Raw genomic sequence first — 57,671 nt, 5'->3', positions numbered from 1 at the left:
AATGCTCACGCCGCAGAGCGTGACGCCGTCGCCGTCCACGAGGCGGTGGACGTCGTAGCCCTGTCCCGCGCGATACTCGAGTTCCCGTCCGTCGGCGCCGACCATTTCGAAGTCCTCCAGCGTCGTGATCTTGCGGTTGGCGGTTTCCCCGGGCACGAGCCGGACCGGCAGGCCGGCGGCCTCCGCGACCGATGCGTCGTCGGTGTGGGTGCCGCCTGCGGCGGCGGCACGCCGGTGTGCCTCGAGTATCGCCGCGAAGTGGAAGCCCTGGGGGGTCTGCGCCGCGTGGAGGCCCGCGCGGTCGAGAGTGCCCGCGACGAAGCCGTCGCGCTCCCGCTTCAGCGTGTCGGCGACCGGGACGGCGGGCAGCACGGCCGGAGCCGCGGCAAGCGCGTCGATCACGCGCCCGATGAGGGCCGGGGTCAGGAACGGGCGCACCGCGTCATGAATCAGAACGAGATCGGGCGCATGCGGCTGGAGCGCCTCGAGCCCGCGGAGGACGGAGGCCTGGCGGGTCTCGCCGCCGGCGACCGCGGCGAGGAGGCGAGGCTCCCCGCCCGGCAGCAGCCGTCGTGCCTCCCCGACGTCGCCCGGCCGGATCACCGGCTGGACGATGCTCACCGCGTCGACCGACAGGAATGTCCGCACGCTTCGCCCCAGAGGCGACTCGCCCCGGCACGGGCGGTACTGCTTCGGGCGGGGGTCGGCCGGGTCTGCCGCCCGCGTGCCGGTGCCGGCCGCGAGAATGATGGCTGCGGTCTTCATGCGCGTTCCGTGCAAAGGGTGACCATGACCCGCAATGGCACGGCACCCGCGGCAAGACAATTCGCCGGCGGAGGGCGCCTGCTCCTGCACGCTTGCCTCCGGCAGCGACTGTCTATAATTAAGGCAAGAACTCATCGCGCACAGCAAATGGGCAGCGCCACGTGATCAAGCCTATCCGGGTCGGCTCCGTCGAACTCCCAGCTCCCGTCTTCCTGGCGCCGATGTCGGGGATCTCGGACGCGCCGTTCCGGCGACTGGCGACACGCCTGGGCGCGCCCGTCGTCGTGAGCGAGATGGTGGCGTGCCAGGAGCTCGCCCAGAACCACCCCGAAAGCGTGCTGCGTGCCGAGAATCACGGAGGCTTCCCGCATGTCGTCCAGCTGGCGGGCCGCGAGGCGCGCTGGATGGCCGAGGGCGCCAGACGTGCGGTCGGCGCGGGGGCCGACATCGTCGACATCAACATGGGCTGCCCGGCACGCAAGGTGACGAGCGGCTATTCCGGCTCCGCGCTGATGCGCGACCTCGACCTCGCCTGCCGCCTGATCGAGGCGACGGTCGAGGCCGCGAGCGTGCCGGTGACGCTGAAGATGAGGCTCGGCTGGGACGGCGATTCTCTGAACGCGCCGGAGCTTGCGAGGCGGGCCGAGGCGCTGGGCGTGCGGATGATCACGGTGCATGGCCGGACGCGCTGCCAGTTCTACGAGGGCAGGGCCGACTGGACGGCGGTGCGCGCCACGAAGGCGGCCGTGTCCGTGCCGGTGATCGTCAACGGCGACATCGAGGACGTCGCGTCGGCACGGCAGGCGCTCGAGGCGTCGGGCGCCGACGGCGTGATGATCGGACGCGGCGCGTGCGGCCGGCCGTGGATCGTCGGCGCGGTGGCAGAGGCGCTCCTGGGCCGGGCCGGCACGTCCGGTGCTCCGGCGGACATGGCCGGGTTCGTCGCGGCGCACCACGAGGCGATGCTCGATCACTACGGCGCGAAGGTCGGTCTGCGAATGGCCCGCAAGCATCTGGGCTGGTACCTCGACCGGGCGCCCATGAGCGAGCCCGAGCGGGCGGACGCCCGGAGGCGGCTGATGTCGGCGCAGGAGCCGGAGACGGTGCTGCGGGAAATAGCCGAGACCTTCGGCGCGGAGCGCGAAAGGCGGGCGGCATGAGTTACTCCGCGAAGAGCGGCGCCGACGCGGCGAGGGGCGCGCCCCGGCCCGAGGCTCTCGTGAACGCCCTGCCTCACCCGGTGCTGGCCGTCGACGCCTCCGACACGGTCGTGGCGGCGAACGCGGCCGCCGAGACGTTCTTCCAGGTGAGCGTGGCGGTGCTGCAGCGCCACGGCCTGGACGCGATCATCCCCTTCGGCAGCCCGCTCTTCGAGGTGATGCGGGCGGTGCGCGAGCGCGCGGCGGCGGTGAGCGAATACCGCGTCGCGATCGGCACACCCCGCACGGGCGGCGAGCGCCTGGTCGACATCTACGTCTCTCCGCTCGTGGAGGACCCGCAGGTTCTCGTCATCATGCTGCACGAGCGCACCATCGCGGAGAAGTTCGACCGGCAACTCACGCATCGGGCCTCGGTGCGGAGCGTGGTGGGGCTCGCGAGCATGCTGGCGCACGAGATCAAGAACCCGCTGTCCGGCATTCGCGGTGCCGCCCAGCTCCTCGAGTCGACGATCGACGACAACGACAGGCCGCTCGCGACGCTGATCCGCGAGGAGACGGACAGGATCGTGAAACTCGTCGACCGGATGGAGGTCTTCTCGGACCGCCGGCCGGTGGAGCGGGCCGCGATCAACATCCACGTCGTGCTCGACCGCGTGAAGCGGCTCGCCCAGAACGGTTTTGCGCGCAACATGCGCTTCGTGGAGGAGTACGATCCCTCTCTTCCGCCCGTTTTCGCAAACCAGGATCAACTGGTCCAGGTCTTCCTGAACCTCGTGAAGAATGCTGCGGAAGCCGTTCAGTCTTCGGGTGAACCGGACGGCGAGATCATCCTGTCCACGGCCTTCCGGCCCGGCGTGCGCATGTCGATCCCCGGATCGAGCGAGCGGGTGAGCCTGCCGCTCGAGTTCTGCGTGAAGGACAACGGGCCGGGGGTGAGCGAGGACCTTCTGCCGCATCTCTTCGACCCGTTCGTGACGACGAAGCCGACGGGCAGCGGGCTCGGGCTGGCGCTCGTCGCGAAGATCGTCGGCGACAATGGCGGCGTCATCGAATGCGACTCGCGCCCCCGGCGCACGACCTTCCGGATACTCATGCCCATGTACACCGGCGAGCCAGAGGGCTCCGCCTCCCAGGGGAAAGCATAGATGCCCAGTGGCACGATCCTCGTGGCGGACGACGATGCGGCCATCCGCACCGTCCTCAACCGCGCGCTGTCGCGTATCGGTTACGACGTCCGGGCGACCTCGAACGCCGCGACGCTCTGGAGGTGGGTGCAGCAGGGCGACGGCGACCTCGTCATCACGGACGTGGTGATGCCGGACGAGAACGCCTTCGATCTTCTGCCGCGCGTGAAGAAGATGCGCCCCGACCTCCCGGTCATCGTGATGAGCGCGCAGAACACGTTCATGACGGCGATCAAGGCTTCGGAGCGGGGTGCCTATGACTACCTGCCGAAGCCGTTCGACCTGAACGAGCTCGTGACGATCGTCGGGCGGGCTCTCGCCGAGCCGAAGCGCGCGCATCCGGCTCACGGTCCCGAGGACGTCGAGCAGATGCCGCTCGTCGGCCGGTCGCCGGCGATGCAGGAGATCTACCGGGTCCTCGCCCGGCTCATGCAGACCGATCTGACCGTCATGATCTTCGGCGAGTCCGGGACGGGCAAGGAACTCGTCGCCCGCGCGTTGCACGACTACGGCAAGCGGTCGCGCGGGCCATTCGTGGCGATCAACATGGCCGCGATCCCGAGGGAGCTCATCGAGGCGGAGCTGTTCGGCCACGAGAAGGGGGCGTTCACCGGCGCCCAGGCCCGCAGCGCCGGACGATTCGAGCAGGCCGAGGCCGGCACGCTCTTCCTCGACGAGATCGGCGACATGCCGATGGAGGCGCAGACGAGACTGCTGCGCGTCCTGCAGCAGGGGGAGTACACGACCGTGGGCGGGCGGACCCCGATCCGCACGGACGTGCGGATCATCGCCGCCACGAACAAGGATCTCCGCCAGCTCATCAACCAGGGGCTGTTCCGCGAGGACCTCTATTTCCGCCTGAACGTCGTTCCGCTCAGGGTGCCGCCGCTGCGGGAGCGGAACGAGGACATACCCGACCTCGTGCACCATTTCTTCGCGCAGGTGGAGAAGGAAGGGCTTCCGCGCAAGCAGATCGAGCCTGCCGCCATCGACAGGATGCGCCGCTACCGTTGGCCGGGAAACGTACGGGAGCTCGAGAACCTCGTGCGCCGCCTCGCCGCGCTCTTTCCCCAGGAGGTGATCACGGATGCGGTCATCAAGTCCGAGCTCGAGGACCCGCCCCTGGCGCCCGAGCCTGCGCCGCCCTCGCAGGACGAGACGCTGAGCGGCGCCGTGGAACGGCATCTGGAGAGCTATTTCAAGAGCTTCGGCGAGCGCCTTCCACCTCCCGGCCTGTATCACCGCATCGTCCGCACGGTGGAGCAGCCCCTGATAGGGGCCGCTCTCGCAGCCACCCGCGGCAACCAGATCAAGGCTGCCGAGCTGCTGGGCGTCAACCGAAACACGCTGCGCAAGAAGATTCGCGACCTGGATATCGCCGTCATCCGCGGCGGGGGCTGAGACCTCCTGTCTCTTTTGTGCAACGAGTGTGTTGCGATCCTGACCTCACTAGCGCATTGTCCGCGTGACTCCGGGGGCAGAGGAGAGACTCGGACCGCGGTGATCGTCGGTCCGCGATAGAGGACGACGCGTGCCTGCTGCCGAAATGAACCAGGTCTCTGCCGTCGAGCTGGCGACCCGTCGCAGCCGGCCGCTCCGCATCGCGGGGGCGATGCTGGTGGGGCTGGCGATCGTCGCGGGCGCGGCCACCTTCGCAATCCTGACAGGCCTGACGCCGATCCCGCCCGACGAGGACGTCGTTCGAGGGGCCCTGGTGGTCAACCTCCTTCTCGTCGGCGGACTCGTCGTTCTCGTCGGCTTCGAGGCGGCGAAGCTCTGGGTGGCGCGTCGCCGCGGCCGGGCCGGCGCACGGCTTCATCTGCGCATCCTCGCGCTTTTCTCCGTCGTGGCCGTGGTCCCCGCCATCATCGTCGCGATCGTCGCCAGCGTGACGCTCGACCGCGGGCTGGATACCTGGTTCTCTGACCGGACGCGTTCGATCGTCGAAACTTCGCTCGCCGTGGCCGAAGCCTATCTCCGCGAACACGGCCAGGTGATCCGCGCAGACCTACTGGCCATGGCGAACGACCTCGAGCGGGCCCGCACGGTCGAGGATGCCGATGCCGCGTGGTTGCAGCGCTTCTTCAGCGCCCAGGCGGCCATCAGGGCCTTGCCCGCCGCCTTCCTGCTCGACGGCGAGGGCAACGTCATCATGGAGGCGGAAGACCGGGTCGAGCGCGACTTCCTGATGCCGCCGCAGGACGCCATCGACAAGGCTGCCAGCGGCGAGGCGATCGTCATCGCGCCCGGTCCGACCAACCAGGTGGGCGCCATCGTGAAGATGCCGAGCTTCGGCAGCGACGCCTATCTCTACGTGGCGCGGGCGGTGGATCCTCAGGTTCTGAACTACCAGCGCCTGACACAGGCCAACGCGGCGGAGTATTCGAGTCTCGAGCGGCGGCGGTTCGGCGTGCAGATCGCCTTCGGCCTCATGTATATCGGCTTCGCCCTGATCCTCCTTCTCTCGGCGCTCTGGGTCGGCATCGGCGTGGCCAACCGCCTCGTGTCTCCCATCCGCCGGCTGATCGGCGCGGCGGATCAGGTCGCGCAGGGCAATCTATACGTGCAGGTGCCGGTGAAGCCCGAGGAAGGCGAGCTCGCGAGCCTCGGAGCAACCTTCAACAAGATGACGACGCAGCTCCGCTCCCAGCGCGACGAACTTCTGGCGACGAACCAGGAACTCGACGAGCGCCGGCACTTCATCGAAACGGTGCTGGCGGGCGTGCCGGCGGGGGTGATCGGCCTCGACTCGAACGGCATCCTCACGCTCACGAACCGCTCCGCCCGAGAGTTGCTCGACTCCGAGGACCGTTCGCTGCTCGGGCACTCGATCGAGGACAGCTTCCCCGAGCTCGCCCCGGCACTGGAGAACGCGCGCGAGCATCCGGGGCGCCTCATACAGGACCAGGTCGTGCTGCGCCGGGAGGGGAAGGAACGCACCATCACCGTGCGCCTCGCGTCGGAGCGGCACGGCGGCGCGCAGTACGGGTTCGTGGTGACGCTCGACGACATCACGGAGCTCGTCACGGCTCAACGCAACTCGGCCTGGGCCGACGTGGCGCGGCGCATCGCGCACGAGATCAAGAACCCGCTCACGCCGATCCAGCTCTCCGCGGAGCGTCTGCGAAGGAAGTACCGGAAGGTCATCCCGGCCGATGTCGAGGTCTTCGACCAGTGCACGGAGACGATCATCCGCCAGGTCGCCGACATCGGTCGCATGGTCGATGAATTCTCGGCGTTCGCGCGCATGCCGAAGCCCGCGATCGAGGCAGCCAACGTCATCGAGACGGTGAAGCAGTCGGTCTTCCTGATGCGGGTCGGCAATCCGAACGTCCGGATCGACTTCAAGCAGGGACCGGAGACAATCGTCACCCGCTACGACCGCCGCCTCATCTCACAGGCCGTCACGAACATCGTGAAGAACGCGGTGGAGGCGATATCGGCGGTGCCGGAAAGGGATCTGCCCGAAGGCGGCCGCCTGTCGGTCAGCGTCGACCTCGTCGACGGCTGGGTGGCGATCGACTGCATCGACAACGGCATCGGGCTGCCGCACGAGAACCGCCAGCGTCTGCTCGAGCCCTACATGACCACCCGCGAGAAGGGCACCGGGCTCGGCCTTGCGATCGTCGCCCGGATCATGGAGGAGCATGGTGGCCGCATCGAACTCGGCGACGCGCCAGCCGTTGCAGAAGGTGGCCGCGGAGCCTGGGTCCGCCTGACATTCCCCGTTGCGTCGGACGACGTCGTTGCCTCCGAGGGCGGAAGAGACCCCCGCCCCAGCGTCGCGTCTTAAGGAGCCTTGGTTATAGATGGCGAAAGACATTCTCATCGTCGACGACGAAGCCGACATCCGCGAACTGGTCGGTGGGATCCTGGAAGACGAAGGTTTCCAGGCGCGCGCGGCGAAGAACAGTGACGAGGCCCTGCGCGAGATCGGCTCCCGCAGGCCCTCGCTCGTCTTCCTCGACATATGGCTCCAAGGGTCGAGGCTCGACGGGCTCGAGATCCTCGAGCTCATCAAGCAGGACCATCCGGACCTCCCGGTCGTGATGATCAGCGGTCACGGCACGATCGAAACGGCCGTGGCGGCGATCAAGGAGGGGGCGTACGACTTCATCGAAAAGCCATTCCAGGCCGACCGTCTCGTCCTCGTCGCGCAGCGGGCGCTCGAGGCGAGCCGCCTGAAGCGCGAGGTCCGCGATCTGCGCGAACGCAGCGGCGAGGCCGCGCAGCTTCTCGGCCACTCGAGCGCCATGAACCAGCTCCGCCACGCGGTCCAGCGCATCGCGCCGACGAACAGCCGCGTCATGATCTCGGGCCCGTCCGGTTCCGGCAAGGAGCTCGCCGCCCGCACGTTGCATGGCCTCTCCCAACGCTCCTCGGGCCCCTTCATCGTGATCAACGCCGCCACGATCACGCCGGAGAACATGGAGATCGCCCTCTTCGGAACGGAGACCCAGGACGGCCGGCGCCAGGTCGGCGCGCTCGAGGAGGCGCATGGCGGGACGCTGTTCATCGACGAGGTCGCGGACATGCCGCGCGAGACGCAGAACCGCATTCTGCGGGTCCTCGTCGACCAGAACTTCACGCGCGTCGGAGGCACTTCTCGGGTCCACGTGGACGTGCGCATCGTCTCCTCGACGAGCCGGGATCTCGAGCGCGAGGTGCAGGAGGGGCGCTTCCGCGAGGATCTCTACCACCGGCTGAGCGTCGTGCCCGTGCGCGTGCCGGCGCTGGCCGAGCGCCGGGAGGACATTCCGGAGCTCATCCAGCACTTCATGATGCAGATCTCCCGCTCGAGCGGCCTCCCGGTGCGGACGGTGGGAGAGGACGCGCTGGCGGTCCTTCAGTCGCACGACTGGCCGGGCAACGTGCGCCAGCTCCGCAACAACGTGGAGCGGCTGATGATCCTCGCGGGAGGCACCCCCGACGCGATCATCACCTCGGAGCTCCTGCCGGCCGAGGTCGGGGCGTCGCTGCCCCCCGCGCCGGGCTCGACCCGTGCCGAGCACCTGATGGCGCTCCCGTTGCGCGACGCGAGGGAGATCTTCGAGCGCGAGTACCTCATCGCCCAGATCAACCGCTTCGGCGGCAACATCTCGCGCACGGCCGAGTTCATCGGCATGGAGCGCTCGGCCCTTCACCGCAAGCTCAAGAGCCTGGGCATTGGCTCCTGACGCCGACAGGTTTACTCCGTCTCGCGAGCAGCGGCAGGCGAGGGCGCAATGAAGGTCGTGATCTGCGGAGCCGGTCAGGTCGGCTACGGCATCGCCGAGCGGCTGGCGGCGGAAGGCAACGACGTGTCGATCGTCGACACGACGCCGCGGCTGATCCAGTCGATCTCGGAGACGCTCGACGTCCGCGGGTTCGTCGGGCACGGCGCGCATCCGGAAGTGCTGGCGCAGGCGGGCGCGGAGCAGGCCGACATGCTGATCGCCGTGACGCTGCACGATGAAGTGAACATGGTGGCCTGCCAGGTCGCCCACTCGCTGTTCAACGTGCCCACGAAGGTGGCGCGCGTGCGCTCGCAGAGCTATCTCGCGCCGCACTGGCGTGACCTCTTCTCGCGGGACCATCTGCCGATCGACGTGATCATCTCGCCGGAGGTCGAGGTGGGCGAGACGGTTCTGAGGCGCCTCGCGCTCCCCGGAGCCTACGACACGGTCGCCTTCGCCGACGGGCGAGTCGTCGTCGCGGGCGTTCATTGCGACGAGAACTGCCCCGTCGTGGACACGCCGCTCCACCAGCTGACGGAGCTCTTCCCGGACCTCAAGGCCATCGTCGTCGGCATACAGCGCGGGGAGACGTTCTTCGTCCCGACGAGCTCGGATTCCATGCTCGTCGGCGACATCGCCTATTTCGCGGCCGACCGTGACCAGGTGAGGCGGACGCTCGGCATATTCGGTCACGAGGAGGCAGCGGCGGCGCGCGTGGTCCTGGTCGGCGGCGGGAATATCGGCTTCTACGTCGCGCGCCAGATCGAGTCGCGGCAGGCCGGCGCCCGCGTGAAGATGATCGAGTCCGATCGCAGCCGCGCCGTCACGATCGCAGACGAGCTTCGCCGCACCGTGATCCTGCACGGCAACGCCCTAGACGAGGAGATCCTGCGGGAGGCCGATATCGGCGAGGCCGACACGATCGTCGCCCTCACAAACAGCGACGAGACGAACGTCCTCGCCTGCGTCATGGGCCAGCGGCTCGGCGCCTCGCGCAGCCTGTGCCTCATCAACAAGAAGGGCTATCCCGAGCTGACGCGGGCGCTGGGGATCACGGCCTACCTCAACCCGCGCCAGATCACCGTCTCGAAGATCCTCCATCACGTGCGGCGCGGCAGGATTCGCGGCGTCCACTCCTTGCAGAACGGCCAAGCGGAGATTATCGAGGCGGAGGCGCTCGAGACGTCGCCGCTGGTCGGAAAGCCGCTGCGCGATCTCGACATCCTCGACGGCGTTCGGCTGGGCGCGATCTACCGGAACGGGCAGGTCATCATCCCCCGCGGCGACACGAAGATCGTGCCGCACGACCGGGTGGTGATGTGCGCGGTCGCGGACGCGGTGCGGCGGGTCGAGCAGATGTTCCGGGTGAGCCTCGATTTCTTCTAAGCCCTCGGGTGTTTCGGCGGCGTGTCCGCCCAGCGGAGAGAACGGTCGTCAGATGAGTCGCATTGCCTATGTGAATGGCCGCTACGTGCCCCACGGAAGCGCCGCGGTGCATGTCGAGGATCGCGGGTACCAGTTCAGCGACGGCGTCTACGAGGTCTGCGAGATCCACCAGGGTCGGCTCGTCGACGAGACGCGCCATCTGGACAGGCTCGAGCGCTCGCTGCGCGAGCTGAAGATCCGGATGCCGATGGACCGCAAGGCGTTGAGCCACGTCCTGCGCGAGGTCGTGCGCCGCAACCGGGTGCGCCACGGGCTCGTCTACATGCAGGTGACGCGCGGCGTCTCCCGGCGCGACCATCCATTCCCTTCGCCCGAGGTCCAGCCGGCGCTGGTGGTGACGGCCAAGTCGATCGACCCCGCGAAGGGGGTTAAGATGGCGGAGAAGGGCATCGCCGTGACGACGGCGCCCGACAATCGCTGGGAGCGCGTCGACATCAAGACGGTCGGCCTCCTGCCGAACGTGCTCGCGCGCCAGGACGCGCAGGAGAAGGGCGCGCAGGAGGCATGGCTGGTGGACGCCGACGGGAACGTCACCGAAGGATCCTCGACGAACGCGTGGATCATCAAGGACGGCGCGCTGATCACGAGGCACGCCGACCGCGGCATCCTGCGCGGGATCACGCGGACGGTCGTGGTCGAGGTGCTGGCGGCCGAGGGGCTGCGGCTCGAGGAGCGGCCGTTCTCCGTGGAGGAGGCCAAGAAGGCGGATGAAGCCTTCGTCACCTCGGCCACCAAGATCGTGATGCCGGTTGTCTCGATCGACGGTCAGGCGATCGGCGGGGGGAGGCCCGGGCCGCTCGTGAAGCGCCTGCGCGGAGCGTTCCGGCGTCACTCCGAGCTGGCGGCGGCGTGAAGGTCATCCGCCCTTCGTCGAAGGGGGCCCATGCGCCCTTGCCGTGCCGCAGAGCGGGCGCCATCTTTGCATGATGGTGCCGCGCCGGCTGATCGGATCTGAATAAGTGGAGCGGGCAGAAGACCCGCATCCCGAATGGGGCGAAAGGACAAACAATGCCTGCTGAGAGAACACAGAACCTGCAGGACACTTTCCTGAATTATGTCAGGAAGAATAAGACTCCCCTCACGATCTTTCTCATAAACGGGGTGAAGCTACAGGGCGTCGTGACCTGGTTCGACAATTTCTGCGTGCTTCTCCGTCGCGACGGCCACTCGCAGCTCGTCTACAAGCACGCGATCTCGACCGTCATGCCGAACCATCCCGTACAGCTGTTCGACGCGCCGGACGAAGCCGGCGGCAATGGAGCCTGATTGAAGCCTCGAGACAGTGACGTCCACGATCCCGCGGAGGGCGAGGTAGAGCCTCGCCCCGTCACGGAGGAGACCAAGCAGAAGCCGACGCGGACGCTCGTCCTCGTGCCCGTGCTCGAGCGCGGCGCGGCGGCCTCCGGTCCCGCCGTCAACGCCCGGTCGCCCGACGCGCGCCTCGAGGAGGCGTGCGGACTGGCGGAGGCGATCGCCCTGGAGGTGGTCGACCGCGGCACCGTGCGCGTGACGCAGGTGCGGCCGGCGACCCTGATCGGCACCGGCAAGGTCGACGAGATCGCCGGCAGCATCAAGGCGCAGGAGATCGAGCTGGTCGTCGTCGACCACCCGCTGAGCCCGGTGCAGCAGCGCAACCTCGAGAGGGCCTGGAAGGCGAAAGTGCTCGACCGGACGGGCCTCATCCTCGAGATCTTCGGCGAGAGAGCCCGGACGAAGGAGGGCCGGCTGCAGGTCGAGCTGGCGCATCTGAACTGGCAGAAGAGCCGCCTCGTGCGCTCCTGGACCCATCTGGAGCGCCAGCGGGGCGGCTTCGGCTTTCTCGGCGGGCCCGGCGAGACACAGATCGAGGCGGACCGGCGCATCATCCAGGACCGCATCCGGCGCATCGAGGCCGACCTGAAGGACGTGCAGCGCACCCGCGGCCTGCACCGCGAGAGCCGCAGGCGGGTGCCGTATCCGGTGCTCGCCCTCGTCGGGTACACGAATGCCGGCAAGTCGACCCTGTTCAACCGGCTGACGAAGGCCGACGTGATGGCGGAGAACCTGCTCTTCGCCACGCTCGATCCCACCCTGCGCGAGATCAAGCTGCCGACCGGGCGCCCGGCGATACTGTCGGACACGGTGGGTTTCATCTCCGACCTGCCGACACACCTCGTCGCCGCCTTCCGCGCGACGCTCGAGGAGGTGATCGAGGCGGACGTCGTCGTCCATGTCCGCGACATCTCGCATCCGGACTCCGAGACGCAGGCCAAGGACGTGATGAACGTCCTCAAGGCTCTCGGGGTCGATGTGGAGGACGAGAAGCACATCATCGAGGTCTACAACAAGATCGACCTCCTCTCGCCGGAGGCGCGCGAGGCGCTTCTTGCGCGGCGGGAGCGCGAGAGCCTCGAGGGAATTCCGGTCTCCGCGGTGACAGGCGAGGGCATCGACCAGCTCCTGGCCACGATTTCGGAGCGGCTCGGCAAGGAGGAGATCCTGCGCCGGATCAGGCTGGCGGGCACGCGGGGGCAGGACCTGAACTGGCTCTACGAGCGCTGCGAGGTCGTCGAGCGTGTCGACGATCCGGAGACGGGCGAGACGGCGGTGACGATCCGCGTGCCGCCTCAGAGGCTGCCGGAGTTCGAGCGGCGCTTCGGAGCGCTGGTCGAGGGCTGATCGCCCTCGAGCCGCTTCGCTTCCTGCCACCAGCCCTCCTGCCGGTCGAGCGGGACCGAGGCCAGCTCCTCGCCCGTCTCGCGCGCCCGGGCCTCGATGTGCCCGAACCGGCGGCGGAACTTCGCGTTCGTCGCCCTCAGCGCCTGGTCCGGATCGGCATCGAGATGACGCGCGAGGTTCGCGACGGCGAAGAGGAGATCCCCCAGCTCCTCGCCGGCAGCGCGACGGTCCCCGAGCTCGATCTCGGCCTCGATCTCGTCGATTTCCTCGCGGATCTTCTGAAGGACCTCGCGCGGCTCGGGCCAGTCGAAACCGACCTTGGCAGCCTTCTTCTGCAGCTTGACCGCCTGCATCAGCGCGGGCAGCGAGGGCGGCACGTCGTCGAGCAGCGGCTCGCTGCTCTGTTCGCCGCGCAGCGCCGCCCGGCGGGCCTTCTCCCACTTCTTGATCTCGTCCCACGTCGCCTTCACCGCGGCCGGGTCCTTCTCTTCCGGCGTCCCGAAGACGTGCGGGTGGCGGCGGATCATCTTCTCCGTGATCGCCTGAACGACGTCTGCGAAGGAGAAGGCGCCTTCCTCCTCGGCCATGCGGGAATGGAACACGACCTGCAGAAGGAGGTCGCCCAACTCGTCGCGGAGATCGTCGAGATCATGGCGCGCGATCGCGTCGGCCACTTCGTGCGCCTCCTCGACCGTGTAGGGCGCGATCGACGCGAAGTCCTGCTCGAGGTCCCACGGACAGCCGGTGCCGGGCGTCCTCAGCGCGGACATGATCTCGAGGAGGCGGGCGATGTCGCTGGAGGGTTGCATGCGGTGTCCTGGTCGGCGATCGGTGGTCGGGTGGACAGTATCACCTTTGGCGCCATGTTTTGCGGGGGAGCGCCTTTCGCTGGCGTTCGATGCCCAAGAACCGGGCGCCCGCCCCCGGGCCGCGCTCTCCACCGGAATCTTGGAGTTCCGGCGAATGAGGATTCGGCGCCTCCGCCTTTCTTTGGCATGTATCTTGATGAGCCGGGAGCCGGGTCGGCCAGGACCGACCCGCTGAACAGACGAGAGAAGAGAGGACAATGATGTCCACCAGACGATTCGCCCTGGCGCTCGCCGGGATGGCTATGCTCGCGCTGACGTTTCTCATCCCGCCGGCGGCAGCGCAGGACGGCAAGATCAGGGTCGCCGGAATCTACACGGTGCCGGTCGAGCAGCAGTGGGTGAGCCGCATCCACAAGGCGCTGAACGCGGCGCAGGAGCGGGGCGACATCGAGTACGTCTATTCCGAAAACGTCTCGAACACGGACTACGAGCGCGTGATGCGCGAGTATGCCGAGCAGGGGATGGATCTCGTGGTCGGCGAGGCCTTCTCGGTCGAGCGCGCGGCGCGCAAGGTCGCAGCCGAGTATCCGGACACGGCGTTCCTGATGGGCTCGTCCTTTCCGGCGCAGGAGCCCAATCTCGCGGTTTTCGACAACTACATCCACGAGCCGGCCTACCTCACCGGCATGATCGCCGGGGAGGCGACCGAGTCGAACGTGATCGGCATGGTCGGCGGCTTCGCGATCCCGGAGGTGAACCGCCTGATGCACGCCTTCATGGCGGGCGCCACGGAGGTGAACCCGGAGGTGAGGTTCCTCGTGAGCTTCATCAACTCCTGGTACGACCCGCCGAAGGCGAAGGAAGCCGCCTTCGCGATGGTCGATCGCGGCGCCGACATTCTCTACGCCGAGCGCTTCGGCGTGGCGGATGCGGCCCGGGAGCGCGGCATCAAGGCGATCGGCAACGTCATCGACACGTCGGGCGACTATCCCGGCACGATTCTCGCCAGCGCGATCTGGCACATGGAGCCGACGATCGACAAGGCGATCGAGGCCGTGAAGAACGATACCTTCGCGGCCGAAGACTATGGCCAGTACAGCTACATGAGCCATGGCGGCGGGTCGCTCGTGGCCGACGAGGAACTGGCACCCGAAGGCGCGGTGGAGGCCGCCAAGGCGAAGCAGGAGGAGATCCTGAGCGGCGCCTTCGAGGTGGAGGTCGACGACACCGAGCCGAAGTCGACGATGTGACCGAATCGCCCGCGCCCGCCGCGCGGGCGCGGGACCAAGAGGGCGAGCCTTCCTTCATGACGCACGGTACTGCCGCCGAGCCTGCCGCAGGGGAGGCCGTCCTCTCCCTGCGCGGCATCACGAAGCGCTTCGGCAGCCTCGTGGCGAACGAGGCCGTCGATCTCGACGTGCGCCGCGGCGAGGTGGTGGCGCTCCTGGGCGAGAACGGCGCAGGCAAGACGACGCTGATGAACATCCTGTTCGGCCATTACGTGGCCGACGAGGGGGATGTCCTCGTGGCCGGGGAGGGCGGCGATCTTCAGGAACTCGATGCCGGATCCCCGCGCGCGGCGCTCGCCGCCGGCATCGGCATGGTGCACCAGCACTTCACGCTGGCCGAGAACCTGAGCGGCTTCGAGAACATCATCCTCGGCACCCAGGGGCTTCTCGACCTCAGCGTCTCGCGCCGCGGCGCCAGGCGGAAGCTCGAGGCCCTGATGAGGGAGGCCGGCCTGGACGTCGCTCTCGACCGGCAGGTCTCGCGCCTCAGCGTCGGCGAGAAGCAGCGCATCGAGATCCTGAAGGCACTCTACCGCGACGCCCGCATCCTCGTGATGGACGAGCCGACCGCCGTGCTGACCCCGCAGGAGGTCGAGCGCCTGTTCGAGACGCTGCGTCGCCTGACCTCGGGAGGGCTATCGGTCATCTTCATCGCCCACAAGCTCTCTGAGGTCCTTGCCATCGCCGACCGGATCGTCGTCCTGCGCGGCGGCCGCAAGGTGGGCGAGACGGCGCGCAGCGTCGCGGACCGTCGCCTCATCGCCGAGATGATGGTCGGGCGGCACGTGCCGACGACGCGGAGAGAGCCCGGCCGCAGGGGCGGGGTCCTTCTCGAGCTTCGGGACGTCTCGTCGGGCGAGCCCTCAGACCGCGGCGCGCTGACGGAGGTGAGCCTCGCGGTCGCCGCCGGCGAGATCATCGGCATCGCCGGCGTCTCCGGGAACGGCCAGTCCCGGCTCTCGGCGCTCGTCGCCGGCCTCGCGCGTCCTCGCGGGGGCGTGCTCCGGCTCTTCGGAAGCGAGGTCTCGCACCACGACCCGCGCCGCTTCGCGGCAGCCGGCGTCGCCCGCATTCCGGAGGACCGGCATCATGACGGGATCATCGGCGGGATGACGGTGGCGGAGAACGTGGTGGTCGAGGAAATCCGCGCAAAGGACTATAGCCGCTGGGGTTTCCTCCGGAAGAAGGCCATCCGTTCTCGCGCCGAGGCGGCGATCCGCGGCTACGACGTGCGCTGCCAAGGCCCCGACGCGCCGGCGCGGCAGCTCTCCGGCGGCAACATGCAGAAGCTGATACTGGCCCGCGTGCTCGACCGCGCGCCGCGCCTCGTTCTCGCGAACCAGCCGACGCGCGGCCTCGACGTCGGCGCGCAGAGCGAGGTGCACCGCCGGCTGCTCGAGGCGCGGGCGAGAGGGGCTGGCGTCCTCCTCATCTCGGAGGATCTCGACGAGCTCCTGAGCCTGTCGGACCGCGTCGCCGTCATGCATGGCGGCCGGCTCTCCGAAGCGATCGAGACGGAGAGGGTCGGCCGGACGACGCTCGGCCTGATGATGGCGGGCCATGGCCGCGAGGAGGCGGCATGATCCGGTTCGAGCCCCGCCCGGAGCGCAACCGGCTGCTGCGGGTCGCCGCACCGATCGGAGCCGCGGCGGCGGCGCTCGTCCTCGCCGCCATTCCGCTAGCCTTTGCCGGCGCGCCGGTGCTGCGGGCCTACGCGCTGATGTTCTCCGGTGCCTTCGGCTCGGTCTTCGCGCTGACGGAGACGCTGACGCGGGCGACGCCGCTCATCCTGACGGGTCTCGCGGCGGTCGTGGCCTTCCGGGCGAAGCTCTGGAACATCGGGCTCGAAGGCCAGCTCTACGCCGGGGCGCTCGCGGCCGTCGCCGTCGGCTCCGGCGCGATCATGGCGCCGGCGGGGGTGATGGTGCCTCTCGTCCTGATCGCGGGCTTCGCGGCCGGCGCGCTCCTGATGCTGGGACCGGCGCTCCTGAAGCTGAAGTTCGGCGCCGACGAGGTCGTCACGACCCTGCTCCTGAACTTCGTCGTGATCCTGTTCGTCCAGATGATGCTCGAGGGGCCGCTGCAGGACCCGATGAGCATGGGCTGGCCGCAGTCCGCACCGGTCGTGGACGAGGCGGTCCTGCCGCCCCTCGTGGAACGGATGCGGCTGCATTCCGGTCTCCTCGTCGGGCTCGTCGCGGCGGCGGTCGTGCACGTCCTGTTCCGCCACACCGTGTGGGGCTACGAGATGCGGGCCGTCGGCGAGAACGCCTCCGCCGCGCGCTATGCGGGCATTCCCGTCTCCGGCACCCTCGTCCGCGTCGCGCTCATCTCCGGGGGGCTCGCGGGATTGGCCGGCGTGGGAGAGGTCGCAGGGCTCAAGGGGTACCTGACGGCCGACCTTTCGCCGGGCTTCGGCTATGCGGGGATCGTGGTGGCGATGCTGGCGGCCCTGTCGCCGCTGGGGGCCGTCCTGGCGGCCGTCTTCGTCGCCGCGGTCTTCGTGGGCGCCGACTCCATGAGCCGCGCCATCGGCGTGTCGAGCTACCTCGCCGACCTCGTGGTGGCACTGTCGCTCCTGTGCGTGCTCGTGGGCGGCTTCGTCACGCGGTACCGGATCCGCCGGGTCACGCGTCACCATGCGACCGCCGGCAGGGAGCGGGCCTGATGGAAATCCTCGAGATCCTCATCTCGGCCAATTTCTGGGCGGCGGCGATCCGCATCGCGACACCGCTGATCTTCGGCGTGCTCGGGGCGCTGGTCTGCGAGCGTGCAGGGGTGCTGAACCTCGGGATCGAAGGCATCTTCGTCGCCGGCGCGATGGCCGGATGGCTCGCGGTCTATCTGGGCCTGCCGCTGTGGGCGGGCGTGGCGATCGCCGCGATCGTAGGCGGGGCGTTCGGCCTGATCCACGCCGGGCTGACGGTGCCGCTCGGCCTCTCTCAGCACGTCTCCGGCATCGGGGTGACGATGCTCGCGACGAGCCTGTCCTATTTCGTCTACCGGACGGCGCTGCCCAACGTCTCCTCGCCGCCGCGGATCGTGCCGTTCCAGCCGGTGGACGTGCCCGTGCTCTCGGACATTCCTTTCCTTGGTCCGGTCCTGTTCAGCCAGACCCCGCTCACCTGGCTCGCCTTCGCCATGGTGCTCGTGGTCGCCTGGCTCCTCTACCGCACGCCGCTCGGGCTCGCGCTCCGGGCCGTCGGCGACAATCCCGCCTCGGTCGACGCACAGGGTATGTCGGTCACCTCGCTCCGCATCGGGGCGGTGGTGGCGGGCTCGGCGCTGATGGGAATCGGCGGCGCCTTCCTGACGATGTCGGCGTTCGACGCCTTCTTCTTCGGCATGGTCAACGGGCGCGGCTGGATCTGCATCGCGCTGACCGTCTTCGCCTCCTGGCGCCCCGGAAAGGCCCTGCTCGGCGCCATCCTGTTCGGCGCGTTCGACGCCTTCCAGGTGCGGCTGCAGACGGTGATCGGCAGCGCGCTGCCGAGCCAGATCTTCCTGATGCTCCCCTATGTCCTGTCGATCCTGGCGCTCGTGCTCGTCGCGCGGAGGGCCGACTATCCGCGGGCGCTGCTGCAACCATGGTTCCAGGGGCAGCGGTGAGGCGTCACGCTTGGGCGCTGCACGAACTCCAGAGAATGAAGGTCCCGAGATGACACTCGATCTCATCGTCCGAAACGCCTCGCTGCCGGACGGGCGGACCGGCGTCGACATCGGCTGCGAGGGCGGCCGGATCGTGGCGCTGACGCCTGGGCTCGAGGCCGAGGCCGTCGAGGAGGTCAACGCCGGGGGGCACCTCGTGTCGCCGCCCTTCGTCGATCCGCACTTCCACCTGGATGCGACCCTGTCGCTCGGGACGCCGCGGATGAACGTCTCGGGAACGCTGCTCGAGGGCATCGCGCTATGGGGCGAGTTGAAGCCGCTCCTGACCCACGAGGAGGTCGTCGAGCGGGCGCTGCGCTACTGCGACCTCGCGGTCGCCCAGGGGCTTCTCGCGATCCGCAGCCATGTCGACATCTGCGACGACCGGCTGCTGGCGGTCGACGCGCTGATCGAGGTGAGGGAGACGGTGAAACCCTATCTCGACCTGCAGCTCGTGGCGTTCCCGCAGGACGGCTATTACCGCTCGCCCATGGCGGCGGAGAACCTGCGCCGCGCGCTCGACAGGGGCGTCGACGTGGTCGGGGGCATTCCGCATTTCGAGCGGACGATGGCGGACGGTGCCCGGAGCGTGGCGGAGCTCTGCGAGATCGCCGCCGAGCGGGGCCTCCTCGTCGACATGCACTGCGACGAGACGGACGATCCCATGTCGCGTCACATCGAGACGCTGGCCTACGAGACGCAGCGGCTCGGCCTGCAGGGGCGGGTCGCCGGCTCTCACCTGACGTCCATGCACTCGATGGACAACTACTACGTCTCGAAGCTCCTGCCGCTGATGGCGGAGGCGGGCGTGACGGCGATCGCCAACCCGCTGATCAACATCGTGATCCAGGGGCGCCACGACACATTCCCGAAGCGGCGCGGCATGACGCGCGTGAAGGAGATGCGCGACCACGGCATCGACGTCGCCTTCGGCCACGACTGTGTGATGGACCCATGGTACTCGCTCGGCAACGCCGACATGCTGGAGGTCGCGGCGATGGGGCTGCACGTGGCGCAACTGACCTCGCGCGACGACATGCGCTGGTGCTTCGAGCGCGTGACCACAGCCGGCGCCAGGGTCATGCACCTCGACGGCTACGGCATCGAGGTCGGGAACCGGGCCGACATGGTGCTCCTCCAGGCAGGCGATCCGATCGAGGCGATCCGGATGAAGGCGACGCGGCTCGCCGTGATCCGTTCGGGCAGGGCGATCGCGCGGACGCCCCCGCGCGTGGCGGCGCTGGCGCTGCCGAGGCGACCGGTCCGGCTCGATCCGGCGGCGTATCGGCCGACCGGCGGCGGTTAGTTTCTCGGCTTCACCGGCCTTCCCGGCCGGGCCGGTCCGGCGGTCGAGGCGAGACGGATCGGGCGCGACGGCTTGATCGCCGTCAATGGCCGGTCTCACGCGCCGAGCTAGCGTGGCCGACGGATGTGCCACGGTCGCCAATGCCGGGCACGCGGGAGGGATCGATGACGAGGCAGGAATTGTCGGCGATGCTCCACCATCTCGATCCGGGCGCGGCCTGCAGCATCAGGCTGGAGGTTCTCGCCGCCATGTTCGGCGACAACGGCCTGGACCTCGGGCCTTCCGCCGAGGCGTTCGCGGAGGAACACGGCTGCACGTTCTCCTTCGTCGCGGGCGAGGAGCCGCGCTTCGTGAAGAGCGACGTGTTCTGACGACCAACTGCCTGTGACCGCCAGAGGACCGGCGCGGCCGGCGCCGCCGAAGGGTGAAGGCTCGGCGGGGATGCGGAGTTTCGCCCCCGTCATCGTCGCCGTGAGCCAGATCGAGCTGGCCGACCTCCGCCGCTAGCGCTGACGGTGTGAAATCAGCGTGCTCCACCGGGTTCGAACAGGTTCTCTCGGTTCCGTGATCGGAAACGGTCGCGGTTCCGAGCCTTTTCCCCTGCTTTTCCGCGCACCGAAACGACCCTGAGGGAGATCCATCTTAATCGGTCATTTCACCATGCGAAATGCTATCCCCATGCGTGAAATTCCGGCTTGTCCCCGCGGAAGCCTGGCCGCATCGTGAGGGCATGAAACGCGACGACACCCAAGAGACCCTGAGCATCGGTCCGGCCGCTATCGAGACCACCTCCGTGCGTGAGCGCCGGACGGTGCAGTCCGTCGAGCGGGCGCTCGACATCCTCGAGGCGCTGTCGGCCTCGGATGGCGAGCTGCAGCTCCGCGAGATCGCGCAGCGCACCGGCATCAACCTCTCGACGTGTCACCACCTGCTGATGACCCTGATGGCGCGGGGCTATGCGGGCCAGCACCTTCGCGACAGGAGCTACTTCCTCGGCAACAAGGTGTTCGAGATCTCGAGCATGCGAAGCCGCCAGATCGACCTCGTGCCGATGGCGATGCCCGACCTGCGCCATCTGAACCGCGAGACGCAGGAGACGGTGCATCTCGAGGTCCTGCGAGGGACGGACCTGACGACGCTCGCGAAGCTGGAATCCCGCCAGGCCGTCCGCGTCGGCACCGACAGTTTCGGCAAGTCGAACGCCGCCCACGCGACGGCCACAGGCAAGGCGATCCTGGCCTGGCTGCCCGAGAACGAGATGATGCGCGTGATCGCGGAGAAGGGGCTGAGCCGCTTCACGGACAGGACGATCACGACGCTGGCGGGCCTCGTGGAGGCGCTGCGCGTGGTCCGCCGCAGCGGCTATTCGACCGACGAGGAGGAGTTCACGCTCGGCGTGACCTGCGTTGGTGCCGCGCTCCGCGACCACTCCGGCGCAGTGGTCGGCGCGGTGAGCTGCTCCATGCCGGCGATGCGAGCCGACAGGGCGCATCTCGACGCCGTGACGAAGGCGGTGCGGCGCTGCGCGGCTTCCATTTCCAACCGCCTGGGCGACACGACGGCCCGGAATGGCGGAGGCGGCGCCGCGAGCGCCGCCTGATCCCAAAACACCAGACGAACAAGACCCTTCAGGGAGGACTTTGACATGGCACTCGACGCAAGCGTGAAGACGAGCCCGGATTTCCCGATCCCCGAGACGATGAAGGCCTGGGTGCTGGGCGATCCCGACCAACTGACGCTCACAGAGAAGCCGGTCCCGTCGCCGAAGCGCGCGGAAGTGCTCGTCCGCATCGACGCCGTGGCGATCTGCGCGACCGACCTCGAGATCATCCACAACGGCCCCCCGGCGATGATCCAGGGCGGCGCGCCGTTCAACAAGAACTTCACGCCCGGCCATGAGTACATGGGCACCGTCGTGGCGCTCGGAGAGGGCGTCGACGAGTACACGATCGGCGACCGCGTCACGGTCGAGATTCACGCCGGCTGCGGCCAGTGCAAGCGCTGCCGCCAGGGCATGTACACCTCGTGCCACAACTACGGCCTGAACTACGGCGACAGGAACAAGGGCCACCGCGCGAACGGATTCACCACCGACGGCGGCTTCGCCGAATACGCGGTGAACAACATCAACACGCTCGTTCACGTGCCGGACGACATGTCTGACGAGGAGGCGACGCTCGTCGTCACCGCCGGCACGGCGATGTATGGCCTCACGGAGCTCGGCGGTCTCGTCGCCGGCGAGAGCGTCGTCGTCACCGGACCCGGCCCGATCGGCCTGCTCGGCGTCGCGGTGGCCAAGGCGCTGGGCGCCCAGCCGGTGATCCTGACCGGCACGCGCGACAACCGGCTCGAGATGGGCAAGAAGCTCGGCGCCGACCACACGATCAACGTGCGCAACGAGAACGCCGTCGAGCGCGTCCGCGAGATCATGGGCGGCAAGGGCGTCGACTACGTCGTCGAGTGCTCCGGCGCGTCGAACGCCGTCAACGAGGCGGCGCAGATGGTCAATCGCGGTGGCCGCATCTGTCTCGCCGCCTTCCCGCACGAGGCGGTGCCGGTCGACGTCGCCTATCTCGTCCGCAACAACATCTACGTCTACGGCATCCGCGGCGAGGGCAAGAGCGCGACCCACCGCGCGGCGGCCTTCATGGAGCAGAAGCGCTTCGACGCGACGCTCATCCACACCCACACCTTCCCGATGGGCGACCTCGAGACGGCGCTGAAATACGCCCGCGAGCGCATCGAGGACGCGATCAAGGTGGTGGTGAAGAACGATCACGCGGTGTCGCAGCGCGCGGAAGCCGCGGAGTAGCAGGATCTGGCCGGCGGCGGCCGAGAAACGCCGCCGGCAGCGATATCTGGACGGCCTCGCGGGGCCGTCCGTAGCGCTAGCGCGCCTTCAAGAGCCGGCGGAAGACCGGCAGCGCGCCGCGGAGAACCGACAGGAAACGCCCCATGCTGAGCTGCGACGACTATCTGAAGCCGAAGAGCCTGAAGGAGGCCCTGCAGGCGGTGGCGCAGGCGCCGGCAGGCAGCCGCGTCATCGCCGGCGGCACCGACACGCTCCCTTGGGCGCGCGAGGGCCGGGCAGGCGACGTCCATGTGCCCGCGCTGATCGACGTGACCAAGGTCGCGGAGTTCCAGGGCACGCGGATCGAGAACGGCCGCTGCCGCATCGGCGCCGCCGTGCCGTACCAGCCGTTCCTCGACGACGTGAGCCTGCGGGCCGCGCTGCCGTGCATGCCCTATTGCGCGATCTGGTTCGCCGACGACCAGATCCGCGAGCAGGCGACGCTGGCGGGCAACATCGTCAACGCCTCGCCAGTTGCCGACGGGACGCCCGCGCTCCTGACCCTGAATGCCGAGGTGGAGCTTGCCCGCCTCGAGGGGGACGAGGTGGCGTTCCGGCGGATGAAGCTCGCGGAGTTCATCACGGGGCCGGGCCGGACGCAGCTCATGCCCGGCGAGCTCGTCGCCGCCATCGAGTGCGAGACGGCGGAGGGCTACGGAGGCTCGTTCGAGAAGGTCGGGGCGCGGCGCTCGCTCGTCATCTCGTCGGTCTGCGTCGCCGGGCTCGTGAAGACGAGCGAGGACGGCCGCAGCTTCGCCGACGTGCGGCTCGCCGCCGGCGGTGTCGGGCCGGTCGCGTTCCGTTTCGACGACATCGAGGACGAACTCGTCGGAGCCGAGATCTCCGAGGCGGCCGTCGAGAAGGCGGCCGACCACGCGGCGCGGCGCGTCGCCTCGCGCTCCCGCGTGGAATACCGCCGCGAGGTCATTCGCGGCTTCGTCATCCGGGCGGTCGAGGACGCGCTGGCGCGTGCCCGGCCCGCCATCCCCCACACACCCAGCCTGAAGGAGGCGATCCATGCCTGAGCAGGTCCTGGAACTGACCGTCAACGGTCGCAAGCAGAAGAAGATCGCGAAGCCCGGCGCCCGGCTCCTCGACTTCCTGCGCGACGAGCTCAACCTCACGGGCGCGAAGGAAGGCTGCGGCGCCGGCGAATGCGGCACGTGCTCCGTCTTCGTCGACGGCAAGCTCGTGAAGTCCTGCCTGATGCCGGCGATGAAGGCCGACGGCGCGACGATCGAGACCGTCGAGGGGCTCGCGAACAAGGGCGAGCTGACGCCGCTGCAGCGCGCCTTCCACAAGACCGGTGCGAGCCAGTGCGGCTACTGCATCCCCGGCATGGTGATGGCCGCGACGTCTGCGCTGCGCGAGAACCCCTTCGCCGATCGCGAGGAGATCAAGGAGCGGCTCGGCGGTAATATCTGCCGCTGCACCGGCTACCAGAAGATCTTCGAGGCGGTCGAGCTCGCCCGCGACGTGATGAACGGCCGGCTGCCCGCGACCGCTATCGACGTCGACGAGAAGGCCGAGAAGTATATCGGCGCGAATGTCCGGCGACTCGACGCGCCGAGCAAGGTGTCCGGCAGCCTGCGCTATGCCGGCGACATGACGATGCCCGGCATGCTACACATGCAGGTGCTGCGCTCGCCCCATGCCCACGCGAAGATCCTCTCGATCGACACGAGCGAGGCCGAGGCCCTCGAGGGCGTCGAGTGCGTGGTGACGCACGAGGACGTGCCGGGCGAAGACGGGTTCGGCGTGTTCGTCCACGACCAGCCGATCATGGCGCGCGACAAGGTGCGCTATGTCGGCGAGGCCGTCGCCGCGGTCGCCGCGGAGGATCTCGCGACGGCGCGGAAGGCGCTCGGCCTCATCAGGGTCGAGTACGAGGAACTGCCGGCGGTCTTCGATCCCTTCGAGGCGATGAAGCCCGGGGCGCCGAAGATCCACGACTATGCCGACGGCAACCTCACGAAGCACATCCCGATCCGCAAGGGCGACGTCGAGAACGGCTTCGCCGAGGCCGACGTCATCATCGAGGAAACCTATTCGACGCAGGCCGTCGAGCATGCCTATCTCGAGCCGGAGGCGGGGCTCGCCTATGTCGATCACGACGGCGTCGTGACCGTCCTGTCGCCGAGCCAGAACATCACGCACCACCGGCACATGCTGTCGAAGATCATCGCCAAGCCGATCAACAAGGTGCGCTTCATCATGAGCGCGGTCGGCGGCGGCTTCGGCGGCAAGGAAGACATGATCTACCAGGGCATGCTGGCGCTCGCGGCGATGAAGACGATGCGGCCGGTGCGGCTCGTCTTCACCCGCGAGGAGTCGATCGCCACGACCGCGAAGCGGCACCCCTTCACGACGCGGCTCAAGGTCGGCTTCAAGAAGGACGGGCGCATCACGGCGGCGGAGATGGAGGCGGTCGCCGACGGCGGCGCCTACGGGCTGTCCACCGAGGGCGTCATGCGCAAGGCGGCGATCCTCTCCTGCGGGCCCTACGACATCGCCAACGTCAAGGTCGACACACGGGGCATCTACACGAACAACACGCCCTCCGGCGCCTTCCGCACCTTCGGCGGCATGCAGGTCCAGTTCGCCATGGAAAGCCACATGGATCTGGCCGCGGAACGGCTCGGCCTCGACCCCTTCGAGATCCGCTACCTGAACGCGATGCGCGACGGAGCGGTGACCCACACGCAGCAGAAGCTCGACTCGGTGAGCGCGACGCGGGTGATGGAGGCGGCCGAGAAGGCTTCGAACTGGGAGCGGGGCGTCCCGAACGGCCGCGGCGCGACGCGCAGCGACCTCGGCGGGCCCGGCACCCGCAAGGCCTGCACGCTCGGCGCCCGGCTCGCCGAGCAGGCCGACCACCGCGTCGAAGAGGAGGTCGCGTGATGGAACGGATCGTCAGAGGCCGCGGCGTCGCGGCGTCCTGGTACGGCATCGCCCGCACCGCGACCATCGACCGGGCAGGCGCCTGGGTCGAGATCGACGACGGCGGCACGGCCAAGGTCGTCACCGGCGTGACGGAAATCGGCGAGGGCATCCTCACCGTGCTCGCGCAGATCGCGGCGGAGGAGCTCGGCATCAAGCCGGAGCAGGTGACGATCGGCGACAACGACACCGCGCGGGCGCCGGAGGCCGCGCATGCCGGCGCGACGCGCCAGACCTACATGATCGGCAACTCGGTCGCGCTCGCCTCGCGTGACGCGCGCACGAAGCTCGACAGGGAGATCGCCGACCACTGGAACGTGAAGCCGGAGGACATCCGCGCCTTCGACGGCGAGATCTGGGCGGAGGGCTCGAACCTCCGGATGTCGATGGAGGAGGCCGTCGACATCTGCAAGAAGCGGGGCGTCGTGCCGGTCGGCTCCGGCTCGTTCACGGCGCACGGCACCGGTCTCGACCCGGTCGACGGCTCCGGCAGCCCCTGGCAGGCCTACGTCTTCGGGTGCCAGGTCGCGGAGGTCGAGGTCGACACGGTGACGGGCGAGGTGCAGGTGCTCGGCATGTGGGCCGCGCACGACATCGGGCGCGTCATCAATCCGCGCGGCGTCGAGGGGCAGATCGAGGGCGGCATCGTCCAGGGTCTCGGCCAGGCGCTGATGGAGGATTACAGGCTCGAGAACGGCCACACGACGACGCACGGCTTCGCGAAGTACATCCTGCCGACGTCGCTCGACATTCCGGAAATCACGTCGATTCTCGTCGAGGATCACGATCCCCGCAGCCCTCTCGGGGCGAAGGGCATCGGAGAGCCGGCCCTCGTGCCCACGGCGCCGGCCATTCTCAACGCCATCCACGACGCGACGGGCGTGCGCATCCGGTCGCTCCCCGCGACGCCGGAGAAGATCCTCGCCGCACTCGCCGAGAAGCGCGCGCGGGACGGCGTCAGGGAAGCGGCGGAATAGTCGTCTGAAAGAGGCCACGGCGCATGAAGACGGCGGGCCCAAACGGGAGGGTAGCGTGAACGAGAACATGTATGGACGGATGCGTCTCGGCCTCGTCCATTTCAAGGCGTTCCCGGGGATCGAGCAGGGGGTGGGCCCGATCGTCGAGACGCTGGAGAGGATCTGCGAGGACGATTTCTGGACGGCCGTCGAGATCGGCTGGATGAAGGACTTCCGCGTCCGGAACACGGCGGCGGAGCTGCTTCGCCACAGCCATCTCGCCGTCGCCTACGCCACCCAGCCCAAGGTGCTGACGACGAAGCTGAACCTCAACTCGCTCGACCAGAAGGAGCGCAAGTCGGCGATCGACGGCGTGCAGGCCGCGGTCGAGGAGGCGTTTCAGCTCGGGGCCGAGGTCGTTCGCCTGATCGCCGGCAAGGATCCGGGCGACGAGAAGCGCGAGGAAGCGAAGAAGCTGCTCGCCGATTCGCTGTCGCAGATCATGGATTTCGGGGCCGAGCTCGGCCGCATGAACTTCACGCTCAAGATCTTCGACCGCGACATCGACAAGAAGAACCTGATCGGCCATTTCCAGGACGCGCTCGACGTCGCCGAGATGCTGGCGCCGAGCTACGAGAATTTCGGCCTGCTGGCGGATCTGAGCCATTTCCCGCTGCTCGACGAGAAGGCGGAGGAGGCGATCCCGCTCATCGGCAAGCACCTCCGCTCCGCCCACCTCGGCAACTGCGTCTTCCGCGACAGGCACCACCCGGCCTACGGCGACATCCAGCCGCGGTTCGGCGTGCCGGGTGGCGAGATCGATCTGCCGGAGGTGATCGACTACTTCCGCGTCCTTCGCGACAACGGCTTCTTCGATCAGGGCGAACGGCCGATCGTGAGCGCGGAGGTCCGCCCCGTCCTCGCGGGGGAGAAGTCCGAGGTCATCATCGCGAACACCAAGAGGGTGATCCGCGACGCATGGGCGCTGGCCTGACCGCCGGCGCCGAATGTCTGGCTGCCGGCGGCCGACACCGGAGCCGAACTCGACCGACCCGCGGAAACAAACAGGCGGGCGGTCTGAAGAACTGGGAGGAGACAATGAAGATGAGGTCTTTCGGAGTGGCGACGTCCTGGCTCGCGGCTTCCGTGGCGGCGGCTGCGCTGATCGCCGTTCCCACGGCGAAGGCGCAGGAGGACTTTCCCACCAAGCCGGTGGAGATGACGATCCTGTTCGGCGGAACGGCCCAGACGATCGGCCAGCTCCTCGCCGACCTGATGTCGAAGGAACTCGGGCAGCCCGTCGTTCCGGTCAGCCGGACGGGCGGCGGCGGCGCCATCGGCTATTCGCACGTCCACTCGACGAGGCCCGACGGCTACAACATCGTCTGGAACTCGAACTCGATCTCGTCCGGCTACCACCAGGGCAACCTGCCGTTCAACTACGAGGCCTTCGAACCGATCGCCCGCGTGACGGTGGAGGTTCCCGCCCTGGCGGTCCGCGCCGACAGCGGCTGGGAGAGCCTGTCCGACATGGTCGAGGCGGTGAAGTCCGGCGAGACGAAGCTGAAGATGGGGGCGTCCGGCCAGGGCTCGTTCACGGATCTCACGGCGAAGGCGCTCTTCCAGGAGCTGGGGATCGAGGACAAGGTCGTCTACGTGCCCTACGGCGACGGCAAGGCCCCCGTCGAGCTCCTGGCCGGCCGCGTCGACGCCGCCATCCAGTGGCCCGGGCAGTTCATCCCGCACGTCCAGAGCGGCGACCTGAAGATGCTCTGCGTGACGGGGTCGGAGCGGGTCGAGGTGATCGACGACGTTCCGACCTGCGCGGAGGCCGGCGCGGGAGATCTCGACATCACGATGTGGCGGGGCCTTGCCGCCCCGGAGGGAACCCCTCAGGAGGTCGTCGAGAAGCTCCAGGAGGCCGCTCGCAAGGCTGCCGAGTCGGACCAGCTCAAGGACGCCTCGGGCAAGCTCGGCTTCGAGATCTCCTTCATGGACGCACAGGAGTTCGGAGAGCTGATCGCGAAGGACGACGAGGTGATCGCCGAACTTCTGAAGTCTGGCAACTAAGAGCGCCGACATGACACAGCAGGGCAGGGACCGCCTCGCCGGGAGCATCTTGTTCGTCCTTGCGGCGCTCTGGTGCTGGGGCGTGGTCGCCACGATCCCGGTACTGGGGGCCGAGGGACGGCTGGGGCCGCGAGGATTTCCCCTGGGGCTCGGGCTGCTTCTGGCGGCGTTCTCTGCCCTGCTGATCGTCTCGAGCTTCCTCAGCCCCAAGGACGAGGCTGTCCAGGAGCTGAAGGCGGACGGGCCGCCGCTCGGCGTCGAGCTCTGGGCGGTTCTTTCGACGCTCGGCTTCCTCGGCGGCTACACCGTGCTTCTCTGGGCGGCGGGGTTTCTCGTCGCGACCGTCATCATCGTCGCCGCGGGGCTCGTGCTGATCCTGGGCAAGAGGAACTGGCTCTTCGTCGCCCTCATGTCGTTCGGAACCGCCCTCGTCGTCTTCGTCACGTTCAACAAGATCCTCGGCGTCTACCTACCGCACGGCCGCTGGATCGACATCTGGTTCTAGGTGGATTCATGGACGCGTTGCTCTCGGCGCTGCCACTCGTCGCGGATCCATCGGTTCTGCTGGCGATACTCGTCGGCTCCCTGATCGGTCTGATCTTCGGCTCCGTTCCCGGGCTGACCTACTCCCTGGCCCTCGCGGTCGTGCTCCCGATGACCTTCCAGCTGCCGACGGTCGCGGCGGTCGGGATGCTGCTCGGGACCTATATCGGCGGCATGACCGGCGGCTCGGTCGCCGCGATCCTCATCGGCATTCCAGGCACGCCATCGGCCGCCGCCACCGTCCTCGACGGCTACCCGCTCGCCCGCACCGGGCGCGCCGGCCTCGCCCTCGGGACCGCGGTTCTCGTCTCGACTTTCGGTGGGCTCTTCAGCCTTGCGGTCATGATCGTCTCGGTCGACTTCGTGTCGGGCATCGCGATCAAGTTCGGCCCGGCGGAGCTCTTCGCGCTCGTCCTCTTCGGCCTCTCGACGATCTGCGGCCTGGCCGAGAAGTCGCTGCTGCGGGGCCTGATCGCCGGCGTGATCGGCCTGCTCGTGATGACGGTCGGTCTCGACGCGATCGACGGCGTGCAGCGCATGACCTTCGGCTCGACCGCCTTTCTCCAGGGCGTCGACCTCCTGGTGGCGATGGTCGGGCTCTTCGCGGTGCCGCAGATCATGCAGACGCTGATCGACTGGCGGCGCGGGCGCGAGATCCGGCTCGAGGCCGGCGACGTCCGCAGCGAGATGCCGAAATGGAGCGAGCTGCGCCGTAACTTCGGGGTGATCGTCCGCTCGGCCGCGCTGGGCACCGGCATCGGGGCGATTCCCGGCACCGGCGGTCCTATCGCCGCCTTCCTCGCCTACGACCAGGCGCGGCGGTTCTCCAAGAACAAGGAGAAGTTCGGCAAGGGCGAGCTGGCGGGCGTGATCGCGCCCGAGACCGCCAACAACTCCGTGACCGGCGGCTCGATGATCCCGCTCCTTTCTCTCGGCATTCCCGGGGATCCCGCGACGGCGATCATCCTCGGGGGTCTGCTGATCCACGGCCTGACGCCCGGACCGCTCCTGTTCATGGAGCACAAGACGGAGGTCTACACGATCTACCTGTCGATCGTGGTGGCGTATGTGGCGATCCTCGCCTTCCAGTATTTCGGCATCAAGCTGTTCGTCCGCGTCCTGCGCGTGCCGCCGCACATACTGTCCGTCGTGATCGGCGTGCTCTGCGTGATCGGCACATTCGCGATCCGCAACTCCTTCTTCGACGTCTACGTCATGATGACGATCGGGCTGCTCGGCTACCTCCTGATGAGGGCGCGGATCCCGGTGACGCCGATCATCCTGGGCCTCGTGCTCGGGCCGACGCTGGAACGGGAGTTCCGCACGGCGCTGATCCTCTCGGACGGCAGCTACGCGATCTTCTTCCAGTCCACAGCGGCGCTGATCTTCTTCGCTCTGACGATCCTGATCATCGCCTTCCATTTCATCGGCCAGACGCGCGCCCGGCGCGCGGCGCCAAACGCAAAGGCTTCCATCGATGCTGGATAGACGCCGGGAAACGGGACTTTCCGCCACCATGCGCACGAGGGCGGGCGCAATCGCCGAGGCCGGCGGCGTGGACGCCGCGATCGTCGCCGGGACCGTGCCGGCGGTGATCGAGACGACGCTCTCGGAGGCACTCGTGCTGGCGCTCGCGCTGCAGGGCGTCACGAAATATCTCGCGATCTTCGGCCACGGCTCGACCGACCTCGGAGAGGTGTTGCGGGTCTACGGCGAGGAGGGCGTGACGCGGACGGTCAACTGCCGCAACGAGGTCGAGATGGCGCACGCCGCCACCGCCTTCGCCTGGCAGTACGGCGAGGTGCCGGCCGTCGTGACCTCGATCGGGCCGGGGGCCCTGCAGGCCATGGCCGGCTCGCTCGCCGCCGCGTCGAACGGCGTCGGCGTCTACCATATCTACGGCGACGAGACGACGGGCGGGGAGGGCTACAACATGCAGCAGATCCCCAAGGAGGAGCAGGGCCTATTCGGCCGCCTCACCGCGACGATGGGCGAGAGCTACGTGCTGCACACGCCGTCAGCGCTGCGCGACGCGATGAGGCGCGGCGCGCTGAAGGTGAACCACCCGTACAAGGCGGGGCCGTTCTACCTGCTCCTGCCGCTCAACACGCAGCCTGAGCTCGTCACGCTCAACCTCGCGGCCATGCCGCGCAAGCCGCAGCTGCCGACGATGGCGCCGGCGGACACGCAGGCGCTCGACCAGGCCTGCGATCTCCTGCGCCGGCACCGGCGCATCGTCATCAAGGCCGGCGGCGGCACGCGAGGCCACGACGCGGCGCTGCGCCGCCTCGCCGAGGCGATCGGGGCTGCCGTGGTTCTCTCGCCCGGCTCGACGGGCGTGCTGCCCGACCACCATCCGCAGAACATGCATGTCGGCGGCTCCAAGGGCTCGATCAGCGGCAACCACGCGATGGAGAACGCCGACCTACTGGTCGCGATCGGCACGCGCGGCGTCTGCCAGGCGGACTGCTCCGGCATCGGCTATCCCTCGGCCGAAGCCGTCATCAACATCAACGGCGATCTCGCCGACGCGACCCACTACAACCACACGGTGCCACTCACAGGCGACATCGGCGCCGTTATCGACGCACTGCTCACCCGGCTCGAGGCCACGGGCGGACTCAGCCTCGACGACAAGCGCGAGTGGCTCGATGCGTGCGGACGCCAGAAGGCGATCTGGGCGCAGTTCAAGACCGAGCGTTTCGAAGCGCCGGCCGTGCACGATCCCGTGTGGAACCGGCCCGTGCTGACCCAGCCGGCGGCCCTCCACGTCGTCGCGAAGTACGCGAACGAGACGAACGCGGTGAAGTATTTCGACGCGGGCGACGTGCAGGCGAACGGCTTCCAGGTCGTCGAGGACGACCGGACGGGCCAGACCTACACGGAGACCGGCGCCTCCTACATGGGCTTCGCCGTCTCGGCTCTTCTCGGCAACGTGCTGGCGGAAAAGCCCGAATACGGAATCGCGTTCACGGGCGACGGCTCGTTCATGATGAACCCGCAGATCCTGATCGACGGTGTGGAGCACGGCGTGAAGGGCACGATCGTGATCTTCGACAACCGCCGGATGGCGGCGATCACCGGGCTGCAGAAGGCGCAGTATCAGCACGAGTACAAGACGAATGACGGCGTCGCCGTCGACTATGTCGCGATGGCGGGCTCGGTTTCCGGGGTGAAGGCCCTCTGGGGCGGCACCTCCGCGGAGGAGCTGCGTGCCGCGCTCCAGGCCGCACGGGACCATGACGGCCTCGCGGTGATCCACGTGCCCGTCTATTGCGGCGACGACCCGCTCGGCGGCATGGGGGCCTACGGCTCCTGGAACGTCGGCAACTGGGTCGAGGACGTCCAGCAGAAGTACCTGCACCAGACCATCTGACGCCACGAGGAGTATCTTCATGTATCGCGATCTCGACCTCTATATCGGCGGCGTCTGGGGCAAGGCCTCTTCGGGCGGCACGCGCGATGTCCTGGATCCCGCGACCGAGGAGGTCGTCGGGCGCATCCAGGACGCGACGCCGCAGGACCTAGACCGGGCACTCCAGGCGGCGGAGGAGGGCTTTCGCGCCTGGAAGTCCGTCTCGACCTGGGAGCGCGGCGCGAAGCTTCGCCAGGTCGCAGGCCTCATCCGCGAGCGCGTGGACACGATCGCGGAGATCATGTCGACCGAGACCGGCAAGCCGCTCGCCGAGGCGAAGGGCGAGACGGGCGCGGCGGCCGACCAGTTCGAATGGCTCGGCGAGGAGGCGCGGCGGGTCTACGGCCAGACCATTCCAGGGCGAACGCCCGACACGCGCCTGCAGGTGATCTACCAGCCGGTCGGCGTCGTCGCGGCGTTCTCGGCGTGGAACTTCCCCGCGCTCCTGCCGGCCCGCAAGATCGCCGCGGCGCTCGCGGCCGGCTGCTCGATCATCATCAAGCCCGCCGGCGAGGCGCCGGGCTCCTGCGCCGAGCTCGTGCGGGCCTGCCACGACGCGGGAATACCTGCCGGCGCGGTGAATTTCGTCACCGGCCAGTCGAGCATGATAGCCCGGCACCTCATCTCGTCGGACGTCGTGCGGAAGGTGTCGGTGACCGGATCCGTGCCCGTGGGGAAGGAGATCCTGCATCTCGCGGCCGACGGCGTGAAGAAGGTGTCGATGGAGCTCGGCGGCCACGGGCCCGTCATCGTCTTCGACGACGCGGACGCGGTGAAGGCGGCCGAGACGTGTGCGGCGACGAAGTTCCGCAATTGCGGCCAGGTCTGCATCTCGCCCTCCCGCTTCTACGTGCACGAGAGGAGCTACGACGCCTTCGCCGGCCGCTTCGCCGAAGTGGCGCGCGGCCTGAAGGTCGGCGGCGGCCTGGAGGACGGCGTGCAGATGGGCCCGCTCGCCAATCCGCGGGGCCTCGAGACGGCGAAGACGCTCGTCGAGGACGCCGTGTCGCGGGGTGCCGAACTTCTCGCCGGCGGAAAGCCGCCGAGCGATCGCAACCGCGGCTACTTCTTCGAGCCGACCGTGCTCGGCCGCGTGCCCGACGACGCGCGCATCATGATCGAGGAGCCGTTCGGCCCCGTCGCCCCGATCACCACCTTCTCCGACTATGACGAGGTGATGCGGCGGGCGAACTCGCTGCCGTTCGGGCTCGCCGGCTATGTCTTCACGGGCAGCCTCAACCTCGCCACCCGCGCCTCCGAGGACCTCGAGGTGGGCATGGTGGGCGTGAACGAGATGCTGCTCGCGACGGCGGAGGCGCCGTTCGGCGGCATCAAGGAGAGCGGGATGGGCCGCGAGGGCGGCTCGCTCGGCATCCACGACTATCTCGAGCCGAAATATGTGAAGATGAAGATCTGAGGATCCTGCAGGCCTGGCGGATCTGGCGCACGCTTCCGCGGCTTCCGCTCGTCCCGGCCTCCGCCGGGACACGCCGCGCAAGCATCGAGGCTCCGCCCGTGACGAGACGACCAACAAGAAAGCGCCACGACTCCCCATGAGCGACGAGACCGACAACAAGGGCCAGGGCATCGCGCTCGGCCTGACGAACTACGGCGACCGCGACTTCGCCCTCTATCTCCGCAAGTCCTTCGCGAAGTCGATGGGCTATTCGAACGAGATGCTGGACCGGCCGGTCGTCGGCATCGCCTACACGCCCTCGGGATTCAACAACTGCCACCGGCACTTCCCGGAGATGCTGGAGGCGGTGAAGCGCGGCGTGCTCGTTGCCGGCGGGCTGCCGCTCGAGTTCCCGACGATCTCGCTCGGCGAGGTGTTCCTCAGCCCCACGAGCCTGAAGTTCCGGAACCTGATGGCGATGGACACGGAGGAGATGATCCGCGCCCAGCCGATGGATTCCGTCGTGCTGATGGGGGGCTGCGACAAGACCGTGCCGGCACAACTCATGGGGGCGGCCTCGGCCAACCGTCCGGCGATCCAGATCGTGGCGGGACCCATGATGACCTCGCGGCACGGCGAGGAGCGCCTCGGCGCCTGCACCGATTGCCGCAGGTTCTGGGCGAAGTACCGCGCCGAGGAGATCGACGGGGAGGAGATCGACCGCGTGGAGGGCCGGCTCGCGACGACCGCCGGCACCTGCGCGGTGATGGGCACGGCCTCGACCATGGCCTGCATCGCCGAGACGCTCGGCATGTCGCTGCCGGGAACCGCCGCCATCCCCGCCGTCCACGCCGACCGCCTGCGCGCCGCCGAGGCGACGGGCATCGCGGCGGTCGATCTCATCCGCCGGCCGATCACGCCGAAGGAGATCATCACGCGCGAGAGCGTCGAGAACGCGCTGCGGGTGCTCCTCGCGCTCGGCGGCTCGACGAACGCCATCATCCACCTGACGGCGGTCGCGGGTCGGCTCGGGATCGACGTGCCGCTGACCTGGCTCAACGAGCTCTCCGAGACGACCCCGGTGCTCGTGAACCTGAAGCCCGTCGGCGCGAACTACATGGAGGACTTCTTCGCGGCCGGCGGCATGGGCGCCGTTCTGCGGGAGCTGAAGCCGCTCCTCAATCTCGACTGCATGACCGTGACCGGACAGACGCTCGGCGAGCGCCTGGAGGAGCCGCTGCCCTATGTCGACCGCAAGGTGATCGCGTCGGCGTCGGAGCCCTACGAGCCGCAGGGCGGGCTCGTCGCGCTCTTCGGGTCTCTCGCGCCGCGCGGGGCGATCCTCAAGCGCTCGGCCGCGGACCACACCCTGTTCGAGAAGGAGGGCAGGGCGGTCGTGTTCTCCTCGCTCGAGGACCTGGCGGCGCGGGTGGACGATCCCGACCTCGACATCGGCCCCGACGACTTCATGGTCCTGCAGAACGCCGGGCCGCGCAGCCAGTCCGGCATGCCGGAAGCGGGCTACCTGCCGATCCCGAGAAAGATCGCGCGTCAAGGCGTGAAGGACATGGTGCGTATCTCCGACGCGCGCATGAGCGGGACGGCGTTCGGCATGATCGTCCTCCATGTGTCGCCGGAAGCCTGCATCGGAGGACCGCTCGCGCTCGTGCGCAACGGCGACCGTATCCGCCTGTCCGTGAAGAACCGCTCCATCGACCTGCTGGTCGACGAGGCCGAGCTGGAGCGGAGGCGCGCCGCCCTCGCCGTCGAGGAGAAGGTGGAGCGGCGGGGCTACGACAAGCTCTACGCCGAGCACGTGATGCAGGCCGACGGCGGCTGCGACATGGATTTCCTGCTGCCGACGCAGGGCTGAGCTTCGCAGAAGGCGGGTTCAAATACGCGCCGCCCATGCCCTATGCTGCAGAGCACAATCGTGAGGTGCACTGCGGCAGCGGGTGATCCGACAACCCTCTGGTCCCGTAGTTGACTGCAACATCGGAACCTGAGGGCTGGACCATGATCGCCAAGTTTCTCCTTCGCCGGCTGCCCGACAGCGCCGAGCAGGACAGTCTCTCCTTCGCGATCGAGGCCGCCTCCGTCGCGCGTCACGCGCGGCCTCACGACTGGGCCCGCCTGCGCGGCGAGCTCGCGGTCGAGGCGGAACAGCCGAGCCCGAGCGCGACCGGAAGCGGCCGCAGGGCCGGCGAGGAGCCGTCGGGCTCCCTCGCGCCGAGCTTCTCCTGAGCCTTTACGCGTCGAGCCCCCGCCCGGGACGTCAGACCCGCGGCGGATGAGGCCAGCGAGTCGAAGGCGGTTTTGGCACCCGGTCTCTTGCCGTTTCGGCCCGGCGGCGCCAGCTTGCCCGGATGTGGCTCGTCAAGCTCTTCATCTGGCTCGCCGTCGGGTACGGCGCGATCGTTCTTGGAGCGTATCTGCTCCAGACCTGGCTCATCTTCCCGAGCGGCCTTGCAGGCGCCGGCCCGGCGCTGCCGCCCGAGGCGGAACGCCTCGCGATCGAGAGCGGCGGCCCTCGGGTCGTGCTGACGCGGCTTCCGCCGTCTCGTGGCGGTGCGGCCGAGGCCCCGGTGCTCCTCACCTTCGCGGGCAATGCGTGGAACGCCGATGCGGCCGCTCTGATGCTTCATCGGATCTTCCCTGAGCACGAGGTCGCCGCGCTCCACTACCGGGGCTACGGCCCCAGCGAAGGCCGTCCTTCCGCGGAGGCTCTCCTTCACGACGCGCAGCGGGCGTATGACCGCCTGACGGAAGATCGCGAGGCGCGCATCGTCGCGATCGGCCTGAGCATCGGTTCGGCCGCGGCGGTCGATCTCGCGGCCGACCGCTCGGTTGCCGGCATCGTCCTCGTCACCCCGTTCGGATCTCTCGAGGACCTCGCCGCCCGCCAGTATCCGTGGCTGCCCGTCCGCCTTCTCCTGCGGCATCGAATGGAGACCGCTGCGACGCTTTCCGATCTCGACGTGCCCACGGCCGTCATAGCGGCGGCGAGAGACGCGATCGTGCCGGCGGAGAGCTCCGACCGGGTGCGCGACGCCGCCAGCGACCTCCGCTTCTTCGCGACGATCGAGAATGCCGGCCACAACGACCTCTACGACCGGCAGGCCTTCGTGGCGGCCCTGCGCCAGGCGGTCGCCGCAGTGACGGATTGACGCGAAACAGGTTTCGCCCGCTCTCTCCACGATACGACGTCGCGGCTGCTGGCCGGCGTGTCTTCTCCCCGCCGGTCCTGCTATAGCGGCGCCCTGCGGGCCGGTCGCGGCACCCCCTCCTGGGGGGTGGCGGGGGCAATAGTGGAACCCGGTCTTCTTGACGGCAATCGGACGAAAGGACTTCCGCTGGGAGCATGGAGTGGGTCGCCGCATATGGAGGGCTGTTCCTCTCCGCCTTCCTCGCGGCGACGCTCCTGCCGGGTTCCTCCGAGGCGTTGCTGACGGGGCTGGCCCTGACGGGCCGATGGAACACGTGGTCCCTCCTCGTCGCCGCCTCTGCCGGCAACGTGCTCGGTTCGGTCGCGAACTGGCTCGCGGGCCGCATGCTGTCACGCCTGAAGGGCACACGGTGGTCGCCGGTCTCCGAACGCAGCTACGACAGGGCCTCGCGCCTCTTCGAGCGTTACGGGATCTGGTCGCTCTTCTTCGCCTGGGTCCCGATCGTGGGGGACCCGCTCACGGTGGTGGCGGGCGCGCTTCGGGTGCCGTTCCTGCCATTTCTCGTCATGGTCGCGGCCGGAAAGGTCGCGCGTTACCTCGTCGTTCTCGGCGGCGTCCTCTGGTGGCAGGGCGCATGAACGTGCGGGGAACGTGCGTTCGATCTGTGGGCCGGCGGAGGGGGCCGATCCGCTACCAGCGCAGCCGGAGCTGCGCGCCGAGCGTGCCGCGCCAGAACGGATCGCCGTCGTCGTCCGCCGCCAGCGCCCGGTCCTCACGGGCCTCCGAGTACTGGTAGAGGCCATAGAGTTCGAGCGAGGCGTGCCGGGTGAGGTCGCGCGACAGGCGTGCCTCGGCCGACCATGTCAGGCCGTCGCCGTCGAACTCGCTCCACGCCCAGCCGAGGGCTCCCTGCACGTCGAGCCACCATCCTGGCGCGGGCGCCCCGTAGGCATGGATCGTCCCGTGGAGCGACCTGTAGTGGCCCGGATTCCAGTAGCCGAAATCGTAGTCCTCGGCGAAGTCGAACGCGGTGGCCCTGGCGCCCAGCCAGAGAAAACCCGTCTCGCGGACGTTGTAGGCCGCGTCGACCTGGCCCCATATCCGCTCGTTGCCGTCGGTGTAATCGCTGTAATAGGCGCGCGCGCTCGCCCGCACGTCGCGCCGGGGGGTGAAGAACACCGCGCCGCCGAAATCGTCGGCCAGGACGTCGTTCACGAAGACGGCCGGATCCTCGTCGGCGTAGCGCCGCACCGCCTGGAGCTCGGCCCGCCACGTGTCGCTCATGAGGAAGGCGAGCGACGTCTCGTGCGTGAGCTCGAGATCGTCGCCCCCCGGCTCGCTTTCCTGGTTGAGCAGGACCGATGTCCGTGCCTCGAGCCAGTCGTTCACGCGATGCCGCGCGAAGACGCCGAACGAAGCCACCTCGACATCGGGGAAGTCGTCGCCGCGATAGCTGGCGAACCGCGCCTGGAGGCCAAGGCTCGTCAGGCCCCGGTTCAGGAACACCTCGTGGCTGCCCTGCAGCGTGAGGATGGAGAGCTCGTCGGAGCGGGTGACGTAGCGGCTTTCAAACCGCGTCAGCGGGCGTCGTTCGAGCAGGATGAGGTCGAGAAGCGCGCGGGCGGCCGCATCCTCGGGAGAATTCTCGAGGATCTGCCGCGTCAGATCCTCGGCGAGGTCGGGCCGGCCGAGATGCCGCCTCGCATTGGCGGCGATGATCAGCGTGCGCGGATCCGGCGACGCCGTCGCGAGAAGCGGCTCGAGCCGGTCGAGGGCGGCGATATGGCGCTCCATCGACGTCTCGCTCTGCGCGGCGCCCCGGAGCGCCTCGGCGTTCAGCGGCTCGACCGCCAGCGCGACCTCGAAATCCGCCAGCGCCCGTTCGTGGCGAACGAGCGTGTTGAACGACTGGCCCCGGCCGATGCGGGCTTCGGTGTCGCGGGGCCAGCCCTCGAGGAGCTCGGTATAGACGGGGACGGCCGCCTCGTGGTCGCCGCTCCAGGCGTGTCCGCGCGCGAGGCCCAGAAGCCCCCGCCGCCGCTCGACGGGAGCGAGACCCGGGAGCGACAGCACCTCGTGGAAGAGCGGAATCGCGTCCGCCGGTCGGCCGGAATAGAGCACCTGGTCCGCGTATTCGCGCAGAAGCTCGCGCCGGCGCGCGGGCGCCACTTGAAACGCCCTCTCGAAGAGCCGGACCGCCTCGCCGCTGCGGGCGGCCCCCGCCGCCTGTCGTGCGCCGCCGAGATAGGCATCGGCCAGGGCGCCGCGGGCCTCGTCGTCCCGTGGGTTTGCCCGCACGATCGGCCGCCATGCGGACGCGGCGGCGCCGAATTCGCCGGCCCAAAGCAGGGCGAAGGCAAGTTTGCGCTCGACCTCGGAGCGCTGCCCGGGTGTCAGCGGAAGCTCGGCGAGGGCGCGCCGATAGAGCGGCACTGCCCGTCCCGGCTCTCCCGCATACGCGACCTGATCGGCATACTCGATGCCCATTTCGACGAAGAGCGCGGGTTCGAGTTGCAGCGCTCGCGAGAAAGCGGCCGCCGCCTCTGCGTTGGCGCCGCGTCCGGCAGCCTCCCGTGCCGCAGCAATCGCCGCGATGGCGGGCGAGGGCGGTTCGTCTGCTGCGGGCTCTCCGTCCATGGGGGCGCGTTCGGCCGCCTCTGGCTCCGACTGATCGGCCTCGTCGGATTCGCCTCCGGCCATGGACTCCCGATTCCGCTCCTGCTCCTCGGCGACAGCGATACGGGCCTCCGCGAGCGCCGCTCGTGCCTCCTCGTCGTCGGGAGACGCCGAAACGACGGCGGAGAGCGCCTCGGCCGCCTCTTCGGGACGTCCGCTCCAGAGAAGCGCGAAGGCGAGGTTCCGCTCGATCCGTCGGCGCTCGTCCTCCACCAGGCCCTCCTCGCTCAGGAGCTCGCGGTAGAGGGGGACGGCCTCGGCGGGCCGACCGGCATAGGCAATCTGATCGGCGAGCTCGCGCTGCCACTCCCGCCGCCGCGCCGGGGAAGCCGAGATCGCCGCCTCGAAGAGGCGTGCGGCTTCCTCGTGATCCTGCGCGTCACCCGCGGATCGTGCCTGAGCGGCGAGTTCATCGGCGCTCTGTGCAAGGACTTCTACGCTCGATAGTCCGGCTGCCGAGAAAATCGCAATAGCTAGAGTGAAAGCGTAAATATTGAGACAAGTGCGGATCATATATCGTGTCGCCGACTCCGCCGGATGCTGGGCATGATACCGCCGTTAAAGGATTAGTCCTGTCCCGGGTCGTCCGAAGATATCTTGCGCTCTCGCCCTCGCCGGAGATGATGCCCTACATTAATAGCTGACTTCACCGAGTCGCCAACCACCTGCTCCGCGTCCCGCCCCACCAGTTATGCGATGGTGCATCGGAGCAACGCCGACGGAAGGCCGCCGTGTCCGAGATCGACCGCTTCCAGACCCGAACCCCGTGGAAACCGCTGCGCCACTCTCCCCTCCAGGAGGCCGCGTGGCAGTTCCTCGCGACGATGAGCCTCGTCTTCGGCCTGTGGTATATCTCCTGGCGCTGGACGAGCTCGCTCAACTTCGACGCGCTGTGGTTCGCCGTCCCGCTGCTCATGGCCGAGACGGCAGCCTTCGTCGGTCTCGTGCTGTTCACGATCAACCTGTGGACTTCGAAGTCGCCCCCGCAGCAGCCGCCACCGGCGACGATCGGCGACTGCATGGACGGCGCCGACAGCTCCGGCACCGAGGATCGCCCGCTCGCGGTCGACGTGTTCTTCGCCACCTACAGCGAGGACCCCGAGCTCGTGCGTCTCGGGCTGCGCGACGCGAAGCTCATCGAGTATCCCCATCCGATCGACTTGCGCGTCCACGTGCTCGACGACGGCAAGCGACCGGAGATGGCGGAGGTGGCGCGCCAGGAAGGGGCGAACTACCTCACGCGGGACGACAATGTCGGCTTCAAGGCCGGCAATCTGCGCAACGCCATGGGCATGACCTCCGGCGACTTCGTCGTGATCTGCGATGCCGACACGCGGCCCTTTCCCACCCTGCTCGTCGAGACGCTCGGCTACTTCCGCGACCCGAAGGTCGCCTGGGTCCAGACGCCGCAGTGGTTCTGCGACGTGCCGCCGGGCGTGCCGCTGGATGCCGTCATGGGGAGGTGGGCCGGCCGGGCGGGGGGCGCCGTCGGGCGGGGGCTTCAGCGCCTCTTCGGGCCCATGCGGATCGGCGAGGATCCGTTCGCGAACGACCCGCAGATGTTCTTCGACGTCATTCTCCGCCGCCGGAACTGGGCGAATGCGAGCTTCTGTTGTGGCGCGGGGTCGATCCACCGGCGCGAGGCGGTGATGGAGGCGGCGCTTCGGCAGTGGGCGGACAAGGTGGAGGCGGCCGCCGGCAGCAACGAACGGGCCGCACGCCGCCTGACGGGCGAGGCCGCGCTGGACGAATCGATCCGCGACGCGGTGCGTTGGCAGGGGGCGGTGGAGGAGGAGTTCACGCCCTACAAGTTCCACGTGTCGGAAGACATCTACACCTCGATCGTCCTGCACTCCGACCGCGAGCGCGGCTGGAAGTCCGTGCTGCATCCGAAGGTGCAGTCGCGGATGCTCTCCCCGAACGATCTCCTGAGCTGGACGATCCAGCGCTTCAAGTATGCCGGCGGCACCGTCGACATCCTGATCCACGACAACCCGCTCTTCCGGCGCGGCCTGACGCTGCCGCAGAAGATCATGTACGGGGTCACGTTCTACTCCTACCTCTCACCCCTGTGGAACGTCGTCTTCCTCGCCGCGCCGATCGTCTTCCTGTTCACCGGAATCCGACCGGTCTCCGCCTACTCGCTCGACTTCTTCCTGCACATCACGGCATTCCTCCTCCTCAACGAGATGTCGCAGCTCGTGGCCACCTGGGGTATCTCGAACGCCAAGGGCAGGGCTTGGTACCTGGCGATGTTCCCGCTCAACATGAAGGCGCTCTGGACGGTGTTCCGCGGCAGGAAGATCTCCTTCCCGGTCACCCCGAAGGAGAGGCAGGCGGGCAGCTATCCGAGGCTCGTGCGATGGCAGATCGGCGTGGTAGCCGTAACCGGTGTCGGCCTCGCGTGGGGATGGACGGCGCACGGGATGGGCATCGAGGGCTATACGCTCGGCGCCATGATCGCGAACACGCTTTGGGGCGGCAACAACATGCTTTCGATGCTGCCGATGATCCGAGCCGCCTTCTGGCAGCCGGACCCGGTCTATGAGGCTCCGATACTCGCAGAGGCCACGAAATGACGTTCAGGGAGGGGCTTCTGCGCGCGCGGGGCCAGATCGCCTTCATCCTCGCCCTCGCGATTTCGATCGCCGTGATCGTGCGGCTCGAACACCTGGGCACGCAAGCGCATGTCGAGGCACGGGTCGAGGAGCGGCTCGCCGAACTCTCGGACACCTCGGCGGCAACGCGGGATCTCGTTCGCAAGGCTCTGAGACGGGCCGAGGCGGCGCAGGGCGCGTCGCCCTACGACCCCGCGGGGGCGGCGGCGCTGGCCACGAGCCTCGCCGCCGGGCGCCTCTCGGCGACCATTGACCCGGAAGAGGCACGCCGTAGGATCGAGCCGTTGCTGCCCACGCTCATGGGCGACGACTCCGCCGGCTCGCTGGCGGCGCTGTCGGCGGTGGCTTTGGCGTTCCCGGGCCTGCTGCCGGAACCGGAGGCGGCGGTCGACTAGCTCGTGGACGGTTTCGCGAACATCTTCGTCATGCGCAGGCGGTTCTGACGCTTCTGCGCAACGTACTCGACCTCGTCCATGTTCATCCGGATCAGGGCGAGGCCCATACCCCCTTCGGGCAAGGACTCGATATTCGTCTCGTCGAAGTCGAACCGCTCCTCGCCCGCCTGCTCCAGTTGTGCCGCATCCATCGGCGGCGCCGTGTCGACCACCTCGATGACGACGCGGTCGCTGTGCAGCGCGACGCCGATCTTCAGCGTCTCGCCGCTTCGGCCGTTGTACCCGTGCTTGATGACGTTCGTGGTCGCCTCGACGAGCGACAGCTCGATCGCGTCGAGATCCTCCTCGCTCAGCCGGTCGGAGCATATCGCCCTCACGGCCCTGGCGACGAGCGCGACCGTGTCGAGGTCGCTGTCGACCAGCAGTTGTACGGCTCCGGCCATTGGTTCAGGCCCTCCTGGCCCCATCCAGGCAGGTTCATCCTGCCATTCTGCGCACTGCCGCATCCACATCCTCGTGGAGCGGGAATACCTTGTCCATGCGGGTCAGCTTGAAGAGCCTCTCCACCGCCCCCGTCGCACCGGCGACGGCGAGGCTGCCGCGCGGGCCGATCCGCTTCAGCGTCGCGACGATCGCGCCGAGCCCGGAGCTGTCGACGAACTCGACTTTGCTCAGGTCGAGTACCACCTGCTGGTGGCCGTCCTCGATGAGCCTCGTGAGCTCCGTCTTGAAGTCCGGCGCCCGTGCGGCATCGACGCGCTTTTCCTCCACGCGCGCCACCAGGACGCCCTCCCGCACCTCATGGTTGATCATGCTCGCACCCACCTTTCCGTCCGGTTCTCTCGATCACTAGAAGGCTCACATCGTCCTCGAAGGTTCCGCTACCGCGCCACTCGCGCACGGCGCCGACCACCGCGTCAATGAGAGATCGGGTCGAGGCGTCGCGGTGGCGCGAGACGACGTCCATCAGGCGCTCTTCCCCGAAGATCTCGCCCGCGGGACCCGCGGCCTCGGTCACGCCGTCGGAGTGAACCAGCAGGCGGTCCCCGGGGCGAAACGGCGACGTCACGATCTCGAACTCCGCCTCGGGCACGAGCCCCACCGGCAGCCCGCCATCGCCTAACGTGCGGAAGGAGCCGTCGGCCTCGAGAAGGACGGGAGACGGATGGCCCGCCTGCACGAAATGCAGCTGCTCGCGGGGGCAGTCCACTTCGCCCAGGATCATCGTGAAGTAGGGCAGGTCCTCCGGCCACGCAGCGTCGATCTCCGCCGCGACCTCATTCAGGCCTCCGCCGTCGCGCCTCTTCAGGATCGCCTGGGACAGCGTGTGATGCGACACCACGGAACCAAGCGCCGCGGGTGCGCCGTGCCCAGCCACGTCGACCTGGAAAAAGCCGATGTGATCGTCGCGCTGGCGCAGCACATTGTAGGTATCTCCGGCGACCACGCTGGCGGGATGGTAGGCGCCGTCGAAGGAGACCTGCCCGAGGTCGCTCGCCCTGGGGAGGAGCGTCGACTGGATCGCGGCCGCCGCCTGAAGGTCCTGGCGAAGGAGCCTGTAGGTCTCCTTCAGCCGTGCGTGCAGATCCGCACGGTTGCGCTCCAGCCGGTCCCGGTGGATGGCATTCGCCTTGAAGGTCCGCAGCGCGCTCCCCATCGCGCCGAACTCGTCATTTGCGCGCACATGCGGCAGGGGCGTGTCGAGATCATTGCGCGCCAAGCGGAGCATCGCCGCGATGGTGGACTCCAGTGGCGCGACGACCCGGTCGCGGAGGACGATGTGGCTCGCGAGGACCGCGAAGACGGCGGCCAGCAGGAAGGCCGCCCACAGACCGAGCCTGCGCCTCGCCTCCGCGACGTCGCGTCCCAGCCGCTCGCGCGACGAGGCCAGAAGGCGGGCTTGCGTCCGGTCCACCTCGGCGAGCGTCGCGGAGGTGAGTTGGAGCCAATCCGTGAGCGAGATGGCCGCCGACCGCTCCCGCCATGGCTCGTGAAGCGTGGCCAGCAGCGGCAGGAGAGCCGCCAGGTCATCCTTGCCGAGCGAAGCAAGACTTGCGTGCAGCTCCGGGTCCGGCAGCATCCCCGCTTCCGAGCGCAAGAGCTCGATCGCCAGTCCGCCCCGTCCGAAGTTGCGCTCTGCCTGCTCGCTCACCCACCGCGCCACCGTCGCCTCGGAGAGGAGCGCTCCGCCGATGAGCGCCTGGTTCTGCGCGACGGTCTCCGCGAAGATGCTGGCATAGTAGCGGGCCCGCCCCTCGCTCCTTATGACCGGGTCCTGCCGGATGTCCTGGCTCAGCAACGAGATGCGAAGCGCCTGCGTCTGCTCGATAATACCGGTGACCCGCTCGAACCACTGGCGCGCGCCCCGCCTGCGCGGTCCGGCCGCGTCACTGGCGAGCAGGCGATCGACTTCGGCGCGGGCGGCCTCCATGAGTTGATCGAGCTCGCCGACGGCCTCGGTGGCGGCCTCCAGGCCCGGCAGTGACGCGCCGTGTTCGCGGAGCGCCCGAACGATCCTGTCGCGGCTGTCGTTCACCGCCGAGCGCGCGGCGTCCATGTCGAAGCGCCCCGGGGAGAGAAGGTTCAGGTACGCCTGGGTGCGCTCCCGCGCCAGAGCAGCCGAAGCCAGCAGAAGCTCGGCCCGTATGGCGTTCGAAGCGAAGAGCTTTCGCTCGTCCCGCAGGCCGTCGATCTGCCCCTTGATGTCGACGGCGAGCACCGCCACCAGGGACAGACCGAGAAAGAGCGTGAGCGCGAAGAGTGTGTGGCGAATCTTCATGCCGCGTCCGAACGTCTCCTAGTCGTCGACCTAAAGTCTCGGAGTTTAGGGTTTGCCTTATCCGAAATGGCGGTTCTTACCCATTATGGATGGGGGAGGGGAAACTGGAGCCGTGGATATCCGGTGCATCTGCCGTCTCGCCATCACCAGACAGCCGAACGGTTCTGCACCCGGCGCCGGTTCCTCGGCCTCGGCGCCGCCGCGCTGGCGGCGGCCGCGCTTCCGGCCCACGCCGCGCCTTCCCCGATGCTGAGCCTCGACGGCCCGTCTCTGCTCTGCGGCGGGCAGCCCCTGTCGCTCAAGGGCGTGGCGATGGGCGACCCGCTTCTGACACGCGTGGAGAGGCCCGCCGGCGACTACCGCCATCTGGCCGAGGGCTGGGGCGCGAACACCGTCAGGCTGAGCGTCCATCCGGGGCTCTGGCGGCGGCAGCCGCGGCGCATGCTGGCGGCGCTCGAGGCCGAAGTCGCCGCGGCGCGCGGGGCGGGGCAGGTGGTCATCATCGACTGGCACGCGATCGGCTGGCCGGGCGGCTCCCACTTCCGTCCGCCGGCTCGATGGGGCCTGCCGCCGGACGCCTATGACTGCGACCTCGCCCTCGCCCGCTTCTTCTGGAGCACCGTGGCGAGCCGCTTCGGCTACGACCGCCACGTGATCTTCGAGATCTGGAACGAGCCGGTGCGGCTCGAGAACGAGGGGCGGCTCTCTGCGCCGGGTCGCGACTGGACGGAGCTGAAGCCGATCCTCGCGAGCCTCGTGGCCGAGATCCGGCGGCACCACGCCGACAACCTGGTGCTCGTGACCGGCGGGCACTGGGCGAGCGACCTGACGGGCGTCGCGGAGGATCCGCTCGACGACCCCCGCGCCGCCTATTCGTGGCATGTCTATCCCGGCACGGCGCGGGGCGACCTCGACCTGCTCGACCGCCTTCTCGGCGACCTGCCGCAGAGCCGCGCCGTGTTCGTCACGGAGTGGGGGTTCGGCGGCCAGGACGAGCATCTGCGGGGCGGCGCCGCAGATTTCGGCGACGCCTTCGTCCACCGCTTCCTTGCGGCGCGCGGGCTTCACTGGACGGCGTGGTGCTGGCATCCGATCTGGCAGCCGGCACTCGTCGAGCCCGACTGGCAGACGCCCACGGAGATCGGAAGCTGGGTGCGCGCGCTCATGCTGCGCGCCGAAGGGTGACGGCCTAGCCGGTGTGTCGGCGCCGCGACGGATGGGCCGGCCGCCAATGCCAGGCGCACAAATGGACTGGACCGCGCCGTGCGACGACCTTTCCCACGCCGCGGCGCTCCAGGAGAAGCGACGGTCGTGCTCGTCCGCAGGTGAACCGTGTGGCGAAGTCGCCGAATCTCTGACGGAAAATGGTGGTAGCGGAGGAGGGACTTGAACCCCCGACACGCGGATTATGATTCCGCTGCTCTAACCAACTGAGCTACTCCGCCATCGCGAGCGGGCGCGGTCGCTGCGCCGTCGCGGGTCGGTGGCGATATAAGGAGGGGCGCAGGACCGTGTCAAGCTCGCCCTGACCGCCTGTGAACGATGCGGGAGCACGCCCCCTGGCGTCCCCGGGCACCCTGGCGGTTCTCCGGCCGGGGGGCTGCCTGCGTCGCGGGCGTCGACCGACGGAGCGTGCCGCAGGGAGCTTCAGCGGCGTCCGCCCGGAAGGGCGGGCGAGGGCGCGTGCGCGGCGCCTTCCTCCGCCTCGGCGATCGCCCGGAGAAGCGCGTCCGCCGCCTTGCTGCGGTAGCTCTCGCGGTGGCGCACGGCGAAGAAGGCGCGCTCCGTCGCCTCGAGCGGCACGGCCCGCAGCTCGCCCGCCTGGATTCCGCCTTCCGCCACGAGCTCCGAGATGGCGGTGACGCCGCCGCCGGCCGCCACGGCCGCCCGCACCGCCTCGTTCGAGGGAAGCTCCATCGCCACCTTGAGCTGTGCGGGGTCGATGCCGGCCTTGCGCAGCACGAACTCGAACTCCGAGCGGGTGCCGGAACCGACCTCGCGCAGCACCCAGTCCGTGCTCGCGAGATCTTCGAGCGCGATGTGACGCCCGTCGCCCCAGGGGTGGCCCGCGCCGGCGATCAGCACGAGCCGGTCGTGGCCGACGACGGTCAGGTCGAACCTCTCCTCGTCGACCGCCCCTTCGACAAGGCCGAGCTCCGCCGTGCCGTCCTCGACCGCCCGCGCGACCTGCGCCGTGTTGCCGACGGAGAGGCGGATGTCGATGCCGGGATAGGCGCGGCGGAAGCGCACGAGATGGGGGGGCAGCCAGTAGCTGGCGATCGTCTGGCTCGCATAGACGGTGAGCGTGCCGTGGCGCAGGCCGGCGAGGTCGTCGAGCATCGCCTCGGCGGCCGCGGCGCGGGCGAGGACCGCCTTCGCCTCGACGAGGAAAACCCGGCCCGCCTCCGTGAGCCGGACGCTGCGGCCGATCCGGTGGAAGAGGATCGTCGCGTGGTTCTGCTCGAGCGCGGCGACCGCGGCGCTCGTCGCGGACTGCGAGAGGTTGAGCCGGCGCGCCGCGCGGGTCACGTGTTCGAGCTCGGCGACGGCGACGAAGATGCGCAACTGCTCGAGCGTCACCGCGGCATCACCCCGCGAGCTTGATGAGGGCGAGGCTCGTGACCGCGATGAAGACGGTGGAGAGTGCCGCGAGGGCCAGCGGCCGGGGCCCGGCCAGTCTGATCTTCGCGATATCGGCGCCGAGGCCGAGCGCCGCGAGCGCGATCGCCAGGAGAAAGCCCGTCAGCTCGACCAGCGGCGCCTTCACCGACGCGGGGATCTCCACGACGCTGCTGAAGGCAACGAGTGCGACGAAGCCCAGAACGAACCAGGGGAACGGAGCGGAAGCGGCCGCCTTGCGGTCGCCTGCCTGCCGGTAGGCCGTTGCCGCCAGTATGAGGAGCACCGGCGCGAGCATCAGAACCCGGCCGAGCTTCGCCACGGTGCCGTGCTCGCCGGACGTCGCGCCGTTCTGGAAGGCGGCGCCGACGACCTGGGCGACCTCGTGGATCGAAGCTCCGGCCCAAAGGCCGAAGGCCGACGGGTCGAGATGGAGAAGCCCCGGCAGCAGGGGATAGAGGAACATCGCGATCGTGCCGAAGAGCGTGACGCAGGCGACCGCATAGGCCACGTCTTCGTCGCGCCCGCCCGCCACCTGGCTGGTCGCCACCACCGCCGATGCGCCGCAGATCGAGGTGCCGGCGGCGATCAGGGTCGCGAGCTTTCGCTCGACCCGCAGCACCCGGCCCATCCAGAGCGTGAAGACGAAGGTCGCCGCGAGGGCGACGACGACGATCGCGAGGCTCGTCCCGCCGAGCTCGACGAGTTGCGCCCACGTCAGGCGCAGGCCGAGAAGCACGATGGCGAACCGCAGGATCGGACGTTGGCTGAAGGCGAGGCCCGCCCGCGCCGCTGGCGGAACACCGACGACGTTCCGGATCGTCATGCCGATCAGGATCGCGACGATGAGCGGGCTGAAATTCGAAAGGCCCGGCAGGGTGCACATGAAGTAGGCGAGCGCTGCGATCGCCGTGGTCAGGGTGAGACCCGGCCAAAGCGACAGGCCGCCGCCGACGCCCCGCACCGCGGCGCCGGCGATGTCTTCGCCACGTCCTGCCGAATTCGCCCGAGGCAAGTGGTTTCTCCCGATCGCGCCTGAAACGGGACCATTTTCCAAGACGGGGCATCATCGGGCAAACGCATAATTCTTGTGGTTATGATTGATCGAACCGATTGTTTCCCTTGCGGCCGACCCACGCAAGCACCGGGGCCACGAGTGCGGAGGTTGCCGCAGTGGCGGCGCCGGTGAACCGGGCCCGGAGCGCCGCTGCCGCGCGGGTGCTCAAAAAACAACGTTGCGGAATGTGGCCATGTCGGCGAGGCTTGCTTCCCCGGAAGAAAAGAAAATTCCCGAAGATAATCCAGACGCCGGCGGTGGCCGGGGCCGCGGCGCAGGGGAAGAGGTTCAATCCATTGGCCAAGATCCGTTTGAAGATGCTCGTCGGGGCGATGGCCGTCGCGGCAGCATCGACGTCGGCGGCGGCGCAGGCGCCCGAGTCCGACGATCCCATCGTCGTGGCGACGCACAACTGGTCGAGCCAGGTCGTCATGTCCCACATCGTCGGCCGGCTGTTCGAGGAGAAGGGCTACCAGGTCCGCTATACGCCGCTCGACAGCCAGGCTGTCTACCCCGCGATCGGGAACGGCGACGTCACGGTTCAGGTGGAGGTCTGGGAAGGAGCGTTCGGCCCGGCCTTCGAGCAGGCCGTGCAGGCGGGCGGGGTCGTGGACGCCGGCGATCACGACGCGGTGACGCGGGAGGAGTGGTGGTATCCGGCCTACGTGGCCGAGATCTGCCCCGGCCTGCCGGACTGGCAGGCTCTGAACGCGTGCGCCGAGAAGTTCGCGACGCCGGAGACGGCACCGCAAGGCCGCTTCCTCGCCGGCCCGGTGGACTGGCTGAAGCACGACCAGGAGCGGGTCGAGGCGCTCGGCATGGACTTCCAGATCGTCAACGCGGGCTCGGCGGCAGCGCTGTGGGCCGAACTCGACTCCGCGGCCCGGCGCAACGCGCCGATCGTCCTGTTCAACTGGACGCCGAACTTCGTCGAGGCGGTGCACGAGGGCACCTTCGTCGAGTTTCCGGAATATGCGGAAGGCTGCAAGAGCGATCCGGCCTGGGGCCAGAACCCGGAGAAGACCTACGACTGCGGCAATCCCGCCGACGGCTACCTCAAGAAGGCCGCATGGAGCGGCATGGAGGAGAAATGGCCCGGCGCCTACGAGGCGCTGACCCGGATCTCGTTCACGAACCCGCAGATCGCCGAGATGGCCGCGCTGGTCGACGTCGAGGGCCTCGATCCCGAGGAGGCGGCAGAGGCGTGGCTCGAGGAGAACGAGGAGATCTGGAGGCCCTGGATCGACTGAGGCGCCAGCCTCGCCGGCCGCGGCATGCGTCGCGGCCGGCCTCGAACCACCTCTGCCCGAGACGACCGAACTGGAGCCACATGTGACGGTGAAGCAGCGACGCGAGGCGGATCGCGGTCAGCCCCTGATCACCTGCAGGAACCTCTGGAAGATCTATGGGCCCGACCCGGCCGGCCTCCTCAAGGCGCATGGCGGGAAGCCGGCCGCGCAGGCGATCCGCGACAGCGGCCACGTGGCGGCCGTGAACGACGCGTCGATCGACATCTCCGAGGGCGAGATACTCGTCGTGATGGGGCTGTCGGGATCCGGCAAGTCGACGCTGATGCGCTGCCTGTGCCGGCTCGTCGAGCCGACGAGCGGGACGCTGCGCGTCGACGGGCAGGATCTGCTGGCGATGGACGAGCGCCAGCTCATCGAGATCCGACGCTCCAAGATGGGCATGGTGTTCCAGAACTTCGCCCTGCTGCCGACGCGAACGGTTCTCGACAACGTCGCCTTTCCCCTGGAGATGCGGGGGCAGCGAACGGCCGAGCGGCACGAGCGGGCGCGCGAGATGATCCGCCTCGTCGGTCTCGAGGGACGGGAGCAGTACTTCCCCCGAGAGCTTTCGGGCGGCCAGCAGCAGCGTGTGGGGATCGCGAGGTCGCTCGCCATCGAACCGGACCTGTGGTTCCTCGACGAGCCGTTCTCGGCGCTCGACCCGCTCATCCGCCGCGAGATGCAGGACGAGTTCCTGCGCCTGCAGGCGATGCTGGGCAAGACGATCGTCTTCATCACGCACGATTTCGACGAGGCGCTCCGCCTCGCCGACCGAATCGCCATCATGTACGAGGGCGAGGTCGTGCAGATCGACACGCCCGACAAGATCGTGCTCCAGCCGGCGACGGACTATGTCGCGAAGTTCACCCGCGAGATCCCGAAGGCTCGCGTCGTGCACGTCCGCTCCCTGGCGGAACCGCTCGATGGTGAGGTGCCCGACGGGCCGGCACTGCAGGGAGATGCCACGATCGCCTCCGTCGCCCGGACGATCGTGCAGGCCGGGCGGCCTTACCTGCCGGTGCTCGACGAAACCGGCCAGCCGACCAGGCGTCTCGACTGCGGCCGGGCGCTCGCGCTCCTCTTCGGCGAGGAGGAGGCGGCATGACGGCACTCGCGCCCACCACCCATCTCGGCCGCGACGCCGAAGCCGGGCTTCGGCCCCGTCACAAGGCCCTCCTGCTCCTCGGAGCATTCGTGGCTCTCGTCGCCCTCAAGCACCTCCTGCCGGCCGGCCTCGTGCGCCCGCCCGACTGGGTCATCCTGCCGGTGGGGCAGTGGCTCTCGGCCGCGTTCGAGTTTCTGCGAGAGGATCTGGGGCTCGAGGCCGTGACGCGGCTCTTCGCCGGCTTCGTCGCCTGGCACCTGGAAATCCTCGGCAACCTGCTTCTCGGCGGGCGGGGCGGTCTCGGCCTGCCGGCGCTTCCATGGACGGTCATCGCCGTGAGCGGCTTCATGATCGGGTACGCTCTGCAGGGCTGGCGGCTCGCCGCTCTGTCGGGCGGCGTCTTCGTCTATCTCGCACTCTTCGGGCAGTGGAGATACGCGATGGAGACGCTGTCGCTCATCGCGGTCTCGGCTCCGCTGGCGGTTCTCGCCGGGCTGGCTCTCGGCATCGCGGCAGCCCGCCACCCCCGGCTCGAGGCGGCGCTGATGCCGCTTCTCAACGTGATGCAGTCGATGCCGCACTTCGCGTATCTCATTCCCGTCGTGGTCTTCTTCGGAGTGGGCGACCATGCCGGCGCGGTGGCGACGGCGATCTTCGCGACGCCCCCGATGGTGCGCATGACGCTCCTGGGGATGCGGCGACTGCCGCCGGAGGTCGTCGAGGCGGGCATGATGGCCGGGGCGACGCGTTGGCAGCGGCTGCGCCATGTCGAGGTGCCGACGGCGCGGGAAGACATCCTCGTCGGCGTCAACCAGGTGATCATGCAGTGCCTGGCGATGGTCGTGATCGCGTCGTTCATCGGAGCGCCGGGGCTCGGCTACAGGCTGCTGCTCGCCCTGCAGTCGCTCAAGATCGGGACCGCTCTCGAACTCGGCGTGTCGATCGTCCTGATCGCGATCACGCTCGACCGGTGCAGCAAGGCGTGGGTCGAGCGGCGGCCGGTGCACGACGCGGCGGAGCGGCCGTGGCACGAGCGCCACCGCACGCTGCTCGTCTGGCTCGGCCTCGTCGCACTGGCTTTCGCGGCCGCGAGCCTGCACCCATGGGCCTACGAGGTGCCGCGGCGACAGGCCCTCTCGACCGCACCCTTCTGGGACGCGATCGTCGACTGGACGACGGTGGCGCTGTTCGAGCCGGCGCACCAGCTGCGCACGATGCTGTCGCTCCATGTGCTGATCCCGTTGCGCGACCTCTATTTATATCTACCGTTCGCCGCCGTGGCGCTCGCGGCGGCCGGGGGCGGCTATCTCGTCGGCGGGCTGCGCTCCGCGCTCGTCTGCCTCGGCTTTGTTGCCTTCGTCGCGCTGACGGGGTGGTGGGATCGCGCGATGATCACGCTCTACATGGTGAGCTTCGCGGTCTTCGTGTGCCTGGCGCTCGGCCTGCCGCTCGGCATATGGGCCTCGCGGTCGGACGGGCGCGGGCGCAGGGTGCTGCTCCTCTGCGACACGTTCCAGACCTTCCCGAGCTTCATCTACCTCATACCGATGGTGATGCTCTTCCAGGTCAACGACGTCGCCGCGATCGGCGCGGTGATCATCTACGCGATGATCCCGATCGTGCGCTACACCGTGGAGGGGATGCGCAGCGTCCCGTCTTCCCTGCACGAGGCGGTTCGGATGGCGGGGGCGGACGGACGGCAGAGGCTCCTGAACATGGAGCTGCCCATGGCCCTGCCGCACATTCTCGTCGGCATCAACCAGACCATCATGTTCGCCCTCTTCATGGTCATCATCGCCGCCTTCATAGGGACGCAGGACCTGGGGCAGGAGCTGATGCGGGCGCTTTCGGCGAACGACATCGGCAAGGGGCTGACCCTCGGCCTGTGCGTCGCGTCGATCGGCCTGCTGTTCGACCACATCCTCACGGAATGGGCGCGCAGACGGAAGGCGGCGCTCGGTCTGGCCTAGGCCCGTCGCGGCTTCCTCCCGGAGGCAGAGCCCGGGGCGGGCCGGGCAGCCAGCAGCCGCCCGCGCGCGGGGGCTTTCCGCGCAACGGCCACCGCGCGTCGGTTCGGTCGACCAGATGGACCGAAAGAGAAGTGTGCCGCCCTCAGGCCGCGAGGCGTTCCTCGCCGAGCAGGCGCTCGCCGGCCGGCGTGACGTGGGGCCAGCCGCAGACCGGCTGGGTCAGGCCGAGCGTCTTCAGCCGGACGTCCACGCGCATCGGAAGATCGAATATCGGCTTGCGGGCATGCAGCGCCTTGAGCCAGGCGAGCTCTTCCCGGGTGAGATGGTTCACGCGCACCATGAGGACCTCCCTTCTTCACCGAACGTTCTGACGTCGACGTCCTGACGATGTTAACGCGTCATGAAGAAGGTTGGATCCGGATCATCCCGTACCCCGGGAGTGGCGTACGGCGTCGGACATCACCGGTCCGGGGCCGGAGAAGCTCGGAGGGCGCCGCCCTTGACGGGGTCGAACGGCGGCGCCTGGTGCCGGCTGCAGGGCTCGAACCCGCGACCCCCTGATTACAAATCAGGTGCTCTACCTGCTGAGCTAAGCCGGCCAGTGGCTGTAGATCGTCCGCCGGGAAACCCCTAGCGCCCGAGCCGGCGCGTTGTCCAGCCCTCGCTGCCGGCGCAGGCAGCGAGGGCCGCCGGCAGCGAGCGGACCTCAGGGCATCACAGATCGAAATCGGAGGCGGTCAGGAAGTAGATGCCGTTGAGCTCGATCTGGAATTCCGGCGCCGCGTCGCCGTCGAGATTGCCGGCGACGATGGTCGTGCCGTTCACGTGGCTGTAGCGCACCTGCCCAGGGGCGGAGAAGCCGCTCCGTCCGATGAAGGCGAAGTCCTGGTCGCCGGAGAGGAGCGCGTTGGCATCCATGAGGTCGAGGTCGATGAAGTCGCGGCCCTGCTGGAAGTCCATGATCACGTCGCGGCCTGCACCGGGCGCGCTCTCCGACGCGAAGTCGAAGACGAAGGCGTCGGAGCCGGCGCCACCCCAGAGGAAGTCCTTCCCGGCGCCACCGACGAGGTCGTCGTTGCCAGCCCCGCCGTAGAGCCTGTCATTGCCCTGGCCGCCGAGAATGACGTCGTCGCCGCCTCCGCCGCGGATCGTGTCGCCGAAGCGGGAGCCGAACAGCATGTCGTCATAGCCCGTTCCCGCCATGTCGCGGGCGCCGCCGCCGGCATAGACGAAGTCGGAGGAGATTAGCTCGGAGGGCGCGACGCCATCGAGGGTCAGCTTGTGGTCGCGGCCGGCGTAGAAGGCGTTGAGCGTCGCGTCGCCGTAGGAATCGGCGCCGAGGATGGCGCGCAGCTGGCTGAAATCGCTGATGCCCCACGCGGAGACGTCGATCCGGTCGGCGCCGAACTCGAAGTCCCAGATCAGATCGTTGCTGAAGGCGCCGCCGCGGGCGCTCATGATGAACCAGTCGGCGCCGCTTCCGCCGACATAGTCGTTGAAGCCCGATCCTCCGACGAGGTCGTCGGCGCCGGCGCCGCCGTAGAGCCGGTCGTTCCCGGCCCCTCCGACGAGCAGGTCGTTCCCGCCGTAGCCGTAGATGTCGTCGTCGTATCGCGACCCGTAGATCTTGTCGCTCCCGTTCGTGCCGCGAAAGATGTAGGCCATCGTCCGTCCTCCAGCTTGCCTGCCGTCAAAGGCGGGCGTCGAGACGGGAGACTGCGTCCGGCCAACTGAACCGCAGGTGAACGGCCCGTGGCGGGCGCAGGAACGACCCGTGCTGCCCGGGAACGGCGGGTGCGGCGAGGCGGCGTGCCGCGATGGGCGACTTCCCCCGGCACGCGATCCAGACCTCCGGTCGCGCCGGAACAAGTGCCGGGGGCATCAGGTTGTCGGGGTGCCGGGGGCTTCGGCAACGCCTTGAAGGCATGGAGGCTATCTTGAACCGTTTCAGCAGGATGAGCTTGGCGGCCACTGTCGCCTATATCGGCATGAGCTCGGTTTCGTTCGCGCAGACGTCAGCCACGGCGACGACGGACCTCAACGTCCGCGCGGGTCCGGGCCCCGAGCACGCGGTGGTGACGGTCATTCCGGGAAGCGAGCAGGCCACGCTCAACGGCTGCCTCGAGGGCAGCAAGTGGTGCCAGGTCGACTATGGCGGCACGACGGGATGGGCCTATTCCGACTACCTCGCGATCCAGGGCGGCGAGCAGCGGGTCGTGGTGACTGAGCGTCAGTCGGAGGTACCGGTCGTCACCTATGAAGGCGGTGGCGGAGGCGCTGCTGCCGGCGCGGTCTCCGGCGCCGTGACGGGCGCCCTGATCGGCGGGCCGGTCGGCGCAGCGATCGGCGGCGCGGCAGGCGCCTCGATGGGTGCCGCCATCGATCCCCCGACGGAGGTGCGGACCTATGTGACGGAGAACCGCGTGGAGCCCGTCTACCTCGAGGGCGAGGTGGTCGTCGGTGCCGGCCTGCCCGACACGGTCGAGCTGCGCACCGTACCCGACTACGATTACGACTATGTCTATGTGAACGGGCAGCCCGTCCTCGTCGACCCCGGGACGAGGGAGATCGTCTACGTCGTACGCTGATCCGGCGTCATGGGGGAGGGCGGCCTCCGGGCCGGCCCTCCCTTTCGCGGCTCTTCTCCGCCCCTCAGACTCCCCGCCGTTAACGCGCGTCTAGTGTTTCGCGAGTATCCTGACGCCAGGAAAGAGCATCACCGCCGCCCACGCTGATGGCGTAGGCGACGAGAGGAGACGGTCATGAGGACATTGCGGATCCTGGCGCTTTCGTTCGCGGCCTCGGCGGCCGGTGCAGGCGCGGCCCTCGCGAACGGGGAGGGCATCCTCTACCCCTATCGCGGAGACTTCCCGCGGTCGCATCCGGACCGGGCTTCCTATGCCACGCAGGCGCCCTACAAGGTCTACCCGCAGAGCACTTACCGGTGGGATCCGCAGCGGCAGACTTGGTACTACACCGGCGCGAACTGGCGCTACTGGAACCCGATGAAGCGCGTGCCGAACGCGATCATCACGCCGACAGGTCATCCTCCCGTTCCTTACGGCGTCTACGTACGTCCGGACTGAACCGGGCCGGAGCCGGCCCCGGCCCCGGCCTCCCCAAGAGCTAGGCCGGCCTTCCGTGTCGCTGCAGCTGTTCCGCCGCATAGAGGGCGATGGCGGCCGCGTTCGAGACGTTGAGGCTCGGCATCTCCCCCGGCATCTCGATTCGCGCGAGGCGCGTGCACGTCTCGCGCGTCTTCTGGCGCAGGCCCTTGCCCTCCGCACCGAGAACGAGCGCGAGCGGCCCGCCCACCTCGAGCGAGGCGAGGGGGCTGTCGGCCTCTCCGGCGAGACCCACCGTCGTCACCCCCATGGCGTTAAGCTCCTCGAGCGCCCGGGCAAGGTTGCCCACCCGCACGAGGGGCACGACGTCGAGAGCGCCGGCGGCGGACTTCGCGAGCACCGCCGTCTCGTGGGGACTGTGGCGCGCGGTGACGATAACGGCGTCGGCGGCGAATGCAGCGGCGCTTCTCAGAATCGCGCCGACATTGTGCGGATCGGTCACCTGATCGAGGACGAGAAGCAGATCGGCCGATTCGAGGTCGCGCATCGAAAGCTCGGGCAGCGGGTCGCATTCGAGGAGCAGTCCCTGGTGCACGGCCTCCCCGCCCAGCCGCCGCGACAGCGTCCCGGCGATCACCTCCTCCACCGGCACGTCGATCGGAACGCCCATCTCCTTAAGCCGCATCAGGGCATTCGTCGTCGCCAGCAGCTTGTGGCGCTTGCGCCGAGGATTCCGTAACGCATGCGCGACCGGATGCAGGCCGAAGATGGCGTGGTCCTCGAGCGGTGGAGCGGGGCGCCTGTCGTGGCGGGGCCGTTGCGGGCGTCGTGTCTGTCGTGCTGTCATGGGGACGGGGATTAAAGCTTTTTGTGTGCCAAGCCCATAGGCCCTGTTGACAGGGGGCGCATGAGTTCTCATAACACGCTCCGCGCTGCGCCGAGCGGTGGCGGCGATGGGTTGCTTTACCTAGAAATAGGCAGTCTGCAGATCCAGGAGGGGTGCCCGAGTGGTTAAAGGGGACGGGCTGTAAACCCGTTGGCTTAGCCTACGTTGGTTCGAATCCAACCCCCTCCACCAGATCTGGAATTCTGCGGGTGTAGCTCAATGGTAGAGCAGCAGCCTTCCAAGCTGACGATGAGGGTTCGATTCCCTTCACCCGCTCCAGGCCGACCGCTGACGGAACGAGCGGACACGTCCGGGCCCTGCCGTCGTTAAGGTCGACGCGGACGCCGGGGTCAGACTAGAACGACTGGGATGAGATCGGAGATCCGTAAGGGC

The 57,671-nt window shown here is 68.7% G+C and carries 49 protein-coding genes and 4 tRNA genes (1 of these 53 running past the window's edge); 40 read left to right on the top strand and 13 right to left on the bottom strand.

The window, feature by feature from the left end:
- A protein-coding gene (locus tag N177_RS00955) for a bifunctional 2-C-methyl-D-erythritol 4-phosphate cytidylyltransferase/2-C-methyl-D-erythritol 2,4-cyclodiphosphate synthase (protein ID WP_023430343.1) crosses the window boundary here: on the bottom strand, positions 1-765 show its 5' portion. It extends 423 nt beyond the left edge of the window; the window shows 765 of its 1,188 coding nt (coding positions 1-765); it begins with the start codon at positions 763-765; its stop codon lies beyond the left edge, outside the window.
- Between the two features lie 221 nt (positions 766-986).
- On the opposite strand from N177_RS00955, the gene dusB reads away from it, so the two are divergent.
- From dusB to hflX, 9 genes are all read left to right on the top strand, one after another.
- Positions 987-1,925: a tRNA dihydrouridine synthase DusB gene (gene dusB, locus N177_RS00950; protein WP_244444217.1), complete on the top strand. Its 939-nt coding sequence runs from the start codon at positions 987-989 to the stop codon at positions 1,923-1,925.
- Positions 1,922-3,070 carry a two-component system sensor histidine kinase NtrB gene (locus N177_RS00945; protein WP_023430341.1) on the top strand — a complete coding sequence of 383 codons (1,149 nt, stop codon included), beginning with the start codon at positions 1,922-1,924 and terminating at the stop codon, positions 3,068-3,070. Before dusB ends, N177_RS00945 begins: the two co-directional genes overlap by 4 nt.
- Positions 3,071-4,510 carry a nitrogen regulation protein NR(I) gene (ntrC, locus tag N177_RS00940; RefSeq protein WP_023430340.1) on the top strand — a complete coding sequence of 480 codons (1,440 nt, stop codon included), beginning with the start codon at positions 3,071-3,073 and terminating at the stop codon, positions 4,508-4,510.
- A gap of 130 nt (positions 4,511-4,640) precedes the next feature.
- On the top strand, positions 4,641-6,902 hold the full coding sequence (locus N177_RS00935) for a sensor histidine kinase NtrY-like (RefSeq protein ID WP_023430339.1): 2,262 nt from the start codon (positions 4,641-4,643) through the stop codon (positions 6,900-6,902).
- A 16-nt stretch (positions 6,903-6,918) separates the two neighbouring features.
- Positions 6,919-8,286, top strand: a complete 1,368-nt coding sequence (gene ntrX / locus N177_RS00930) for a nitrogen assimilation response regulator NtrX (RefSeq protein ID WP_023430338.1) — start codon at positions 6,919-6,921, stop codon at positions 8,284-8,286.
- Between the two features lie 48 nt (positions 8,287-8,334).
- On the top strand, positions 8,335-9,711 hold the full coding sequence (trkA, locus tag N177_RS00925) for a Trk system potassium transporter TrkA (RefSeq protein ID WP_023430337.1): 1,377 nt from the start codon (positions 8,335-8,337) through the stop codon (positions 9,709-9,711).
- A 52-nt stretch (positions 9,712-9,763) separates the two neighbouring features.
- A complete protein-coding gene (dat, locus tag N177_RS00920; protein WP_040484913.1) occupies positions 9,764-10,624 on the top strand; it encodes a D-amino-acid transaminase in 861 nt (286 codons plus the stop codon).
- Positions 10,625-10,779: 155 nt separating this feature from the next.
- Positions 10,780-11,037: an RNA chaperone Hfq gene (hfq, locus tag N177_RS00915; RefSeq protein ID WP_040484912.1), complete on the top strand. Its 258-nt coding sequence runs from the start codon at positions 10,780-10,782 to the stop codon at positions 11,035-11,037.
- Positions 11,038-12,429, top strand: a complete 1,392-nt coding sequence (gene hflX / locus N177_RS00910) for a GTPase HflX (RefSeq protein ID WP_023430334.1) — start codon at positions 11,038-11,040, stop codon at positions 12,427-12,429. It begins immediately after the preceding gene.
- Here the strand turns inward: hflX and mazG are convergent.
- Positions 12,378-13,238, bottom strand: coding sequence for a nucleoside triphosphate pyrophosphohydrolase (gene mazG / locus N177_RS00905; RefSeq protein ID WP_051402192.1), 861 nt, complete (start codon positions 13,236-13,238; stop codon positions 12,378-12,380). The two genes, hflX and mazG, sit on opposite strands and share 52 nt — an antisense overlap.
- A 260-nt stretch (positions 13,239-13,498) precedes the next feature.
- Between mazG and N177_RS00900 the strand changes: the two genes are divergently transcribed.
- From N177_RS00900 to N177_RS00800, 21 genes are all read left to right on the top strand, one after another.
- A complete protein-coding gene (locus N177_RS00900) occupies positions 13,499-14,488 on the top strand; it encodes a BMP family protein (RefSeq protein ID WP_023430332.1) in 990 nt (329 codons plus the stop codon).
- Between the two features lie 56 nt (positions 14,489-14,544).
- Entirely contained in the window at positions 14,545-16,110 is a 1,566-nt protein-coding gene (locus N177_RS00895) for an ABC transporter ATP-binding protein (protein ID WP_023430331.1), read from the top strand.
- The gene (locus N177_RS00890; RefSeq protein WP_023430330.1) at positions 16,107-17,195 is read left to right on the top strand and encodes an ABC transporter permease; all 1,089 of its coding nucleotides are present in this window, start codon (positions 16,107-16,109) and stop codon (positions 17,193-17,195) included. The genes N177_RS00895 and N177_RS00890 overlap by 4 nt, the downstream gene beginning before the upstream one ends.
- Complete coding sequence (locus tag N177_RS00885; protein ID WP_023430329.1) at positions 17,195-18,136, top strand: ABC transporter permease; 942 nt, start codon at positions 17,195-17,197, stop codon at positions 18,134-18,136. Before N177_RS00890 ends, N177_RS00885 begins: the two co-directional genes overlap by 1 nt.
- 49 nt (positions 18,137-18,185) lie before the next feature.
- The gene (locus tag N177_RS00880) at positions 18,186-19,481 is read left to right on the top strand and encodes an amidohydrolase family protein (RefSeq protein WP_023430328.1); all 1,296 of its coding nucleotides are present in this window, start codon (positions 18,186-18,188) and stop codon (positions 19,479-19,481) included.
- Positions 19,482-19,645: 164 nt separating this feature from the next.
- Positions 19,646-19,852 carry a hypothetical protein gene (locus N177_RS00875; protein WP_023430327.1) on the top strand — a complete coding sequence of 69 codons (207 nt, stop codon included), beginning with the start codon at positions 19,646-19,648 and terminating at the stop codon, positions 19,850-19,852.
- 422 nt (positions 19,853-20,274) lie between these two features.
- Positions 20,275-21,081, top strand: coding sequence for an IclR family transcriptional regulator (locus tag N177_RS00870; RefSeq protein ID WP_023430325.1), 807 nt, complete (start codon positions 20,275-20,277; stop codon positions 21,079-21,081).
- A 45-nt stretch (positions 21,082-21,126) separates the two neighbouring features.
- Positions 21,127-22,293: a zinc-dependent alcohol dehydrogenase gene (locus N177_RS00865; RefSeq protein WP_023430324.1), complete on the top strand. Its 1,167-nt coding sequence runs from the start codon at positions 21,127-21,129 to the stop codon at positions 22,291-22,293.
- Between the two features lie 143 nt (positions 22,294-22,436).
- The gene (locus N177_RS00860; protein ID WP_023430323.1) at positions 22,437-23,357 is read left to right on the top strand and encodes an FAD binding domain-containing protein; all 921 of its coding nucleotides are present in this window, start codon (positions 22,437-22,439) and stop codon (positions 23,355-23,357) included.
- On the top strand, positions 23,350-25,233 hold the full coding sequence (locus tag N177_RS22210) for a molybdopterin-dependent oxidoreductase (RefSeq protein ID WP_023430322.1): 1,884 nt from the start codon (positions 23,350-23,352) through the stop codon (positions 25,231-25,233). The genes N177_RS00860 and N177_RS22210 overlap by 8 nt, the downstream gene beginning before the upstream one ends.
- Positions 25,233-26,249: a xanthine dehydrogenase family protein molybdopterin-binding subunit gene (locus N177_RS22205; RefSeq protein WP_023430321.1), complete on the top strand. Its 1,017-nt coding sequence runs from the start codon at positions 25,233-25,235 to the stop codon at positions 26,247-26,249. The genes N177_RS22210 and N177_RS22205 overlap by 1 nt, the downstream gene beginning before the upstream one ends.
- Before the next feature lie 55 nt (positions 26,250-26,304).
- Positions 26,305-27,222: a sugar phosphate isomerase/epimerase family protein gene (locus tag N177_RS00845; protein ID WP_023430320.1), complete on the top strand. Its 918-nt coding sequence runs from the start codon at positions 26,305-26,307 to the stop codon at positions 27,220-27,222.
- Positions 27,223-27,332: 110 nt separating this feature from the next.
- The gene (locus N177_RS00840; RefSeq protein WP_051402204.1) at positions 27,333-28,298 is read left to right on the top strand and encodes a Bug family tripartite tricarboxylate transporter substrate binding protein; all 966 of its coding nucleotides are present in this window, start codon (positions 27,333-27,335) and stop codon (positions 28,296-28,298) included.
- A 10-nt stretch (positions 28,299-28,308) separates the two neighbouring features.
- Entirely contained in the window at positions 28,309-28,803 is a 495-nt protein-coding gene (locus N177_RS00835) for a tripartite tricarboxylate transporter TctB family protein (protein ID WP_040484909.1), read from the top strand.
- Between the two features lie 8 nt (positions 28,804-28,811).
- Positions 28,812-30,329: a tripartite tricarboxylate transporter permease gene (locus tag N177_RS00830; protein ID WP_023430317.1), complete on the top strand. Its 1,518-nt coding sequence runs from the start codon at positions 28,812-28,814 to the stop codon at positions 30,327-30,329.
- Complete coding sequence (locus N177_RS00825) at positions 30,319-32,217, top strand: thiamine pyrophosphate-binding protein (protein WP_051402190.1); 1,899 nt, start codon at positions 30,319-30,321, stop codon at positions 32,215-32,217. Before N177_RS00830 ends, N177_RS00825 begins: the two co-directional genes overlap by 11 nt.
- 19 nt (positions 32,218-32,236) lie before the next feature.
- The gene (locus N177_RS00820; protein ID WP_023430315.1) at positions 32,237-33,673 is read left to right on the top strand and encodes an NAD-dependent succinate-semialdehyde dehydrogenase; all 1,437 of its coding nucleotides are present in this window, start codon (positions 32,237-32,239) and stop codon (positions 33,671-33,673) included.
- Between the two features lie 136 nt (positions 33,674-33,809).
- On the top strand, positions 33,810-35,525 hold the full coding sequence (locus N177_RS00815) for an IlvD/Edd family dehydratase (protein WP_023430314.1): 1,716 nt from the start codon (positions 33,810-33,812) through the stop codon (positions 35,523-35,525).
- Between the two features lie 143 nt (positions 35,526-35,668).
- Positions 35,669-35,896 (top strand): hypothetical protein, encoded by a 228-nt coding sequence (locus N177_RS00810; protein WP_023430313.1) that lies wholly within the window; start codon positions 35,669-35,671, stop codon positions 35,894-35,896.
- Positions 35,897-36,018: 122 nt separating this feature from the next.
- On the top strand, positions 36,019-36,819 hold the full coding sequence (locus N177_RS20355; protein WP_023430312.1) for an alpha/beta hydrolase: 801 nt from the start codon (positions 36,019-36,021) through the stop codon (positions 36,817-36,819).
- A 194-nt stretch (positions 36,820-37,013) separates the two neighbouring features.
- Entirely contained in the window at positions 37,014-37,457 is a 444-nt protein-coding gene (locus N177_RS00800) for a YqaA family protein (protein WP_023430311.1), read from the top strand.
- 52 nt (positions 37,458-37,509) lie between these two features.
- Here N177_RS00800 and N177_RS00795 read toward each other — a convergent pair whose 3' ends face one another.
- Positions 37,510-40,008 (bottom strand): tetratricopeptide repeat protein, encoded by a 2,499-nt coding sequence (locus N177_RS00795; RefSeq protein ID WP_023430310.1) that lies wholly within the window; start codon positions 40,006-40,008, stop codon positions 37,510-37,512.
- Between the two features lie 218 nt (positions 40,009-40,226).
- Here N177_RS00795 and N177_RS00785 point away from each other — a divergent pair, with 218 nt between their 5' ends.
- Together N177_RS00785 and N177_RS00780 are read left to right on the top strand one after the other, a co-directional pair.
- Positions 40,227-42,074, top strand: a complete 1,848-nt coding sequence (locus N177_RS00785; protein WP_023430309.1) for a glycosyltransferase family 2 protein — start codon at positions 40,227-40,229, stop codon at positions 42,072-42,074.
- Complete coding sequence (locus N177_RS00780; RefSeq protein ID WP_023430308.1) at positions 42,071-42,508, top strand: hypothetical protein; 438 nt, start codon at positions 42,071-42,073, stop codon at positions 42,506-42,508. Before N177_RS00785 ends, N177_RS00780 begins: the two co-directional genes overlap by 4 nt.
- Here N177_RS00780 and N177_RS00775 read toward each other — a convergent pair.
- Genes N177_RS00775 through N177_RS00765 form a run of 3 tightly spaced genes read right to left on the bottom strand, consistent with a single transcriptional unit; the run spans position 42,505 to position 45,287 of the window.
- A complete protein-coding gene (locus tag N177_RS00775; RefSeq protein ID WP_023430307.1) occupies positions 42,505-42,951 on the bottom strand; it encodes an ATP-binding protein in 447 nt (148 codons plus the stop codon). The two genes, N177_RS00780 and N177_RS00775, sit on opposite strands and share 4 nt — an antisense overlap.
- A 34-nt stretch (positions 42,952-42,985) precedes the next feature.
- Positions 42,986-43,321, bottom strand: a complete 336-nt coding sequence (locus tag N177_RS00770) for an STAS domain-containing protein (RefSeq protein ID WP_040484905.1) — start codon at positions 43,319-43,321, stop codon at positions 42,986-42,988.
- Positions 43,308-45,287, bottom strand: coding sequence for a PP2C family protein-serine/threonine phosphatase (locus tag N177_RS00765; RefSeq protein WP_023430305.1), 1,980 nt, complete (start codon positions 45,285-45,287; stop codon positions 43,308-43,310). Before N177_RS00765 ends, N177_RS00770 begins: the two co-directional genes overlap by 14 nt.
- 123 nt (positions 45,288-45,410) lie before the next feature.
- Between N177_RS00765 and N177_RS00760 the strand changes: the two genes are divergently transcribed.
- Positions 45,411-46,472 (top strand): cellulase family glycosylhydrolase, encoded by a 1,062-nt coding sequence (locus N177_RS00760; RefSeq protein ID WP_023430304.1) that lies wholly within the window; start codon positions 45,411-45,413, stop codon positions 46,470-46,472.
- Between the two features lie 183 nt (positions 46,473-46,655).
- On the opposite strand, the gene N177_RS00755 is transcribed toward N177_RS00760, so the two are convergent.
- The 3 genes from N177_RS00755 to N177_RS00745 form a co-directional block, all read right to left on the bottom strand.
- Positions 46,656-46,732: transfer RNA gene (locus N177_RS00755), tRNA-Met, on the bottom strand.
- 202 nt (positions 46,733-46,934) lie between these two features.
- Positions 46,935-47,867 carry a LysR family transcriptional regulator gene (locus N177_RS00750; protein WP_023430303.1) on the bottom strand — a complete coding sequence of 311 codons (933 nt, stop codon included), beginning with the start codon at positions 47,865-47,867 and terminating at the stop codon, positions 46,935-46,937.
- Positions 47,868-47,874: 7 nt separating this feature from the next.
- The gene (locus tag N177_RS00745) at positions 47,875-48,921 is read right to left on the bottom strand and encodes a YeiH family protein (RefSeq protein WP_023430302.1); all 1,047 of its coding nucleotides are present in this window, start codon (positions 48,919-48,921) and stop codon (positions 47,875-47,877) included.
- Positions 48,922-49,259: 338 nt separating this feature from the next.
- Between N177_RS00745 and N177_RS00740 the strand changes: the two genes are divergently transcribed.
- The 3 genes from N177_RS00740 to N177_RS00730 all read left to right on the top strand — a co-directional run bounded on the left by N177_RS00740 (position 49,260) and on the right by N177_RS00730 (position 53,327).
- Positions 49,260-50,213 (top strand): ABC transporter substrate-binding protein, encoded by a 954-nt coding sequence (locus tag N177_RS00740; RefSeq protein WP_244444213.1) that lies wholly within the window; start codon positions 49,260-49,262, stop codon positions 50,211-50,213.
- A gap of 88 nt (positions 50,214-50,301) precedes the next feature.
- Complete coding sequence (locus N177_RS00735; RefSeq protein WP_051402202.1) at positions 50,302-51,357, top strand: quaternary amine ABC transporter ATP-binding protein; 1,056 nt, start codon at positions 50,302-50,304, stop codon at positions 51,355-51,357.
- Entirely contained in the window at positions 51,354-53,327 is a 1,974-nt protein-coding gene (locus tag N177_RS00730) for an ABC transporter permease (RefSeq protein ID WP_023430299.1), read from the top strand. The genes N177_RS00735 and N177_RS00730 overlap by 4 nt, the downstream gene beginning before the upstream one ends.
- A gap of 142 nt (positions 53,328-53,469) precedes the next feature.
- On the opposite strand, the gene N177_RS00725 is transcribed toward N177_RS00730, so the two are convergent.
- The 3 genes from N177_RS00725 to N177_RS22200 all read right to left on the bottom strand — a co-directional run bounded on the left by N177_RS00725 (position 53,470) and on the right by N177_RS22200 (position 54,992).
- Positions 53,470-53,667 carry a hypothetical protein gene (locus N177_RS00725; protein ID WP_023430298.1) on the bottom strand — a complete coding sequence of 66 codons (198 nt, stop codon included), beginning with the start codon at positions 53,665-53,667 and terminating at the stop codon, positions 53,470-53,472.
- Positions 53,668-53,850: 183 nt separating this feature from the next.
- Positions 53,851-53,926, bottom strand: a tRNA-Thr gene (locus N177_RS00720).
- 115 nt (positions 53,927-54,041) lie between these two features.
- The gene (locus N177_RS22200; protein ID WP_023430297.1) at positions 54,042-54,992 is read right to left on the bottom strand and encodes a calcium-binding protein; all 951 of its coding nucleotides are present in this window, start codon (positions 54,990-54,992) and stop codon (positions 54,042-54,044) included.
- 272 nt (positions 54,993-55,264) lie between these two features.
- Between N177_RS22200 and N177_RS00710 the strand changes: the two genes are divergently transcribed.
- Together N177_RS00710 and N177_RS00705 are read left to right on the top strand one after the other, a co-directional pair.
- Positions 55,265-55,915 (top strand): DUF1236 domain-containing protein, encoded by a 651-nt coding sequence (locus N177_RS00710; RefSeq protein WP_341872316.1) that lies wholly within the window; start codon positions 55,265-55,267, stop codon positions 55,913-55,915.
- A gap of 174 nt (positions 55,916-56,089) precedes the next feature.
- On the top strand, positions 56,090-56,413 hold the full coding sequence (locus N177_RS00705) for a hypothetical protein (RefSeq protein WP_023430295.1): 324 nt from the start codon (positions 56,090-56,092) through the stop codon (positions 56,411-56,413).
- 40 nt (positions 56,414-56,453) lie between these two features.
- Here N177_RS00705 and N177_RS00700 read toward each other — a convergent pair whose 3' ends face one another.
- A complete protein-coding gene (locus N177_RS00700; RefSeq protein ID WP_081718301.1) occupies positions 56,454-57,311 on the bottom strand; it encodes a TrmH family RNA methyltransferase in 858 nt (285 codons plus the stop codon).
- A 74-nt stretch (positions 57,312-57,385) separates the two neighbouring features.
- Between N177_RS00700 and N177_RS00695 the strand changes: the two genes are divergently transcribed.
- Positions 57,386-57,470, top strand: a tRNA-Tyr gene (locus N177_RS00695).
- A 13-nt stretch (positions 57,471-57,483) separates the two neighbouring features.
- A tRNA-Gly gene (locus N177_RS00690) sits at positions 57,484-57,557 on the top strand.
- Positions 57,558-57,671 lie beyond the last annotated feature (114 nt).

Source organism: Lutibaculum baratangense AMV1, assembly GCF_000496075.1.
GTDB lineage: Bacteria > Pseudomonadota > Alphaproteobacteria > Rhizobiales > Tepidamorphaceae > Lutibaculum > Lutibaculum baratangense.
Note: the sequence above shows the minus strand (reverse complement) of the source record. Positions and strands in the feature narration are given on the sequence as shown.

Coding starts and splice junctions, on each gene's coding strand:
- dusB (WP_244444217.1), top strand. CDS start 987: ATGTCGGGGATCTCGGACGCGCCGTTCCGGCGACTGGCGACACGCCTG.
- N177_RS00945 (WP_023430341.1), top strand. CDS start 1,922: ATGAGTTACTCCGCGAAGAGCGGCGCCGACGCGGCGAGGGGCGCGCCC.
- ntrC (WP_023430340.1), top strand. CDS start 3,071: ATGCCCAGTGGCACGATCCTCGTGGCGGACGACGATGCGGCCATCCGC.
- ntrX (WP_023430338.1), top strand. CDS start 6,919: ATGGCGAAAGACATTCTCATCGTCGACGACGAAGCCGACATCCGCGAA.
- trkA (WP_023430337.1), top strand. CDS start 8,335: ATGAAGGTCGTGATCTGCGGAGCCGGTCAGGTCGGCTACGGCATCGCC.
- dat (WP_040484913.1), top strand. CDS start 9,764: ATGAGTCGCATTGCCTATGTGAATGGCCGCTACGTGCCCCACGGAAGC.
- hfq (WP_040484912.1), top strand. CDS start 10,780: ATGCCTGCTGAGAGAACACAGAACCTGCAGGACACTTTCCTGAATTAT.
- mazG (WP_051402192.1), bottom strand. CDS start 13,238: ATGCAACCCTCCAGCGACATCGCCCGCCTCCTCGAGATCATGTCCGCG.
- N177_RS00900 (WP_023430332.1), top strand. CDS start 13,499: ATGTCCACCAGACGATTCGCCCTGGCGCTCGCCGGGATGGCTATGCTC.
- N177_RS00895 (WP_023430331.1), top strand. CDS start 14,545: ATGACGCACGGTACTGCCGCCGAGCCTGCCGCAGGGGAGGCCGTCCTC.
- N177_RS00890 (WP_023430330.1), top strand. CDS start 16,107: ATGATCCGGTTCGAGCCCCGCCCGGAGCGCAACCGGCTGCTGCGGGTC.
- N177_RS00885 (WP_023430329.1), top strand. CDS start 17,195: ATGGAAATCCTCGAGATCCTCATCTCGGCCAATTTCTGGGCGGCGGCG.
- N177_RS00880 (WP_023430328.1), top strand. CDS start 18,186: ATGACACTCGATCTCATCGTCCGAAACGCCTCGCTGCCGGACGGGCGG.
- N177_RS00875 (WP_023430327.1), top strand. CDS start 19,646: ATGACGAGGCAGGAATTGTCGGCGATGCTCCACCATCTCGATCCGGGC.
- N177_RS00865 (WP_023430324.1), top strand. CDS start 21,127: ATGGCACTCGACGCAAGCGTGAAGACGAGCCCGGATTTCCCGATCCCC.
- N177_RS00860 (WP_023430323.1), top strand. CDS start 22,437: ATGCTGAGCTGCGACGACTATCTGAAGCCGAAGAGCCTGAAGGAGGCC.
- N177_RS22210 (WP_023430322.1), top strand. CDS start 23,350: ATGCCTGAGCAGGTCCTGGAACTGACCGTCAACGGTCGCAAGCAGAAG.
- N177_RS22205 (WP_023430321.1), top strand. CDS start 25,233: ATGGAACGGATCGTCAGAGGCCGCGGCGTCGCGGCGTCCTGGTACGGC.
- N177_RS00840 (WP_051402204.1), top strand. CDS start 27,333: ATGAGGTCTTTCGGAGTGGCGACGTCCTGGCTCGCGGCTTCCGTGGCG.
- N177_RS00835 (WP_040484909.1), top strand. CDS start 28,309: ATGACACAGCAGGGCAGGGACCGCCTCGCCGGGAGCATCTTGTTCGTC.
- N177_RS00830 (WP_023430317.1), top strand. CDS start 28,812: ATGGACGCGTTGCTCTCGGCGCTGCCACTCGTCGCGGATCCATCGGTT.
- N177_RS00825 (WP_051402190.1), top strand. CDS start 30,319: ATGCTGGATAGACGCCGGGAAACGGGACTTTCCGCCACCATGCGCACG.
- N177_RS00820 (WP_023430315.1), top strand. CDS start 32,237: ATGTATCGCGATCTCGACCTCTATATCGGCGGCGTCTGGGGCAAGGCC.
- N177_RS00815 (WP_023430314.1), top strand. CDS start 33,810: ATGAGCGACGAGACCGACAACAAGGGCCAGGGCATCGCGCTCGGCCTG.
- N177_RS00810 (WP_023430313.1), top strand. CDS start 35,669: ATGATCGCCAAGTTTCTCCTTCGCCGGCTGCCCGACAGCGCCGAGCAG.
- N177_RS20355 (WP_023430312.1), top strand. CDS start 36,019: ATGTGGCTCGTCAAGCTCTTCATCTGGCTCGCCGTCGGGTACGGCGCG.
- N177_RS00800 (WP_023430311.1), top strand. CDS start 37,014: ATGGAGTGGGTCGCCGCATATGGAGGGCTGTTCCTCTCCGCCTTCCTC.
- N177_RS00795 (WP_023430310.1), bottom strand. CDS start 40,008: ATGATCCGCACTTGTCTCAATATTTACGCTTTCACTCTAGCTATTGCG.
- N177_RS00780 (WP_023430308.1), top strand. CDS start 42,071: ATGACGTTCAGGGAGGGGCTTCTGCGCGCGCGGGGCCAGATCGCCTTC.
- N177_RS00775 (WP_023430307.1), bottom strand. CDS start 42,951: ATGGCCGGAGCCGTACAACTGCTGGTCGACAGCGACCTCGACACGGTC.
- N177_RS00770 (WP_040484905.1), bottom strand. CDS start 43,321: ATGATCAACCATGAGGTGCGGGAGGGCGTCCTGGTGGCGCGCGTGGAG.
- N177_RS00765 (WP_023430305.1), bottom strand. CDS start 45,287: ATGAAGATTCGCCACACACTCTTCGCGCTCACGCTCTTTCTCGGTCTG.
- N177_RS00730 (WP_023430299.1), top strand. CDS start 51,354: ATGACGGCACTCGCGCCCACCACCCATCTCGGCCGCGACGCCGAAGCC.
- N177_RS00725 (WP_023430298.1), bottom strand. CDS start 53,667: ATGGTGCGCGTGAACCATCTCACCCGGGAAGAGCTCGCCTGGCTCAAG.
- N177_RS22200 (WP_023430297.1), bottom strand. CDS start 54,992: ATGGCCTACATCTTTCGCGGCACGAACGGGAGCGACAAGATCTACGGG.
- N177_RS00705 (WP_023430295.1), top strand. CDS start 56,090: ATGAGGACATTGCGGATCCTGGCGCTTTCGTTCGCGGCCTCGGCGGCC.
- N177_RS00700 (WP_081718301.1), bottom strand. CDS start 57,311: ATGAGAACTCATGCGCCCCCTGTCAACAGGGCCTATGGGCTTGGCACA.